The sequence below is a fragment of the Curvibacter sp. PAE-UM genome, assembly GCF_001432305.1.
In the GTDB taxonomy this organism is placed as follows: Bacteria; Pseudomonadota; Gammaproteobacteria; order Burkholderiales; family Burkholderiaceae_C; genus Hylemonella.
The window spans coordinates 3,478,694-3,536,364 of record NZ_KQ483358.1; the positions used below are offsets into that span (position 1 = coordinate 3,478,694).

Consider the following 57,671-nt stretch of genomic DNA (forward strand, 5'->3'; position numbering starts at 1 on the left):
CCGGTAACGAGACAAGCACGCACACATTGTCTTGTCTCGCTCGCGGCAGGTCGCGCAGCGACCGCCGCTTTGGGCGCAAAGATCAGCAACCTTTGACTACGACTGGTGGTTTGAAATGCAGGCGCTCCACAAACGGTGGCGGCGCTCCGCTCCGTAGAAGCGGAACCAAGAAACCAGAAACCAAATCCAGGCTCCCCTTCCTACCCCGGCGGGGGTAGGAAGGGGCGGGGGGATAGTGGGGGAAAGAAGGTGCTTCGCAGAAGGAAACACCAGCCAACCAGAAATCACAACAACCCAGCCTGCACCACAGCCTCCCGCCAAGCAAGCAACTTGCGCTCGAAGCTCCAGGAAGCATTAGCCGGGCTCGTGGAAGGCAGCTTCACCAGCGGAAAAAGCTCCACCCCCAGGCTGGCACGCACCAGCTTCGCGTGACGGAAACTCTCGCCGCCGTTGTGCACGATCAACTTGAGCTGCGGGCACTTGGCCTTGAGGCCAGCGAAGTCGTTCACCTCGGCATTGCGGATCGCACTGTCCAGGCTGCCCTCACGCTCGCAGCTCGCGTAGACATCCCAGATGCCCAAGCCACGCGCCAGCACCCAGGCGCAACGCTGCGGATATTGCTCCCGCCCGGGCAGGGCATGCTGCGGCCACAGCGCCTGCAGGATCTTCCAGAAGTGGTTTTGCGGATGGGCGTAGTACTGCTGCAGTTGCAGTGACATCACGCTGGGGAAGCTGCCCAGGATGAGCACGCGGGTGCCGGGGCCAACGATGGGCAGCAGGCCCTGCAGGCGTCCGGCTGGCGGCTTGGACTGGCGGCTCATTTCTGCTCTGGGCTGAGAAGCGGCTGAAGACGCGGCAGCGCGGCACAGGCATTGCGCTGGCTGGCCGCGGCAAGCGCATCACCGCCCAGTTGCCGCAGCCCCGCCAACACCTGCGCAATGCGCGGCAATTCGCCCGGCTCGTTGCGCCCCTGCGACTCACCGTTCGAACGCTGCTCCGCCGTGCGGTACAGCCAGTGCGGTGGCATGTCGGGCGCATCCGTCTCCAGCACGATGGCCTCCAGCGGCAGTTCGGCCGCTAGGCGGCGCAGGTTCTGCGCGCGTTCGTAGGTCAGCGCGCCACCGAAACCCAGCTTCAGCCCCAGGGCTATGAAACCCTGCGCCTGCTGCAGGCTGCCGTTGAAGGCATGGGCAATGCCCAGCCATGGCTTCCCGTTGCCCACGGCACGCAGGCCCTTGAGCAGCATGTCCGCGGAGCGGCGCACGTGCAGGATCACCGGCAGCTGGTGCTTGCGCGCCAGCCTGAGCTGCTCCACGTAGAAAAACTCTTGTCGCTCGCGCAGCGGGCTCTCACAAAGCTCAGGCACGAAATAGTCCAGCCCGATCTCGCCCACGGCCACCAGGTGCGGGTCGTCGCGGTGCTCGGCCAGGGCGGCGTCCAGCCGGGCCAGGTCGCCGTCCAACGCGTCTTTCACGTACAGCGGGTGGATGCCCAGGGCATAGCTGTCACCGAACTGGTGCGCCAGGGCGCGCGTGGCCTCGAAATGCGCCGCCTGCACCGCCGGCAGCACGCAATGAACCACGCCGCGCTGGCGCGCACGCTCGCGCACCTCGGCCACGTCAGGAGCGAACTCCGGCGCGTCCAGGTGGCAATGGGTGTCGATCCATCCAGTCATAAGCGGATGATGCCGTAAACAGGGTGAGCCCCCGGGCCGGTACGCATGCAAAAAACGGCCAGCCGTGCTACCGTCTGATCAACGCCGTTCGTCCGGCCCAACACCCCAGGTGTACGCATGCGCCAGCCTGCCCTGTACAGCCGTTCGCCGCGTGGCCCCGCCGCCGCGCCGGAACCGGCCTTGCCTGCTGCGGACCACACCCCTCCCGCTTCCAGTCGCCCCTGGCGCGAGCGCCTGCCGCGCTGGCAGGAGCAGCACTGGCGCTGGCTGGCCCTGGCCGCCCTGCTGGCGCTGTTGGCACAAGCCTTCTTTCCGGCCACACAGCAACGCCGCCTGACCCAGAAGGACATCGACGCGGCCGTGCTCAAGACCCTGGAGACGGCCAACCTGCCCTCGCCGGCCGCACGCGCGGCGGCGGCGGTGGCGCCTTCGGTGGTGCGGGTGGCCGGCTTCGTGACGGACAAGGATGGCGAAGAGAAGGAACACGGCCTGGGCAGCGGTGTGGTCATCGTGGACAGCGGCGTCATCCTGACCAATCTGCACGTGGTGGCCGGCGCCAACCGCATCGAACTCACCTTCCACGACGGCACGCGCTCGGGAGCCCACATGACGGGCGCGCAGATCCACAACGACCTGGCCGTGCTGCAGGCCCAGAAACTGCCCGACGACCTGCACGCGGCCACCCTACGCTCCACGGCAGATCTACAACCCGGCGACGGCGTGGTGGCGGTGGGTTTTCCCTTCGGCATCGGACCCTCGGTCTCCAGCGGCGTGGTCTCGGGGCTCAATCGCAGCTTCCGCTCGCACGAGGGCAAGCAGCAGATCGGCAACCTGATCCAGTTCGACGCGGCGGCCAACCCCGGCAATTCGGGCGGGCCGCTGGTCACGATGGACGGCGAGGTGGTGGGCATCGTCACCGCCATCCTCAACCCTTCCGAGCAGCGCACCTTCATCGGCATCGGCTTTGCCGTGCCCATCGAGAACGCGGCCTCGGCCGTCGGCATGCATCCCTTCTGAACAGACGCTGGAAAGGCCCCTCATGGACAAGAGTTCCCACACCGCTGCCGAGACCTCCCGACTCATGGAGCAGATCCTCTACGAGGTCAAGCGCGTGGTGGTCGGGCAGGACCGTTTCCTGGAGCGCGTCATGGTGGCGCTGCTGGCCCAGGGCCATCTGCTGGTCGAAGGCGTGCCCGGCCTGGCCAAGACGCTCACCATCAAGACCCTGGCCCAGGTGGTACAGGGGCAGTTCCGCCGTATCCAGTTCACCCCCGACCTGGTGCCCGCCGACCTGGTGGGCACCCGCATCTACAACCAGAAGAGCGGCGAGTTCAGCACGGCACTGGGCCCGGTCTTCGCCAACCTGCTGCTGGCCGACGAGATCAACCGCGCGCCGGCCAAGGTACAGAGCGCGCTGCTGGAGGTGATGCAGGAGCGCCAGGTGACCATCGCCGGCACCAGCTACCCGGTGCCCGCGCCCTTTGTGGTCATGGCCACGCAGAACCCCATCGAGACCGAGGGCACCTACCCCCTGCCCGAGGCGCAGGTGGACCGCTTCATGTTCAAGGTGAAGGTAGACTACCCCAGCGAGGAAGAAGAATTCGTCATCGTGCAGCGTGTCACCGGCGCCGCGGTGGCCGTGAGCGCCGTCAGCACCACGGACCAGCTGGCTGCCCTGCAGCGCCATTGCCGCGAGGTGTATGTGGACCCGGCCCTGGTGCAGTACGCGGTGAAACTGGTATCCGCCACCCGTGAACCCGTGCGCGCCGGCCTCAAGGACCTCACGCGCTACCTGAGCTACGGCGCCAGCCCGCGCGCCACCATCAGCCTCATCGAAGGCGCGCGCGCCCTGGCCCTGCTGCGCGGGCGCAGCTACGCCCTGCCCGAAGACGTGGGTGATCTCGTGCCCGACGTGCTGCGCCACCGCCTGGTGCTGTCCTACGAAGCCCTGTCTGAAGGGCTGGACGCCGACGCCTTGATCAGCAAGTTCATGTCCCACGTGCCGCTGCCGGCCAAGGTGCTGGAACACGAACCCCTCGCAGCCTGACCATGCCCCCCGCTGCCCACCCCGTCCGCGAATCCGCCGAGCAGGCGCTGCGCCGGCTCGAGTGGACGGTGCTGCGCCGCCTGGACGGCCTGCTGCAGGGTGACTACCGCAGCCTGCTGCGCGGCGCCGGCCTGGACCTGGCCGACCTGCGCGAATACCAGCCCGGTGACGACGTGCGCCACATCGACTGGAACGTCACCGCCCGCCTGCAGGTGCCGCATGTGCGGGTCTACACCGAAGACCGCGAGATGAGCGCCTGGTTCCTGCTGGACCTCAGCCCCTCGGTGGATTTCGGCTCGGGCGAGCGCGCCAAGCGCGAGGTGCTGGCCGACTTCGTGGCCGTGCTGGCACGCCTGCTCACGCGCCACGGCAACCGCGTGGGCGCCGTGCTCTACAACGGCGGCATCCAGGCCGTGCTGCCGCCGGGCAGCGGACGGCGCCACGTCCTGCAGCTGATCCAGGCCCTGCAAGCCCCGGCCGCGCAGGACAACAACTACCCCGGCGTCACCCGCCTGCAGGACCTGCTGCAACACAGCGCCGCGCTGATGCGCCGGCGCAGCACGGTCTTCGTGCTCTCGGACTTCATCAGCGAAGGCGGCTGGGAACAGCCGCTGGCGCGCCTGGCCCTGCGCCACGAGGTGCTGGCCGTGCACCTGTACGACCCGCTGGAGCAGGCGCTGCCCGATCTGGGCCTGCTGCCCATGTGTGACGCCGAGACCGGCGAGCAACTGCTGGTGGACACGCACGACCCGGGCTTTCGCGCGCGCTTCGCCCAACTGGCCGCGCAGCGCGAGGAGGCCCTGCGCCAGACGCTGGCGCGTGCCGGCGTGGATACGCTGGAGCTGGCCACCGACGACGATCTGGTGTCCACCCTGTTGCGCTTTGCCGAGCTGCGCCGCCAGCGCAGCCGCGCGCGCTCGGCCCCGCCACCGGCCCACCTGAGGCTGGTGCGCAGCACCCCTGCGGAGGTGTCGCCATGAACTTTCTCTGGCCCAACATGCTGCTCCTGCTGCTGCTCGTGCCGCTGCTGGTGCTGCTCTACCTGTGGCTGCTGCGGCGCAAGCACAAGCTGGCGCTGCGCTATGCCAGCCTGGGCCTGGTCAGGCAGGCGCTGGGCAGCCAGAGCACCTGGCGGCGCCATCTGCCGCCGGCCCTGCTGCTGCTGGCCATCACCGCCCTGCTGCTGGCCGCGGCACGGCCGCTGGCGGTGATCGTGCTGCCCACGCAGCAGGAAACCATCATGCTGGCCATGGACGTCTCGGGCAGCATGCGCGCCGCCGACGTGTTGCCCAACCGGCTGGTCGCCTCGCAGAATGCGGCCAAGGCCTTCCTGACCGAACTGCCGCGCAACGTGAAGGTGGGCGTCGTGGCCTTTGCCGGCTCGGCCCAGGTGGCACAGATCCCCACGCACAACCGCGAAGACCTGGCCTCGGCCATCGACCGCTTCCAGCTGCAGCGCGGCACGGCCATCGGCAACGGCATCGTGCTCTCGCTGGCTACGCTGTTCCCGGATGCCGGCATCGACATCGGCAACCTGACCTACGGGCGCGAGCGCTGGCGCGGTGTGTCCATCGACCAGCCGGCACCGGCGGCCAAGGAGTTCACCCCGGTGGCACCCGGCTCCTACGGCTCGGCCGCCATCATCCTGCTGACCGACGGCCAGCGCACCACCGGCATCGACTCCATGGAAGCCGCCAAGATGGCCGCCGACCGCGGCGTGCGCATCTACACCGTGGGCGTGGGCACGGTCAACGGCGAGACCATCGGCTTCGAAGGCTGGTCCATGCACGTGCGCCTGGACGAGGAAACCCTCAAGGCCATCGCCCACCGCACCCAGGGCGAGTACTTCCACGCTGCCACCGCCGATGACCTGAAGAAGGTCTACGAGACGCTGAGCTCGCGCCTGAGCGTGGAGAAGAAGGAAACCGAGGTCTCGGCCCTGCTGGCCCTGCTGGCCGCGGTGCTGATGCTGGCGGGCGCCGGCCTCTCGATGCTCTGGTACCACCGCATCGCCTGAGACCTCCCGGCGGTACGGATCGTTGACATCCGTCAATAACAACCCAGTCCGGCATCGAATTCATTGGTATTCCGCGCAAGTACTTCCTATGCTGGTTTTGTGGCGGTCCCGCGCACAGGCGGTGCATGCGCTGCATTCCACTCTCCAAGGAGCGATACATGAAGTACAGGCATTTTCTGATGACGCTGACCGCACTGGCTGCGCTCGGTGCCGCGGTCCCACTGGTGCAGGCCCAGCCTGCGCGCAGCGAATCCCCGCGGGAAAGCTACGGCCCCGGCATGATGGGCGGCTACGGCGGCCCCGGTCAGGGACCGTATGGCCCGGGCATGATGCGCGGCCAGGGCCAGGGCCAGGGCTACGGGCCCGGGATGATGGGTGGCGGCATGATGGGTGGCGGCATGATGGGCGGCATGGGCCTCGGCCCCCTGCAGGCGCTGGACCTCAACGAACAGCAGCAGACCCGCATCAACCAGATCCGGGACGAAACGCGGCGCAAGAGTTGGGAGACCATGGGCAAGCTGATGGACGAACAGGCCCGGCTGCGCGACCTCCTGGCCGCCGAGAAGCGCGACCCGGCGGCCATCGGCAAGCAGTCCATGAAATTGGCCGACCTGCGCCGTCAGCTGCTGGAAGCCTCGATCGAATCCCACAACCGCATCGAAGCCCTGCTCAGCAAGGAGCAGCGGGATCAGTTGCGCAGCTACCGCCGCGGCTGGATGATGGGCAGCGATGACTGAGCCCAGACGATGAAAACCATTGGAGCACCCTCATGATGTCCGGCAACTGGGGTTATGGCGGTCCGGGTTTTTCCGGCATGGGTTTCGGCATGCTGCTGTTCTGGGCCCTGCTGGTCGTGGGTGTGGTCGTGCTGCTGCGCTGGTTCGCCACGGGGGCGGACCGACGCGCACCGCCCTCCGAAGGCGCGTCGGCACTGGACATTCTGGCGCAGCGTTACGCCCGAGGCGAGATCGACCGCGCAGAGTTCGAACAGAAGCGCCGCGACCTGGGCGCTCTCTGACGGCCCCTAGACCAGGCGCCCCAGCTCCAGCCGCAACGTTCGCTGGCAGCGCGCGGCCAGCGTCTCGTCATGCGTCACGACGATGAAGGCCGTACCCTGCTCGCGCGCGAGCTTGAGCATGAGTTCGAACACGCCCTCGGCGGTGCCGCGGTCCAGGTTGCCGGTGGGCTCGTCGGCCAGCACGCAGGCCGGCTGCGTCACCAGCGCCCGGGCGATGGCCACACGCTGGCGCTCGCCGCCCGAGAGTTCAGCCGGGCGGTGCAGCACACGCTCTTTCAAGCCCACGGCCTCCAGCATGCGAGTCGCCGTTTGCGCGGCCTGGGCGCGGTCCATGCGGCGTATCCACAGCGGCATGGCCACGTTGTCCAGCGCGCTGAACTCGGGCAGCAGGTGGTGGAACTGGTAGACAAAACCCAGGTGCTTGTTGCGCAACTGGCCCTGCACTGCCTGCGAGAGTGTGGAGAAATCCTGCCCCATGAGTTGCACACGGCCGCTCGTGGGCGCGTCGAGCCCGCCCAGCAGGTGCAGCAGCGTGCTCTTGCCCGAACCCGAGGCGCCAACCACGGCGAGGATCTCGCCGGCGTGCACCTGCAGGTCCACGCCGCGCAACACGTGCACGTCCAGGCGGCCTTCGCTGTAACGCTTGTCCAGGCCCTGGGCTTTCAGCACGATCTTGTTGTGATTCATGGCCTCACTCATAACGCAGCGCCTCCGCCGGGTTCACGCGGCTGGCGCGCCAGCTCGGATACAAGGTGGCGATGAAAGCCAGCACCAGCGAGATCACCCCGATGGGCACGATGTCGCTGCTCTGCGGGTCGCTGGGCATGCGGCTGATCAGGTAGATGTCCTTGGGCAGGAAGCTGGCCTGCAGCAGGCTCTCCAGCGCAGGCACGATGACGTCGATGTTGAAAGCCACACCCAGGCCCAGCAGCAGGCCGGACAGCGTGCCAATCACGCCCACGGCCGCGCCCTGCACCACGAAGATACCCATGATGCTGCCCGGGCTGGCGCCCAGGGTGCGCAGGATGGCGATGTCGGCGCGCTTGTCGGTCACCGTCATCACCAGCGTGCTCACCAGGTTGAAGGCGGCCACCGCGACGATGAGCGTGAGGATGATGAACATCATGCGTTTTTCGAGCTGCACGGCGGCGAACCAGTTGCGGTTCTGGCGCGTCCAGTCGCGGATCAGCAGATCGCCGCTCAGGGTGCCGGCCAACTGCGCACCGACTTCACGCGCCTGGTGCAGGTCCTTGAGCTTGAGGCGGATGCCGGTGGGCCCTTCCAGGCGGAAGATGCGCGCGGCATCGTCCACGTGCAGCATCACCAGGCCCGCGTCGTATTCGTAGTGGCCGGAATCGAAGGTGCCCACCACCGTCATCTGTTTCAAACGCGGCACCACACCGGCCGGCGTCACCTGCCCGCTGGGTGCGACCAGGGTGACCTTGTCGCCCTGCTGCACCCCCAGCTGGCGCGCCAGGTCGCGCCCCAGCACCACGCCGAACTCGCCCGGCACCAGCCGCGCCAGTGCGCCGTTCTTCAGGCCGGCGGCCAGGTCGGTCACCTCGCCTTCGAGGGCCGGGTCGATGCCGCGCACGATGGCGCCTTTCATGTCCTCGCCACGCGCCAGCAGGGCCTGCGTGCCGATGAAGGGCGCCGCGCCGATGACCTGCGGGTTGGCCCTGACCTCGGCCAGGGTCTTCGCCACGTCGGGCAGGGCTGTACCGTAGGGCGAGAAGATCTCGATGTGCGAGACCACGCCCAGCATGCGGTCGCGCACTTCCTTCTGGAAGCCGTTCATCACGCTGAGCACGATGATGAGCGCCGCCACGCCCAGCGCGATGCCCAGCATGGACACGCCCGAGATGAAGGAGATGAAGCCATTGCGCCGGGTGGCGCGGCCGGCGCGGGTGTAGCGCCAGCCGAGGAGGAGTTCGTAGGGGATTTGCATGTTGGTTGGTCTGATTATCTTTTGCTTTCCGGCTTTGCTTCTTTTCTCCTGGGTTTCGGCTTGTTTCTACCTTTTTCTTCCCCCCCTATCCCCCCAGCCCCCTTCCCACCCCCGCCGGGGCGGGAAGGGGGAGCCTCATTTTGGAATTGCGCTCCGGCTGCGCTTCTACGGCGCGTAAGGTCACGGACTGGGCTTGGACATCAGCATTTCTTGGAAGCGGTCGCAGTAATTGGCGCTGAAGTGGCGCACCATCAGCGGTGGTCGTCCCGACCTACCGCTTTCGAGTCCAACGCTCCACTTCTGTCTCGTCGCTGGCGCGCAGCCGCCAGCCAGAGCCGCGCAGGCGCAGCACCATTTACTACGACCAGTTCCCGGAAATGCAGGCACCCAAACACGGACCGTGACCTCACCCCCGTAGAAGCGTGGCCGGCGCGACGAAACCAAATCCAGGCCCCCCTTTCCACCCCGGCGGGGGTGGAAAGGGGCGGGGGGATAGGGGGGGATTACAAAAGCCCGCGCAGCGAAAAGATCTGAGAAAAGCAAATAGGTGACAAGAGCGGAAAATACAAGCAATGCACGTCCTCATCCCCTACGCCCTCAGCGACGACCCCGCCGCCACAGCCGTCCTGCGCCCACTGCAGCTGCCCCAGCTGCAAACCCTGCTCCACAGACTCAGCCCTGAGCCCGCCCTCACCCTGCCCGACGACAGCCCCGTCAGCGCCCACGAACGCCTGCAGGCGCAGGCCCAGGGCCTGGACCCGCAGGCACCCGCCTGGGCCGCCCTGCGCGCACACGAACTGCAGTTGCCTGGCGCCGGCACCGGGGCCTGGAGCTATATGACCCCCGTGCATTGGGAAGTGGGCCAGGCCCGCGTGAGCCTGCGCGACCCGCAGGAGTTGGACCTGCGCGACGACGAAGCGCGTGCCCTGCTGGCGGCCATGTCGCCCTTTTTCGCCGAGGACGGCCTCACCCTGCATTACGACCAACCCTTGCGCTGGCTGGTCAGCGGCGAGCCGCTGCACGGTCTGGCCGGCGCCGCGGTCGAAAGGGTGATCGGCCGCAACGTGGCGCCCTGGCTGCCGGCATCCAAGCTGCTGCGCCGCCTGCAGAACGAGATGCAGATGCTGCTCTACACCCATGCAGTCACCGACGCCCGTGCCGAACGCGGTGCATTGGCGGTCAATTCGTTCTGGCTCAGCGGCAGTGGCAGTCTGCCTGCTGTGCCGACGGCAGGTGTAACCCTGCGCGTGCTGGACGATCTGGCGCAGCACGCCGTGCGCAGCGACTGGGCGGCCTGGGCGCAGGCCTGGCAGGCGCTGGATGCGCAGCTGGCCGGTCTGCACGCTGCGCTGGACGCCGGACAGACCGCCACGCTCACGCTGTGCAGCGAACTGGGCACACGCCGCTACACCCCCGCCCCGCGCAGTGTCTGGTCACGCCTGATGCGCCGCCTGAAACCCCTGTCTGTGTCTGACATACTCGGCCCGACATGAAAATCGTCACCCGCGACATTCCCCCGCGCGCCGCCTGGGCGCTGGAACAGGCCGGCGTGCACCCGCTGCTGGCGCGCCTGTACGCCGCACGCGGCGTGTCTTCCAAGGACGAGCTCGACGACGCGCTCACGCGCCTGCTGCCACCAGCCACACTCATGGGCGCCTCTGAAGCGGCCGTGCTGCTGGCCGACGCAATCCGCGACAACAAGAAACTCTGCATCGTGGCCGACTACGACTGCGATGGTGCCACCGCCTGCGCCGTGGGCGTGCGCGGCCTGCGCATGCTGGGCGCGCAGCACGTCAGTTACCTGGTGCCCGACCGCGTGGTCGATGGTTATGGCCTGACCCCGCCCATCTCCCGGCGGGTGAAGGACAGCGGCGCCGACGTGCTGATCACCGTGGACAACGGCATCGCCAGCGTGGAGGGCGTGGCCCTGGCGCGCGAGCTGGGCCTGCAGGTGCTGGTAACGGACCACCACCTGCCCGGCCCCGCGCTTCCTGATGCCGAGGTCATCGTCAATCCCAACCAGCCGGGTTGCCCCTTCGAGAGCAAATCCATCGCCGGTGTGGGCGTGATGTTCTATGTGCTGCTGGCGCTGCGCGCCGAGTTGCGCCAGCGCGGCGTCTTCACGGCCGACAGCCAGCCCAAGCTGGACACGCTGCTGCCGCTGGTGGCCCTGGGCACCGTGGCCGACGTGGTCAGGCTCGACCCCAACAACCGCCGCCTCGTGGCGCAAGGCCTCAAGCGCGTGCGCGCCGGCAGCCTGCCGCCGGGCCTGGCCGCGCTGTTCGAGGTGGCCGGGCGCAAGGCGACCGTGGCCACCACCTTCGACTTCGGCTTCGCCCTGGGCCCGCGCATCAACGCCGCCGGCCGCCTGGCCGACATGACGCTGGGCATCGAGTGCCTGCTGACCGACGACCCCGCACGCGGGACCGAGCTGGCGCAGGCGCTGGACGGCATCAACCGCGAACGCCGCGAGATCGAGGGCGAGATGCGCGAGCAGGCCATGGACATCGTCGAGTCGCTCTACGACCCCGAGGAAGAGCCGCCGCCGGCCATCTGCGTGTTCGATCCCGACTTTCACGAGGGCGTGGTGGGTATCGTGGCATCGCGCCTCAAGGACAAGCTGCACCGTCCCAGCTTCGTCTTCGCCGCCAGCCAGGCCCCGGGCAAGGAGCATGAGCTCAAGGGCTCGGGCCGCTCCATCCCCGGCTTTCATCTGCGCGACGCACTGGACCTGGTGGCCAAGCGTTACCCCGGCGTGCTGCTGCGCTTCGGCGGCCACGCCATGGCGGCCGGCTGCACCATCGCCGAAGAACATCTGGACCGCTTTGAGCAGGGCCTGACCGAGGTGGCGCAGGAGTGGCTGGACGCCGCCACGCTGACGCGCCGCCTGGAAACCGACGGCGCGCTGCCCGTGGAGTACCGCCGCGCCGACATGGTGGACACACTGCAGCGCGAGGTCTGGGGCCAGGGGTTTGCACCGCCGACCTTCAGCGAAGAGGTCGAAGTGCTGTCGCAGCGCCTGGTGGGTGAGAAGCACCTGGCCTTGAAGCTCAAGCACCAGGGCCAGCCGGTGGACGGCATCTGGTTCGGCCACACCGACCCGCTGCCCTCGCGCGTGCTGCTGGCCTTCCGGCTCGACGCCGATGAATGGCAGGGGCTGCGGCGCGTGCGGTTCCTCGTCGAAGGCGCCCAACTCTGAGCCGGGGGCCTCAGGCCAGGGCGATGCGGTTGCGCCCTTCGTCCTTGGCCTTGTAGAGCGCCTTGTCGGCGCGCGCCAGCAGGGTATCGATCTGGTCCTCGTCGGGTCGGTTGGTGGCGACGCCGATGCTCACCGTGATGGGCGGCAGGCCATCGCGACGGTCGGCCACATGGGCCAGGATGCGCTCGGCCACGGTGACGGCCTCGTCCTGGCTGGTCTCCGGCAGCAGCAGCACGAATTCCTCGCCGCCGAAACGCGCCAGCTGGTCGGGCCGACGCAGCAGGGAGGCGATGCGCTCCACGAGATCGACCAGCACACGGTCACCCATCTGGTGGCCATGGGTGTCGTTGATGGCCTTGAAGTGATCGATGTCCAGCAGCAGCAGGGCCATGCTGCGCCCATGACGGCGGCACCGCGCCAGCTCCTGCTCGCAGGCATCGAGGAAGACGCGCCGCGTCAGCACATTGGTCAGCGCGTCGTGCGAGGCCATGTGCTCGAACTCCGCGCGCAGGCGATCGCCCGCCATGAGGATGAGGCCCATGCCCAGGGCCAGGAGCATGACGGCATTGGACCCGACATAAAGGCTCTGCACCCGCGTGGGCGTGAGCAGGCCCTCTTCGGCCAACGGCATCCAGGCCGAGAAGAAGCGCAGCAGCAGCACCGTCGCATGGATCAGCAGGACCACGGCCGTGAACCGCGTGGAGAAATTCTCGGGGCCCTGGCGCCAGATCGTCCAGGCCATGGACAGGAAGATGCAGGCCCACACCAGACAGACCAGGATCAGGCGGGCGTTGTAGTTCGGCTCGACCAGGGCATACCAGTACAGGGGAGGTGCGATCAGCACCAGCAGGACGATCCAGCGCGCCCAGGCGGGGCGCCGGCCGAAGAACTGCTCCACACCGGCGTGGTAGGAAATCACCGCGGTCAGCATGACCAGGTTGGCCACCACGATGGACACGAAATCCGGCAGGAAACCCCGCCCGGCAAACAGGACGGCGGACAGGAAGACCCAGGCGTGTGCGGCCGCCCACAGGCTGAGCCCGCGGATGCTGCGTGGGTAGCTCAGGCGCAGGAAGAACATCACGCCGCCCAGCAGCAGGCCCATGATGCCGCTCATGATGATCAGGGAGCGTAGATCGAGCGAGGCCATGGAAGATCAGCTGGAAAGGCAAACGGAACCCAGGATGCCGGTTGAGACAACGCATCGAGGTCCGGTGGAAAACCGCATGCGGCCATTGTGCCAGCACCGCTGCGACCAGCAGGGAAACGGCCCAGCACCTAAAATGCCCAGGTGAGCTCCATCCTCAACGCCGACCTGCATTGCCATTCCGTCGTCTCCGACGGCACCCTCACGCCCGAGGAACTGGCGGCACGCGCGCACGCCAACGGGGTGGAGCTGTGGGCGCTGACCGACCACGACGAGATCGGCGGCCAGCAGCGCGCCCTGGCGGCCGCACGCGCCCATGGCCTGCCCTACCTGACGGGCGCCGAGATCTCCATCACCTTTGCCGGGCACACGGTGCACATCGTCGGCCTGGGTTTCGATGCCGAAGACCCGCGCATGCAGGCCGGTCTGCGCCAGACACGCGGCGGGCGCGGCGGGCGCGCCCGCGAAATGTCGGACAGCCTGGCGGCGGTGGGTATCCACGGCGCCTATGAGGGCGCGCTGAAATACGCCGGCAATCCGGAGCTGATCTCGCGCACGCATTTCGCGCGCTATCTGGTCGAAGCCGGCGTCTGCCGTGAGACCAACGAAGTCTTCCGCAAGTACCTGACCGAAGGCAAGCCCGGTTTCGTGCCTCACCGCTGGGCCACGCTGCGCGATGCCGTCAGCTGGATCGGGGACGCCGGCGGCATGGCCGTGATCGCCCACCCGGCGCGCTACGGCTTCACCCCCACCGAGGAATACGCCCTGTTCTCCGAATTCAAGACACACGGCGGGCGCGCGGTCGAAGTGGTCACCGGCAGCCATAGCGCAGCCGAGTACGTCAAATACGCCGACATGGCGCGCGAATTCGGCCTGGCCGCCTCGCGCGGCAGCGACTTCCACAGCCCCGACGAATCACACACCGACCTCGGCGCCCTGCCCTTCCTGCCCGGCCAGCTCACACCGGTGTGGGAACTTCTGGCAGATCGCATCCAGCAATGAAACATCCCCACACCCTGAGCGGCATGCTGTTCGCGCTTGCCGCCCTGGCCTGCTTTGCCACGCTGGACACCTCGGCCAAGGTCGTCTCCCTCACCCTGCCCGTGCTGCTGGGCCTGTGGTTCCGCTACATCTTCCAGGCCGTGCTGACCACGGCCGTCATGCTGCCGCAGCGCGGGCGTGCCATCTTCCATACGCGGCACCTTGGCCTGCATGTCCTGCGTGGTGCCCTGCTCGCGGCCACCAGCCTGCTGACCTTCCTGAGCGTGGCCTACATGCCCGTGGGCGAATTCACGGCCATCGCCATGATCGCGCCGCTGGTGGTCACGCTGCTGGCGGCCACCCTGCTGGGCGAACACGTCTCGCGCTTGCGCTGGGTACTCGTGGCTGGCGGCTTCGCGGGCACACTCGTCATCATCCGGCCCGGTGGCGACCTCTTCGGCTGGCACGTCCTGCTGCCGCTGGCCCAGGTGGCCACCCACTCGACCTTCCAGATCCTGACCGGCAGGATGGTCAAGACCGAAGACGGCGTGACCATGCATTTCTACACCGGCTGGGTCGGCGCCATCCTGGCCTCGCTGGCCCTGCCCTTCATCTGGGTCACGCCGCAGACCCTCCCCGAATGGACCGCGCTCTTCCTCATGGGCCTCATGGGCACCATCGGTCACTTCGTGCTGATCATGGCCTACCGGCGCGCACCGGCCGCCACGCTGATGCCGCTGATGTACGTGCAGATCGCCTTTGCGATGTTCGCAGGCTGGGTCGTCTTCGGCCACATCGCCGACGGCTGGTCCCTGCTGGGCATGATCCTGATCGCCAGCTGTGGCGCCGCCAGCGCCTGGCTGGCCCTGCGGGAAAGCCGCATCAAGCTCGAACCGATGGAAGTGTGAACCGGCAGACCAGCACATGGCCCAGTACTTCGAAGTCCACCCCGAGAACCCGCAGATCCGCCTGCTCAGGCAGGCCGCCGCCCTGCTGGAAAAAGGCGGCGTGGTGGCCGTGCCCACCGATTCCAGCTACGCACTGGTCTGCCACCTGGACGACAAGGCTGCGGCCGACAAGATGCGCAGCATCCGCCAGGTGGACGACAAGCACCACCTGACCCTGCTGTGCCGCGACCTGGCCGAGCTTTCCAGCTACGCCCGCGTGGACAACCGCCAGTACCGCCTGCTCAAGGCCGCCACGCCCGGGCCCTGGACTTTCATCCTGGAGGCCACCAAGGAAGTGCCGCGTCGGGTGAGCCATCCCTCGCGCAAGACCATCGGCCTGCGCGTGCCGGAGCACCGGGTGCTGCACGAACTGCTGGCCCTGCACACGGGCGGCCCGCTGCTGGCGACCACCCTGATCCCGGCCGGCGAGACCGACCCGCTCAACGACGCGCAAGAGATCCGCGAGCGCTACGAACACCAGCTGGCCGCCGTCATCGACGCCGGGGCCTGCCCGCACGAGCCCACCACGGTGATCGACCTCAGCGGCGACGAGCCCGAGGTGCTGCGCCGCGGCCGCGGCGACCCGGCCGAGCTGGGCCTCTAGGCTGCCCTTCCCCGCGCCGGCCTCGCCGGCCCCCTGCACTCTGAGACAATTGCCCCGTGGAATCCGCCAACCTGATTCAAACCGTCCTCATCTACGCCCTGCCGGTGCTGTTTGCCATCACCGTGCACGAAGCCGCCCACGGTTATGCCGCGCGCCATTTCGGCGACAACACCGCCGCCATGCTGGGCCGCATCACGCTCAACCCCATCAAGCACATCGACCCGGTGGGCACCATCCTGATGCCGCTGCTCCTGTACTTCGCCACCAGCGGCGCTTTCCTGTTCGGCTACGCCAAGCCGGTGCCGGTGCGCTTCGACCTGTTGCGCCACCCCAAGCGCGACATGGTCTGGGTGGCCCTGGCCGGCCCGGGCGCCAACCTGCTGCAGGCCCTGCTCTGGGGCATCTTCATGTACCTGCTGGTAGCCGCCGGCGTGCAGGAACGTTTTTTCCTGGAAATGGGCCGCGCCGGCGTGCTGGTCAACGTGGTGATGTTCGCCTTCAACCTCTTCCCGCTGCCGCCGCTGGACGGCGGGCGCGTTCTCGTTGGGGTGCTTCCCCGAAAGCAGGCAGCCATGTTGGCGCGCGTCGAGCCCTGGGGATTCTTCATTATCTTGGGCCTTGTCATTGCGAACGAACTCAGCAAGGCCTTCCCGTTCTTTCCCAACATACTAGGCTTCGTCGTTCAGTACTGGATGCAGCCCGTCATGGGCCTGACCTACGGCCTGCTGGATATCCTGCTCACGCCCCTGTCCCTTCTTCTTCACTGACACCACGCCATGAGCACCGTCCGCGTCCTGACCGGCATCACCACCTCGGGCACCCCGCACCTGGGCAACTACGTCGGCGCCATCCGCCCGGCCATCACCGCCAGCCGCGCCGCCGGGGTGGAGAGCTTCTATTTCCTGGCCGACTACCACGCGCTCATCAAGGTCGACGATCCCGCACGCATCCAGCGCTCCACGCTGGAGATCGCCGCCAGCTGGGTCGCCTGCGGCCTGGACCCGCAGCGCGTGACCTTCTATCGCCAGTCCGACGTGCCCGAGATCCCCGAGCTCACCTGGTTCCTCACCTGCGTCTGCGGCAAGGGCCTGCTCAACCGCGCGCACGCCTACAAGGCCTCGGTGGACAAGAACAACGCCGCCGGCGTGGACCCGGACGCCGACGTCACCGCCGGCCTCTTCATGTACCCGGTGCTGATGGCCGCCGACATCCTGATGTTCAACGCCCACCGCGTGCCCGTGGGGCGTGACCAGATCCAGCACATCGAGATGGCGCGCGACATCGCCGCCAGCTTCAACCATCTCTACGGTGAGCACTTCGTTCCCCCTGAGGCACAGATCGAGGAAAGCGTGGCCACGCTGCCCGGCTTGGACGGCCGCAAGATGAGCAAGAGCTACGACAACACCATCCCGCTCTTTGCCCCGCGCGAACAGTTGAAGAAGCTCATTGCCGGCATCAAGACCGATTCACGCGCCCCCGGCGAGCCCAAGGACACCGAAGGCTCGGCCCTGTTCCAGATCTACCAGGCCTTCGCCACCCCGGCCGAGACCGCCCAGTTGCGGCAGGCCTATGCCGACGGCATCGCCTGGGCCGAGGCCAAGACCATCCTGTTCGAGCGCATCGACCACGAGATCGCGCCCAAACGCGAAGCCTACGAATCGCTGATGCGCCACCCCGAGCGTCTCGAAGAGTTGCTGAAGGCCGGCGCGACCAAGGCCCGCGCCATCGCCACGCCCTTCACCGCCAAGCTGCGCCACGCCGTGGGCCTGCGCGATCTGCGCAGCCAGGCCGGCGAGAAGAAGGACAAGGCGGCCAAGGCCGCGCTGCCCAGCTTCAAGCAATACCGCGAGGCGGACGGCCAGTTCTATTTCAAGTTCGTGGATGCCCAGGGCCAGCTGCTGCTGCAAAGTGACGGTTTTGCCAGCCCCAAGGAGGCCGGGCAGACGGTCAAACGGCTGCAAGAGCTGACAGAACCCCTGGCCTCCGTGCTCCAAGAGATACCAGTGAAACAATTGGTTACCACCCAGGAGCTTGAGTCTGCGCTACAACAGCTGCTGGCCGCCCGGGACTGACCCCTGCCCCGCGACCGCTACCCCTGAGCTGTGCGGGTACGGTTCTTGAAAACTGCGGCTACCCCAGCTCAGAGGAGTGCCGTATCCATGTCTTTCGCCCGTACCACTGTCACGCGCAAGCAAACCGCCCTGTCGGACCACCGCCAGACCTTCGAGGAACTGTGCGCCTGGATCGAAGCCCATCTGGATGAGCCCATCGGCTGGCAGGAACTCATGGCCAGGAGCGGCCTGGACCACCAGACGCTCAACGCGCTCTTCTTCAAGTTCCTGAGCACCACGCCCATGGCGTGGATCCGCAAGCGCCGCGGGCTCGGTCAAGCGGCAGCCCTGCCCCGCCAGGTTCCCTCGCACCGCCTGCTGCGTACCGCCGCCGCCCGGGCCTGAGCGGCTTGGGCGCCCCCAAGGCCACAAACAGCCTCTGGCACGCTGCTACAATACGCGCTCCACAAAGCCGGAGAGGTGGCAGAGTGGTCGAATGTACCTGACTCGAAATCAGGCGTAGTGGCAACACTACCGTGGGTTCGAATCCCACCCTCTCCGCCAAAAGACAAGCCCCGCATCAGCGGGGCTTTGTTTTTGGTACAGCCCAGGGGAACTGGCGGCGAACGAATCTCGGGGCATCTCACCTTTCGCGCCTCTCGGATTTGACGCCTTCATGCCCAAACCTACTCAGACCCTTGATTCACATGGTCACAAAGCGAAGTTTTGCCTGTTCATGCACGGCGATACCTCCAACCGACCAGCGATCAAGGTCTGGGCCGGCATCCCCAGCCAAGTCAAAGGAAAGTGTCCAGTGGCCTTTCTCCAAACTTGAAGACGTCGAAGGAGGCACCAAAAACGCACGTGTCCCATCAAGATTTGGGATTGCCACCAGCTCCCTACTTAGTCCGCCCGGCAAGGCCGCATATTCCTGGACAACCTTACCGGACGGATCAAGGAGTTGGTAGATCGACCCGGTGCTGGCTGGTTTGGTTGCGGGGGCACTTGAATGAACAATGACATCATTTGTCTCGGTGGAGGTGGTTTGCCCCTGCACCAGACGCAAATGCTGCCCGCCTTTCAAGGTCAGTTGGGGAAGCAAACGGTAAAGCCGGCTCTCGCCTGGTGTCTGCGCGTCAACCCAACGCAAAGTGTAGCCATCCAGGGCCACCGTTTCCAAGGCCAGCATCAGCACCTCGTCATCGTTCGACTGAGCCGAAGCGGGTAGTCGAACGTCCGTGATGCGCAGTTGGCCCAAAGGCATGGACGGCACCATGATTTTGGTGACGCTGCACGAGACGATGCTGACGCCTGCACCAGTAACCTGCAGGCTGCTCAAAGTAGCCCCGGCAGGAGCCGTAAGTTGCATCCTGACGGGCGTCGAGGATGCGGACTGGGTGATTGCGCCGGCAGACTGGGCTGGAATGGTCGTCAGAGTAGCCGTACCACCGTCCTCAACACAGATTTCAATATCGACACTCACCGCCCGATCCAATACCAATGTCACATTCATCGGTTCGGCAGCCCTGGCACGCAGCTGCCCCTCACTCACCCATAGTTCCACGCCGGCACGCCAGAGTATTCCTCCATATTCGACGTCGTATCCGGCGTCAGGACGACCAAAGTCAGCGGCAAATGTCGTATTGGTTTTTTGCAGTGGAAGATCGGTGGTTGCTACCGCAGTGATCCCGGTCCTTCCCCATGCAATGGGCTCTGGACTTTCAAGCAGAAATACATCTGTACCCTGCGATGCTGTCACAGCGCGAACCACAGACACGCGCAACTCGGCAGGCAGGCCAGGCGGAACGCCGGCGCCCAAACAAGCCGCCCAGATTTCATCGAATGCCGCCACCGAGCTATTGCCGAGTTCAGCACGCAGCTGTGCAAGTACCTCCCTGGTCCTGATAGCGTCGTCCAGGTATCCCTGGCTCGCTGCGCCTTGCGTAGCCAATGTTTTTGCAGCGCGTGCGGCATCTACCGCCCCTGTGATAGCAACCATGCGACGGCGCAACTCACTCGCCCTTTCGCTTGGTGCCATCGATGCCATCAAACCGGCGGCATCGGCAGGAAGTCGTCGGCAAATCCCATCAAAAGCAGACAGGTGATGTCTGAAAGAGAAATATCTTGACGTCACGAATTCAAATCTGTGCAGCGTCCGATCAGGCGCAGTTGCGCTTCTGATTTCGCTCGCGTGCAGGCTGCTCGGCTCAAGTGGCTCACCACCTCCAGCAGTGACGGATTCCGGTCGAACGACCTGGCCAACGCTCACTGTTGCACAGGGGTCCGTGCCGTCACCATTGAGTGTTCGGATGTACTCCGTGGTGTATGCATCCAGTTCCGCTTCAGACTCACCCCATACATGCCTGACAGCCGAGCGAATCACAACACCGCTCGCGTTGACCACAAAAACACGCAATTCATGGCCTGCATCCAGGTACATGCGCGTGACATAGGACTCATTGAATCTGACAGCAGTGTCATAGCACCTGTACCAGAGTGGCGCCCCCGCAAGCGGCATGGACCCCTGCACATACGTGGAAAACTGCGTGAGCGGCCCACCCTGAGGGTATTTGGCGCCTTGCATGTCCAGAACGTCCGCGCCACCCACCGCAATACCGGCCGGCGCTCCCACGGTAAATCTGGCCTGTTCTGTCTTTTGATCTACATATGGTTGCTCGCCCGTTACCACTGCAGCCGTGTGAACCCGCAGTTCGTAATTCCCGGGCGAAAGCACCGGATCGGACCGGTACAGGGATTCGACACTGCGTTGCACACCTTGGCTCCATTTCCATTGCTCAAAGCGTGCCCACCCCAGGTTGCCGGCATCAGTGCAAACCTCGCTCACACGCACCCTGGACGGTGCCATCACCACTACGCGATCCATCCAGCCCATATGCGATGTCTGCGCAGGATCCGCGTACAGGCTCACCACCGAGCCGGCATTCGCCAAACCACGAGTGACTTCTATATTGCCGGCAAAAGCGATCACGTCGGCATTGCTTCCCAATGCGACGCGCACTCGGGCAACAGGTCTTGGAAAGACGATCGTGAGCGTTTCTATCTTGGCTGGTTGGCCATTCACCCATATCTGCGCCTTGTCAATTTTTTCCAATCGCCAGGGCCGAACATCGTCTATGGGTAAAAACTCAATCGGCACCGAGCCAGGTCTGACGACTGGCACCACTCCAGCCGAACCAGATCCGGGCACGGTGCCTGGAATGAATCTCACCTTGCCCACCGTTGGCAGCATCACATTCACAGCCTGGACCAAGCCAGGAACAGGCAGAGTCTTGAGAGAAACCTCTTGATAGTTTTCTTGTAATTCAGATTCAGCTCTGATCGGCTGACGGCCCATTGTCGACATGAGCCGCAAGCCTTTTACAGCAAAGTTCCTGGCTATTTCCAGCCACATCAAAGGCAAGGCAATCATCGGCGAAGTCACTTCAAGCATGCCTGCGTCAACGGTCATCACGCCGTCACTGACCAGCTTCACCCCTGCGTAGCTCACCTCACCCGTGCGGCCTTGCGGAAAGGTCTGCGCCTCGAAATGCACGCAAGACCAGCCTGGCAAAAAGCACAGCTTGGTCAAGGATGCGTGCATGCCATTGACCTCAATCTGATCAATGCCTCCGGTGAATTGGTGGGTGCTCGTCTTGCGCAGCAGCGTGGCACGCGCGATAGTGGCCCCATCCAGCTTGGCAGTGATGGAGCCTGCCTCCATGGCCTCGCCCGTGACCCAGACCGACTCCACTGGCGGGTTGAATCTCAGTGTGATCGTGCCCACCCCGCCACCAGCTCCGGTTTGTCCCAGGCGGATGGAGCGCGTGGCATTGGTCCCTGCGGCAACTGCAACCAATCCATCGGCAAGGCCAGGTATGCCGGCTACGGAAAAATCACCCACCAACGGCCCGGGCGTGAGTTCATGAAACTGAGTACATGTAGCTTCTTCAGTGGCTTGAGGACCACAGGCATACCCGGGGCTGAAGCTGTCGGAACCCTTCACTGAGCTCAAGTCATTGTGGCGGTAGAAAGCAAAGGGCGTACGTGCCCACACCATCAACCGCGTGGACGAATCAGGACCGCTGACAGGCTCACCACTTGGCGCCCATTGCCCGTCCAGAAGGGCAGGCTCGGGCCCCAACAGCGTGGCAACACCGCTGACTGGCATCGTCCCCGCGGCCCTGATGCGCACAGTCGCCGCCGCTGCGTCAAGAATCAGCCAGCTGGAAGTTCCTGATTTCAGTTCACCGCCGCGCAGTGGCGTCGTCTGATTCAGACTGCTTGACAATGTCACCAGCGCCTCACCGGTGTGCGTATCACTCACCGCGACGATCTGGGCAGCTGCGCTCCATCGCGGCGCGCTCAATCGATAAGAATAATCGCCTGGGGGAGGGCTGTCTGAAAGCGTTGCGCTGTCGCCATTGCTGGCGCTGATGGTCAAAACGGGAAGAGCAGGGACGCTTGCATTGAACAGGGTGATCTTGGATCCGGTCAAATCTGGCACATCGTCCACACTATGGGCTAAGCCGGTAAAAGTCGCCCTGTTGCCGCTAACCGTCAGTTCACCGGCGGCGCCAACCAGACGGGGGGCGCCCGTATCGCGCGCAAGCAATACCACGTGACGCAACTGATAGGACACCTGCCGAATTCCCAGATCTTCGGCGGGAACATTGTCTTTCCCAGGGGAGCCAAACCGTGCACGGTCCTGCACCGGCCGCCTGAAAACGACGAGGGGCCTCACATCGGGCGGGACCAGGGGAGAGAGGGATCCTTCAGGTGACGGCAGCAAAATCGCCTCATCCACCTTGGCATGGTCTGAATGCAATGTCACCAGCCCATCAACTGGCAGGGGTAACGGAAGCCTTGCATCGCCGAATTCCAGAGGCAATTTCACCTGAAATTCGAGTTTCGTCACCAGGAGATCGATCTTGATCCCCATCTCGATATCGACAGCAAAGTACCAGGGATTTGGCGCTTTGACACGGGCATCTGCCAGTAAATCAGCTACGACGGACAAGCCCAATACCGATATGCCGGCCGACCCTCTGAGGGTCAGTTGACCGAAGAACTGTTGCGGGTCTGTGCTGATGGCGGCCTGCCCCAGCAAAGATGCGTTGAGCCATGCTTTGACAACCACAAAATCAAAGCTCAGGTTGACTCCAATCGCACTGCCCATTTCAAACTCACCCAGTCTCTTGGCATCGTCGGCCAACAGCTGGTTCATTTGCGCCATCGTCCCGGGCCGATTCACCATCAGCCACGAATCTCCCTGGAACAACTTGAAAAGGGTTGCGTGAATACGCCGGTCGTCCGGCTTCTTTTCTCCCAGGTAGATGTGCCACAGGTCGGGCGGAGGACTCTCTGCCCATGAAAACGCCACATTGACGCCCCCGGCAATCTCCACCAGTGCCGGTATCTTGAACGCCGCAGCCAGGTTGGCTTGAAACAGTTTGGCTGGCACATCCAGCACCAGCAATGCCTCAAAATCTCCTTCGCTGGATGTCGTCTTGTTGTCGGGCTTCTTCTTGATGAAATTACCCTTGCCCTGCAGCAACAATTGCGGCCCCGGGAGCGCCACCACGAGCAACACTTTGGCGGAAAACGCGAAGCCAGTATCGGGCAGGCTGCCCACCGTAGCGCCCAGCCCGATGGCAAAACTGTCGCGCTGCACGCCCCATTTCTCCGGATCGGTAACGCCGACAGGCGGGCGCCTGTAGTAACCGTAGTACCAGTCCTCGCCATCGATCCGATTGGGTTTGAGATTGGTTGCAAGCAAGCCGGCAAAGCCATAGATGGCCGCACCACTGGAAAACAGCGGGATGCCGGCTGGCAATTCAACCTCCAGGAACAAGAAGAAGAAAGTTGTTCCGTCCCGGGTTTGCCCGACCATCATCCCGGCATCGATCGACAACTTCATCGTCTCAAGCTTGAGCTTGACCGTACCGCGAAATCCGCTGGCCTCAGGCGTGTCAAAAAACGCAACCTTCCCACTGAAGCTGAAAGTCCCGGGAACCTTGAGTTCGAGACCAATTCCACCCAGCGCAAAAGCAATATCACCATTGGCCGGATTCCACGTGACGCGCAGTCCTTCCACGGACACGCCGATCGGCAGTCCTTCTGCCAGCTTGATTCCGCCATTAAGACCCACCCAGCGTCGACCATCAGCCTCGGCGCCAAAGCCAATCTTGCTGATCTGAAACGGAAACCCTTTTAACGAGGAGCTCTTGGCTTTCTCGACGTCCAGCCACCCCCCTTCGACAGCCACATTGCCCTCGGTGTCGATACGCAAGCCTTTCATGGCCACCGCTGGGATGTCGTAAGTTGACGATTTGAGCTTGACGCGGCCTGAGAGGGAGAGAGCAGCAGGGCCACCACCGCCGGCATGGAACTCAACACGACTGATTTCGAGTTTGAAAGCGCTTGTATCGGCTGTGAGGATGTAGCCAGAACCGGCGGGCGCCGCAATGGCCTTGTGTTCTTCATTGACAAAAGTACAGGTCGGCGCTTGTGCAACAGCAGTGATGGCCCCACTGCCATCAAAGCCCAACGAGAGCCCCATGACCTTGTCAAGATAAGGGACGAAAATGTTGCCTTCGATGGTGCAGGCAGTCAGCGCGTTTTGATGAATCGAGATCTCGACCTTGGTCAACGCTCCTTTAAATTCAAAGATCTTGCCCGCAGCAACGCCGCTGAAACTACCCGAATTACCTGCCCCGACCCATGCGGCAGACCTGTCCAGCCAATCCACGGTTCCGCTGAACCCCCCGGTGCCGATGTAAACATCGCGCATCTCGATTGATCCGAGAGGCAAGTCGTTAACTTCTACGGTTGCCCCTGAAAAATACAATCCATTGAACCCGCTCGGCGCTGTCGCAGGAAGATCTGTCGCATCGGGCGTCAACCAACGAAGGTCAGACACACTGAGAATGACGCCTGTAGAGCCGATCATGCACCTTGGAAAGGTGATGCCCGTTGGCATGTCAATGGTGAAGTTGCCATCGGTATCGAAGCCAATGCGTACGCTGCCAAGCGCAACATCGAGCGTCTTTTTCTCCAGATCAGGTTCTTTCGTGCCGGCCTTGAGGGGCCTGAGGATCGATGCATCAACCCGCAAGGTGAGGGGCAACTCAATACCGATGCGCGGCACGGGCAAGAACCTGGCACGAATGTCTGCATTAACGCCACCTGGCATAGACCCGAGCGCCAATTCGAGAGCGGGGATCCCTGGCACTTTGAAACTGAGGGCCTGATCAATAAATACACCGATCACGCCCTCACGCGTGGTTTCATCAAAACCCGGACTGGTGATCCAGATGTGATCCAGCACCTCATCGAGCAGATCGCCCAGAGGAAGCTGCCCTCCCTTCGTGAGGTCGTCAAGCGGAAAATAGATCTTGGACGATGTCACGACACGATCTCCCTCAACACACTGCCTGGAGAGGAAAAGCTAAGCGAGGAAGTCGCCCAGGCGGTCCTGAAGATACCGAGACTTTTATCAAGATTTCTGAGCTCGGCTTCCACGCTAACTGCAACGGCTGGCGTCAAGCGAAGATGTTCACTCCAAAGCTTCACACGAAGACTGGCCACCTGGGAATTGCTTCCTGCAGTGCACACGTATGCCGCGTTGAGCTCGCTTTCCGTCCCCTGCATTGATCGGTCCCAAAAATTGGCTGCGCCGATAGATGCGAACTCATCGTCAACGATGAAAAGTTTGGAATGGAGCCTGTTTCCCGCGAGCCAGTAAAGTGCGAAGTTCTGCCGCTGAACAGCTGTAAGCGGGTCCAGTATTTTTTCGACAATTTGTGAAGAAACCGATGGGCCCACCGAGCCGGTCATGCCGTCCCAGCATACAAAGATGACCTTGACGCCCCTGGCGCAGGCTGCTGATATGGCGGGGGAGAGGTCATCGTGTTTGTTGTACCCCGCACTGACCTCAAGCGGCGCCGGATTGAGTGTCTGGTCTTCGACATAGATGTACCGCGAGGCGCTGTTTATCGCTTGTTTTAGGACATCCAGGATTTCGGTAATTTTTGCTGCTGGCAATGTCCGCCAATTCTCAAACTTTCCTGTAAGCAACAAGGCAGCCTTGGTCGCTTCATAGCTGCGCAGCACACACACACTGGCCTCCCCATCTGGGCGGCTCAAAGGGGCAGGGTGCACTGGATTACCGGGTTTTGTCGGCAATGAAGTTATCGTCAAATGGTTGTATAGCTCAGTGGTGTCATCGAGCTTGTAGAGAGTTGCCGGCAGTGTGTCCGCCTCCACCCAGCGGGTAATAAAGTTCTCCACAACTCCTTCGGCCGCGCTGCCATACAGCTCAACACCTATGTCATGCCATGAATCTCCAGCGGTCACCCCCGCCACACTGTCATGCAATGGGCTGGAAATTCTGCCTTCTGTGTAATCAATTCCTCCGACAAATGCCCGAAGCTCTTTTGTCGAATCGATATAAACAATGGTCGTTTTCTCATGTCGAGAGTCGCCGGTACTCCCTCCCCAGTCCAACAGCACGCGACCTTCAAGTGGTTTGACGCCCCCCCGGGTAGCCGAGCGCAACTTTCTTGCTTCCCTGATATTGTTCTGGGTGACCCACTCAACGCCGATGTTGTCCAGCCTGGCTTTTATCCACCATTCATATTCAGCAGGCGTTACCCCTTCTCTGCCAGCGCTGAAATAGGGCGCGCCCAGAATGATGCGGACATCCACTTGAAGATGGGCTTTGTCAACGAGCAACGTCCCCAGGGTTGCGCCACCGCTCGCAGGTTTGCTTGGGTCTTCTAAGCTTCGAAGATTGAACGTGGGGGAAAACACCCACGATGCGATGTAAATTTTGTCGTCCGGACCTGTGCATCTATCTATTGCGTCTGCAATCGCATTGAAATAGGCCTCACCATCTATATGTGGAATCACTTCCACATTGCCTGAGTAGCGCGGGCCGCCGTACGCCGGAATAAAGTATTTTTCTTCAAGCTCCGAAAGAGTAGGCAATGGCATTTAGGATGCCTCCAGGTTTATCGTTGGCAGCGTGAGCGACACCTGTCCAAGCTGATCCCGTACGCGTAAGCGATACGTCCACCCCTTGGACAGATCAACTGGCACATCATCAAAGTGATAAGTTCCTCGTGGCAGCCAAGCAGATGCTGCTGACCAGTAGCCGCCAGAGATAGGCCGCCTTTCAACAAGACACGCAAGCCGCTGATCACTCGGATGGCTCCACGTCAAAGTGATGTGCGTAGGCGCTCCAGGAGGTGTCCTGACCGCGGACACCCAAACTGGGGGCTCAGGGACAGGGCGTAACGATTTTCCGCGCAACATCGCCGATGCCGGACTCCTGTTTTCTGAGGTGTCGATGGCAACAATCCAGAAGCACCAATCACCGGGGGAACGTGTCACACGAAAGTTGATCACTTCCCCACTGCGATGGGGTGTCGGCACATGTACCGCCACAGGGGCCATGCTGGCCAACTCAGTGCCAGCCTCGGGATGCTTTTCGGCATAAATCTCATAACGCTGCGTGTCGGCATCCGGACTGGCGAGCCAACGTAAGTTGACACCATTGCCCTGTACATCGGCCAGCGCCATGTGTGCGATGGGAGCAGAGGGCGCCACCACGTCCGGGCAGCAAATGGGGGGCGTCGGCTCAGAAGGGGGGCTCTCGGCACCGGCACGTGTTCGACTGGTAATGCGGTAGAACCAGTGCCCGTGTGAGCGCCCGTCCAGCACGTCCTCAAATACGTTTGTGTCAGTAGGCTCTTTGGTCAATGCAACGTACGCCGGCCAGGCATAGTCCTGCCGGGCCAGCAACATCTGCGTATCGATCGTCATCGCGTCATAGGCCGCCGCTACAGCCGTTGCCCGTGCCTGTACGTCTACCACGGAGCGAGCCGCATCCAGCGCCGTCAGTTCGCTAAGCACCCGGGCTTTTCGGTTGGCGTCGCCGTATACACCGGGCGGCCATGCATCAGGTGCAGAAAAATCGTGCGAACGCCCTGTGCCACGGTCATGCTCGACACTGTCGAGCCGGTTGATCTCATCACCGAGCGCACGGTACACAAGAAATTGCCGATTGACCTGCGCCGCCCAGCCCATCTGGAAGCGAGACTTTCCATACCAGTCAGCCCTGCTGGCCATCAAGACGCACTTCGCCGACGGGTCGAAGGAAATGCCATTCATTCCTGGTGGTTGCGGCACTGTCAAATCAACGGCGGTGATGGTCAGTGGCGCACTTGGCGCTGAGGCGATTGCGCTTGATTGGATAAACCGAACTGCACGCACGGAGACCTGCGCATGCGCCACAGGCGTGATCTCTGAGGTACTGGGCCCGAATCCCGTGTCGTTGAGTGCAGCCGACCAGACCGGAAACCAGCTGACGCGGTCTCCGCCAGCGACCTCTCCCATTCCAAATTCGTTCCCGGGCGCCACAGGCACATCGTGATAACGGCAAAGAAAAATTCCCGCCTGAGCCCGCAGGACCTGCAACTTCTTTTCACCTTGCGCGTGCCGGGTCGACAATACCCCCGACGTGGCCCGTAGATTTGCGCCCGAATTAGAGGGTGGCAAGTCGGTACTTAACTCCGCGAGAGTTCCTGGTACGGCACTCAGCTGCGCCGTACCGGGTATCGGTGAATCTCCCGCGGTGTGCTCCACGACGAGTGTGAGATTCGCGCCATCGCCGTTGGCGACAACCGGATAGGACGTTGTTCCGACCAGGAGCGTGCCACCGACAAAAACACCACTTGCTCCATCCAGTTCCATATTGCTTATGCAAACCGAACGGACCGGGTCTGAGGGGCTGGCACTGGCCGAGGGTGCCAATTGATGCACCCCAGTGATTGAAATCACCAGCGCCGGGTTCAGGACTGGATTGGCAACGACGGCGCCCTCAAAACGGATCGACATGGGGCCGAATGAAGCAAGTGCATTCCCCCATGTATCCGGGTATTGGGTTGTGGTGTCATCCGGGGCCCCTATTGGTAAGGGATTGGGCTTGCGAAACAGGAGATGAAAGCCGTTGACATCCTGCTGAAGCTTGGTCTGCTCCGGGCCGAACACCCAGGAAGCCACAAGCGCATTTTCTGTGCCGCTGTTCAACGGGTTATTCAACCAGCGTTGCGCGGCTACGGAACGGCCGATGACATTGACCGTTGCAGGTGGCAGGCTGCGCTGGACCCATTCGGCTTGTATCAGGATGGGCGCGGCCGGTGGCGCCGAATCTGTCACCGCGGCCAAGGCCCAGGGACTGGGCTCGCTGACGCGCCCGAAAAGATCGACACCCCGCACCCACCAAGCCCAATGCCCAGGAGCCAGGCCGGCACCATCGTTACGATCCACATGAAGTACGCGCCCGGGGCTTGGTTCCTGCGTGGCTTCAGAGCGAATGAAAACAGGTGCTCCCTTGTAAAGCAGATCCGTTTGTTTCGGCGGATCTGGCACCGGCAAGGGTATGGTCGGATCGCTCCCCACATGCCGATGCCCTATCTGATAACTGATGGGCTCGCCCTCTGGTACGGCATCACCCGATGCGGTTCGGATCGGCCAATCAAGCTTCGCCAAGGAAATAGCAGAAGACGATTCGGCAGGCACCACCGAAGCCCATAACGCGCCCGGACCAGGTGGTGCTCCGCGCTCAACCGCCTGTATTCCAGGCAGCATGCCAACCCGCTCAGTCAGCGCCGTCCACCGCATCATCTCCAAGATTGGAGACCGTCCGCTGGTGGACCAACTCAGGCTGAGCTCATTCAAGCTGACCAGATTTAACCTGGATCGTTTGGATGAAATTTGTCCGCTTTGAATGCCCCCCTGGCTGTTTGTCACTGTCCACTCAACCGTGGTGGATGTCAAAACTTCAAGCGAGAAATCATGCACCTCAGCTGGGAAATGCAGGGTCATGCGGGCGCCAGCCCGGGTCATCTTTAGCGTCTGTTTAACGCCGTATTCTTTCTCAAGTCTTTCGTAGGTCCGCTTGTCACCCGCAGAGAGGTCCATTTCCACAGAATCCTGAACCCAGCGACCGACAACCTTGTAAACGTACTCAGCCCCATCGAGACGTCCGCCCAGCAAGTCGTCATACGCCAAACCCAGAATACGCGCGCCATGCGGATCCAACGCAGCCAGATTAATCAGTTCACGCTCATCGCTACTGATGCGCATGTCTCGTGCCGCATCCTCGGGGATCTGTCCAGGCATGGCACCGCAAGCTAGTCGACGCAGCGCGGGAAGGAGTTTCCTGAATGCATCAGAGAAGCGATACGCCCAATCTGATTGAGCGCTGATAGGTAGGCGACTTCTCGCGTCATCTTCCTCGGACACGCTGCTCTGGGGATTGCACCGATACATCGGATCGACGACCGGCAGACATCGGTGGGCAATGTGCTTCCAGGCGCCCTGCTGATTAAGCAAGTGATAGCCCAGGAACGATATCGAACCCTCTCCACGGATATCCAGACTGTCCAGGCCACGGGTGCGCCAAGTCAAAGTCTGACCAGGCCCGATCAACTCCTCTTGCACCACGACCACCCCGTTTGCTCGGCCAGATATGTGCAAACCCGCAGCATCTGCATTGGCGTGAATTGTGACGAGCCAAGCAGGGCTGGTAAAACGAACCTCTACAGGGGAAGTTGGGACAACCATCAATTGCCACCAACCTATTTGCCCCGAAGGTTCAAATTTGAGCCCTTCTGGTGTCCTGAGCGTCAGGACATCTGCATACGTCCAACTTGTCTTTCCTTGAACCAGCGGCACATTGAGATCATTGAAAGGCAGTGGTGGCGTGTCGGGAACCTGGGCTCGGTAAATATCAAAGCCCAGCTCAGGAAACCCAAGCTCCTTCCTGACAAACCAACGCAACATAATTCCGGTGGGTGTCGGATGGCCATCCCATTGCTCGACGGAGCCATCCGAGGCAAGTCCAAAAACGAGAATGTCGCTCGCCGATGACATCACAGGCTCCCTGTCCTAAATAATGTTGGCATCCAGTTTGTGCAACCGAGATAGTTTTCAAACTTGCCGGTGATCTTGCGCATGAAATGCATGTGGGAGCGTAAGGCTTCCACGCGCGTTGTCTATCCCCCAAACGTGTGAAGCCGTTCCATTCCTTCCCTGCATCACACTGGGCACGGATCGCTCCAATCCGAATTAGCAAGCACACACTATCTGAAATTGATGGATGCCATTGGTGAACTCATCAAGTCATAGACATTGCAACCTGATTTGTTTCGGGAATCGAAAGGCTGCTGCACCGAGCTTGTAACAAATCCATCTTGCGCGTGCGACACGCATGCTCAATGTCACCATCTGAGTGTCTCGCCCGACATCTGAGGTGACAAGCTCCTGCAGAAGATAAACCGGGAAACCGAGCGCTGGGCCCGCATCGTCAAGGCCTCGGGTTTCGTCACACACGGGTTCGACCACCCGCGCGGCATGGTTACGCGGCCTGGCCCAGAATAGGCGCATGTCTTCCATGCGCCCATTTCTTTTGCTGACCTTGGCCTGCATGGCCGCGGCCCTCCTGCCCACGAACACCTCCGCCCAGGCCCTCAAACCTGCACCGGCTTGCCCCACTCTCCTGCAACACCAGTTCCCCCGCCTGCAGGACGACGCCCCGCAAAACCTCTGCCAGTACGCGGGCAAGGTCGTGCTGGTGGTGAACACCGCGAGCTACTGCGGCTTCACCAAACAGTACGAAGGGCTGGAGGCGCTCTACGCGAAGTACGAGAAACGCGGCCTGGTCATCCTGGGTTTCCCCTCCAACGACTTCGGCCAGCAGGAGCCGGGTGATGCGAAGCAGATCGCCGACCTCTGCTTCAACACCTATGGCGTGAAGTTCCCCATGCTCGACAAGACCGTGGTCACAGGCGCCAAGCGCAACGCGCTCTACGCCCAGCTCTACCAGGCCACCAAAGCCGCGCCGCAGTGGAACTTCCACAAGTACCTGGTCGCGCGCGATGGCAAGACTGTAAGCAGCTTTGCCAGCTCGGTCGAGCCAGGCAGCAAGGCGCTGGTCACGGCCATCGAAGCCGCGCTGCAGCAGCGCCCCTGAGCACCGGAGAAAGCGGCATGGACCCCGAGCGTTTCACCCTGCAGCTGCGCGAGCAAGGGTTCGAGCAGGTCACCACCGTCACGCGCGAGCCCAACGGTTTCCTCGACACCCACACCCACCCCTTCGAGGCCAAGGCCTTGATCCTCAGCGGCGAGATCACCCTGGTCTGCGAGGGACGGGAGCAGTTGTACCGCCCGGGCGAGATCTTTCACCTCGCCATGGCCGAACCGCACACCGAACGCTACGGCCCGCAGGGCGTGAGCTATCTGGTCGGGCGCAAATAAGAGCGCCGGAGCTCAGGCCGCACGGGCCAACTCGGTGGCTTCGCGCGCCAGGCGCGTGACGGCGGCCCAGTTGCCGGCTTCCACCAACTCCAGCGGCGTGAGCCAGGAGCCGCCGACCATGGGCACGTTGCCCAGCCGCAGAAAATCCTGCAGATTGGCCAGCGAGACACCGCCCGTGGGGCAGAACTGCATGTCCGCCAGCGGGCCGCCCAGGGCCTTGAGCATGCCCAGCCCTCCGGCCTGCGCGGCGGGAAAAAGTTTGACGAGTTTGAAACCGTGGTCACGCGCGCGCATGATCTCGCCGGGGGTCATGGTGCCCGGCACAAAAGGCAGTTGACAGGCCATGGCCTCGGCCACCAGCACTTCTGTCATGCCCGGCGAGAGCGCAAAACGCGCACCGGCATTCTTCACACGCGCCATTTCACCGGCCACGGTCACTGTGCCTGCCCCCACCTGCATGGTCGGCACAGCCTTGGCCACGGCCTCGATGGCCGCCAGGCCGGCGGCATGGCGCAGGGTGATTTCCATCACGTCGATGCCGCCTTCAAGCAGCGCCTCGGCCAGCGGAACGGCCTGGGCCGTGTTCGTGATCACGATCACGGGCACCACGCGGGAAGCAAACTGCGGGCGCTGGGTATGGGAAAGGACTTGTGTCGTCATGTTGGTCAGCGAGCATATCCCGACAGCAGAGGCGAGGCGCCTTCCTCAGCCAGCAGCGGCCGGTCGCGGAAAAGACCGAACAGTTCGCGCCCGATGCCCTGGCCGTTGGCGGCCAGATCCGGCAACTGCGCATCGCGCGCCGCCAGCTCTGCATCGCTCACCTGCACCTGCAGGCTCTGTGCCTCGCAGTCCAGCGTCAGCAGATCGCCATCACGCACCTTGCCGATGGCGCCGCCGGCCACCGCCTCGGGCGTCACATGGATGGCCGCCGGCACCTTGCCGGAGGCACCTGACATGCGGCCGTCGGTCACCAGGGCCACCTTGTAGCCCTTGTCTTGCAAGACACCGAGCAGGGGCGTGAGCTTGTGCAGCTCGGGCATGCCGTTGGCCTGCGGGCCCTGGCAACGCACCACCGCGATGAAGTCGCGCTCCAATTTACCCTGCTTGAAGAGTTGTTCCAGTTCTTTCTGGTCGTTGACCACCACGGCCGGTGCGCTCACCTTGCGATGCTGCGGTTTGACGGCCGAGACCTTGATGACGGCACGGCCCAGGTTGCCCTGCAGCAGGCGCAAGCCGCCGTCCGGGCTGAAGGGGCGCGTCACGGGACGCAGCACGTCCTCGTCACCCGAAGTCGCAGGCACCTCGCGCCAGTCCAGCACGCCCTGCTTGAGCCAGGGCTCCACCGTGTAGCGCTGCAGGCCGCGGCCCATGATGGTCTGCACATCGTCGTGCAGCAGGCCCACCGAAAGCAGTTCGCGGATGATGAAGCCCATGCCACCGGCGGCATGGAAATGGTTCACGTCGGCCGAACCGTTGGGGTAGACGCGGGCCAGCAGTGGCACGCAGGCCGAGAGGTCGGAGAAATCTTCCCAGTTGATGACCCAACCCGCTGAACGCCCCATGGCGATCAGGTGCAGGGTGTGGTTGGTGGAGCCGCCGGTGGCCAGCAGGCCCACCATGCCGTTGACCAACACCTCGGCGGTGATCTGGTGGCCGACGCCGGAACCAGGCTCGTGCGTGAGCGCCACGGCGCGCTCGACGGCCGCATCGGTCAGCGCCTCGCGCAGCGGCGTGCCGGGGTTCACGAAAGACGATCCGGGCAGGTGCAGGCCCATGATCTCCATCAGCATCTGGTTGGAGTTGGCCGTGCCGTAGAAGGTGCAGGTGCCAGCGCTGTGGTACGCGGCCTGTTCGGCGCTGAGCAGCGTGGCGCGGTCCACCAGGCCCTGGGCGTACTGCTGGCGGATCTTCGATTTATCGTCGTTCGAGAGGCCCGAAGTCATGGGCCCTGCCGGCACAAACACGGCAGGCAGGTGGCCGAAATGCAGCGCGCCCATGAACATGCCGGGCACGATCTTGTCGCACACGCCGAGGAACATGGCCGCGTCGAAGACGTTGTGTGACAACCCCACCGCCGTCGCCAGCGCGATCACGTCGCGCGAGAAGAGCGAGAGCTCCATGCCGGCCTCGCCCTGGGTCACACCATCGCACATGGCGGGCACGCCGCCGGCCACCTGCGCGCTGGCGCCCAGGCTGCGCGCCTTCTGGCGTATGCGTTCGGGGTAAAACTCGTAGGGCTTGTGGGCCGAGAGCATGTCGTTGTAGGCCGTGATCAGGCCCAGGTTGGGCTGGCGCTCCTGCCTGAGCAGAAGCTTGTCCTCGCCGGGCATGGCCGCATAGGCGTGGGCGGCGTTGGCGCAGCCCATGTCGCTGCGGTAGGGGCCGGGGCGCGCGGTGCGGCTCACCACCTCCAGATAGGCGATGCGGGTGCGCTCGCTGCGCTGCTCGATGCGGCGGGTCACCTCGGCCAGCGTCGGGTGGATCGGCTCAGACATGGTGGCTTTCAGGGAACATGAAGAAATTCAGTGCAAACGGTGAGACGGTGCAGCTGGCTCCTGCGAGCCATGATGCACCGTCCGCGTTTCAGCCTCCGACAGGAATCACTTGCCCTTCTTGCCCGAGCGGATTTTCTCCAGCTCTGCCTGGGTCTCGTTCCACAGGTCCATGCCCACGCTGGTGCCGATGGAAGCGTAGACCTGCGTCAGGCTGTTGCGCATGCGGGCGGTCTCGGTGGGCGACAGTTCATTGACCTGCATGCCCTTGTCCTTCAGCGCGGCCACGGCGCTGGCGGCTTCGGTGCGGGTGTCCTTGCGTTCGAAATCGCGGCTGGCCTTGGCGGCGTCCAGCAGGATCTTCTGCTCGGCCTTGGAGAGCTGGTCCCACCACTTCTTGCTCACCAGCACGATCCAGGGGCTGTAGACGTGGTTGGTGATGGTCAGGTACTTCTGGACTTCGTAGAACTTGCTCGAAAGAATCGTGTTGAAGGGGTTTTCCTGGCCTTCCACCGTGCCGGTTTCCAGCGCGGTGAACAGCTCCGAGAAGGCCAGCGGCACGGCGTTGGTGCCCAGGGACTTGAAGCTTTCGAGGAAGACGTTGTTCTGCATCACGCGCAGCTTGATGCCGTTGAGGTCTTCGAGCTTGTTGATCGGGCGCTTGCTGTTGGTCAGGTTGCGGAAACCGTTTTCCCAGTAGACCAGGCCCACCAGGCCCTTCTCCTGCAGCTTGGCCATCACCTTGTCGCCGATCGGGCCGTCGAGCACCACATCCGCCTCGCTGGCGTTGTTGAACAGGAAGGGCGTGTCCCACAGGGCCATTTCCTTGGTGATGCCCACCAGGGTGGCGGTGGAACCCACCATCATTTCCTGGGCGCCTCCGCTCAAGGCCTGCTGCATCTGCAGATCCGAGCCCAGGGCGGCCGCGCCGATGGCGCGGGTCTTCATCTTGCCGGCCGAGGCTTTTTCCACCGCTTCGGCAAAGACCTTGACGGCGCGGCCCTGGTTGCTCTGCTCGTTCAGGCCGTAGCCGAAGCGAATGAGACGGGGTTTGATGTCCTGGGCCATGGCGGCCAACGGGGCCAGCATGGCCAGGGCCGCGGTGGCGGCCACGAATGTTCTGCGGAAGGGGGTCATGGTTTGCTCCTTGCTAGTAGTGATGAGGGACGGGAACAGGGGAGATCAGCGCATCCAGGCCACAGGGGCCGTGACGAGCTGCGGGAAAACAATGAAGAGAATGAGGATCAGCAGGTAGGTGAACAGGAAGGGATTGACCCCCTTGATCACCTGGTGCATGGGCAGGCGGCCCACGCCGGCCACCACGTTGAGCACGGTGCCCACGGGCGGCGTGATGAGGCCGATCGCGCCGTTGAGCACGAACATCAGGCCGAAGTACACCGGGTCGATGCCGGCCTTGACCGCAATGGGCAACATCACGGGCGCGAAGATCAGGATGGTGGGCGTGAGGTCCAGCGCCGTGCCGATCAGCACCAGGGCCAGCATCATGGCTGCCATGAGCAGGCGAGGGTTGTTGACCATGGTCCCCAGCCAGCCGGTCAGCACATTGGGCAGGTCGGCCAGCGTGATCATGTAACTCGCCACCTGGGCACCCGCGCACAGGAACATCACCACGGCCGTGGTCTTGGCCGCGCGTACCAGCACAGGCCCGACATCAACGATCGTGAGCTCACGGTGGATGAACAGTGCGACGACCAGCGCGTACATGGCGGCCACGACGGCAGCTTCGGTCGGCGTGAACACGCCACTTTTCATGCCGCCAATGATGATCAAAGGCATGAGCAGAGCCCAGAAGGCCTTGCGCACGGCGCGCAGACGCGTAGCCAAAGGCGGACGCTCACCGCCCGGCGGCAGCTCGATGCTGCGCAACTGGAGCTTCCAGGCCACGATCAGGCCCACCCCCATGAGGATGCCGGGCACGATGCCGGAGATGAAGAGCGCCGAGATCGAGGTGTTGGTCGTCACGCCGTAGATCACGAAGGGCATGGACGGCGGAATGATGGGCGCGATGATGCCGCCCGAGGCGATCAACCCTGCCGAGGTGTGCATGGGGTAACCCTGCTGCCGCATCATGGGCAGCAGGATGGTGGCCAGGGCCGCCGTATCGGCCAGGGCCGAGCCGCTCATGCTGGCCATGAGCACGGCCGCGCCGATGGCAACGAAACCCAGGCCGCCGCGGATATGGCCCACCCAGGCCTGCGCCATCTCGATGATGCGGCGGCTGATGCCGCCGCTGTTCATCAACTCACCGGCCAGGATGAAAAAGGGCACAGCCAGCAGGGGAAAGCTGTCGATGCCGGCCACCATGTTCTGGGCCAGCAGCTGCGTGTCCCAGAAATCCAGGGCCCAGGCCATGGCTGCGCCCGTGAGCACCAGCGCGAAGGCCATGTTCAGGCCGATGCCCATGAGCAGCACCAGGCCGGCCACGAACATGAGGAATGCCAAAGCTTCTGAACTCATGACCTCACTCCGCTTCCATGCCGTGGCCCAGGTCCAGCGGATCCTGACGCACGAGCTCCACCAGGGCCATGACGGCGATGGCGACCGAACTCAGGAATGCCGGCAAAGGCAGCAAGGCAGCCGGATACCTCAGCACCACCGAATGGCTGTTCATGCCGACGACCACCTGCTGCCAGGCACCGATGGCCACCAGCACGCAGGCGACAATCACCAGGATGCGGATCAGGACCGTCATCAGCTTCATGGCCCGGGGCCGGCCGCGCAAGCGGGCGACCAGGCCGGTGAAGGCCATGTGCTCCCCCAGGGGATAGGCCAGCGTGGCCCCGATGAACACCATCCACACAAACAGCAGGCGCGACAGTTCCTCGCTGGCCGCAATGCCGCTGCCAAAACCGTAACGCAGCACCACGTTGACGAAGACAGCCAGCGCCATGATGCCCAGGCAGGCCCCCATGAGTGCATGCACGAAACGCGAGAGCAGACTGCCCGCCCGCAAGGCCTGTGTCTTCATGCGCACACTCCTTGCCGCAGCCAGGCGCTGATCTGGCGCTGCAGCTGCTCGACGCTTAAGGTCGCATCCAGCGCCAGGGTGTTGGGTTCGTTCACGGGGGACTCCAGGGTGGCGAACTGGTTGTCCACCAGGGCCGTGGGAAAGAAATGCGTGGAAGCCCGGGCCGCCACGCGCGCCAGGGACTCCTCGCGGGTGATCTGCAGAAAGACAAAACGCAAGCCCGGCGATGCGGCCCGCAATTGTTCCCGGTACTGGCGCTTGAGCGCCGAGCAGGTCAGCACGACCGGCGCGGGGCTTTGCGCCAGCAGATGGCCGAGCTGGGCCAGCCAGCCCTCGCGATCCGCATCGGTCAGCGCAATGCCTTGGCTCATTTTTTGGTGGCTGGTTTCGCTGTGGAAGTCATCCCCTTCGATCAGGCGCCAACCCTCCGCCGCGGCCAGGGCCGAGCCGATATGCGACTTGCCGCAGCCTGCCACCCCCATGATGACGATCGATGCATTCATTATTGGTTAGCGCTATCTCAATAACTTAAAAAATCAACCCGGATGGGTGCCATTTAAAAATTCTCAAAGGAGAAAGTTTTGAATAACGATGGCGCGTCCGGGCTGGATAGCGCTATCATAATCACCAACAACCCGTCCCTGATCAGTAATAACCCTGAGCCTGATGCCCCACCCGCCCGCCCGCAAAAAGACCCGCGCCACCGGCCGTGTCACCATGTCCGACGTGGCCCAGCTCGCTGGCGTCAGCCTGATGACCGTCTCGCGCGCGCTGCGCGGTGAACGCGCGGTCGACGCCCAGCTGGTGAGCAAGGTGCAGGCCGCGGCCGACAAGCTGGGTTACATGCCGGATCCGGCCGCCCGGGCCCTGGCCTCCAGCCGCAGCAGACATGTGGCCGTGCTGATCCCCATGCTCTCCAACGCGCTCTTCGTGGACCTGCTCGAAGCCGTGCAGCGCACCCTGCACCCGGCCGGGTACCAGACCCTGATCGGCATCACCCACTATGACCCCATCGAGGAAGAACAGCTGCTGCGCGAGCAGCTGCTGCACCGGCCCGCCGGCATCCTGGTCACGGGCATGGAACGCAGCGAAACCACGCGCAAGCTGTTGCACCAAAGCGGCGTGCCCTGCGTGCACCTGATGGAAGTCGCGCAGCAGCCAGGTATCTACAGCGTTGGCCTGTCGCAGCAGGAGGCCGGCGCGGCCCTCACCCGGCATCTGCAGGCGCGCGGCTACCGGCGCATCGCCTTTGCCGCCGCCCAGCTGGACCCGCGCACCCTGCAGCGGCTGACGGGCTGGCGCCAGGCCATGGCCGAGGCCGGCCTGCACGAAACCGCGCTGGAGTGGCTGAACCCGGCCCCCTCCTCACTCGCGCTCGGCGGCCAGCTCTTCGAGCAGATCATGCGTCAGCAACCCGCGGTGGACGCCATCTTCTTCTGCAATGACGACCTGGCGCAGGGCGCCCTGCTGGCCGCCCTGCGCCTGGGGATCCGCGTACCGCAGCAGGTGGCCATCGCCGGCTTCAACGACCTGACCGGCAGCGACCAGATGCTGCCGCCGCTGACGACCATACGCACACCCCGCGCCGAGATCGGCGCAGCCGCCGCGCAGATGCTGCTGCAGCTCATGAACGGTCAGCCGGTGCCCTCGCACTCGATCGACCTGGGTTACCAGCTGATCGAGCGCGGCAGCACCTAGAGGTGCCTGTTCACGGTTTCGCAGGCCCTCAGACCCGCTGCGGCAGCACCGAAGCCGCCACACGTACACCGGGCGCCGTGCCCACATAGGCCTGCTGCACCACGCCGGCCACCATGTCGGCGGTCACGGCCGAGAGCGTCCAGCCCAGGTGGCCGTGGCCGGTGTTGTAGAACACATTGGCCGCATGGCCGCGGCCCACGCGCGGCATCATGTCCGGCATCATGGGGCGCAGGCCGGCCCAGGGCACCACGCTGCGCGTGCTCACGCCGGGGAAGCATTGCTGCACCCAGTCGATCAGCGGACGGATGCGGTCGGCCCGGATGTCCTTGTTGTAGCCGTTGAATTCGGCCGTACCGGCGACGCGGAAGCGGTCCAGGCCCAGACGGCTGGTGACCAGCTTGGTCTCGTCGTCCAGCAGGCTGACAGTGGGCGCGCTGTCCTGACTTTGCGCGTCGGGCAGGTTGACGGTGATGGAGTAGCCCTTGACCGGGTAGACGTTGACGCGATCGCCCAACTGCGCGGCAAAGCTGCGGCTGAGCACACCAGCACAGACCACCACACCATCGAAGCGGTGCGTCTGCGGCAGGCCGTCCACACAGGCGGTGACGCTGGCGCTGCGCCCGTCGCTGCTGAGTTGCTGCACGTCCTGACCATAGAGTGTGCGCACACCCAGGCGCTCGGCCGCGGCGGCCAGGCCCACCGTGAACTTGTGGATGTCTCCGGTGGCGTCGCTCTCGGTGAAATAACCGCCGTAATAGCTGCCGGCCAGGGTAGGCTCAATCGCGCGCATCTCCTCGGGCGTCACGGCGCGCCGGGGCAGGCCGCCGGCGGCCAGCAGCTTGGAGACCTCGCCCGCGTGCTCGAAGCCCTTCCTGTCGCGGTAGATGTGCAGGATGCCGCGCTGCTTGAGGTCGAAATCCACCCCCTCGGCCTCGGCCCAGGCAAACAGGTGCTCGCGTGCGGCCACGGCCAGCTGGGCGGTGGCGATGGTGTTGCGCCGGTAGTTCGGGATGCCGGCGATGAACTCGGCAAACCAGCTCAGCTTGTGCCAGCTGGGCCGCGGGTTGACCAACAGCGGTGCATCACTCCTGAGCATCCACTTGAGGCCCTTGAGGATGGTGGACGGGTGGTTCCAGACCTCGGCATTGGAGGCCGACAGCTGCCCGCCGTTGGCGAACGATGTTTCCATCGCCGCGTAGCGGTGCTTCTCGAACAGGGTGACGGCAAAGCCGCGTTTGGCCAGGGCGTAGGCGGTGGTGACGCCGGTAATACCGGCGCCAATGATGGCGATCGACTTCATGAGATCAGGCTCCAAACGTCATGGGGGTGGGGTGCACAGCACACCATGTGCCATGCACGCCCCCTCTGTTTGGTACCTGAGAGATTCACGCCACCGTGTCGGCTGCGCTTGCTCCTGCGGTGTGCCGGACGACGAATCCCGGCAACTCTTCAGAGTTCAAATCACCTGATCGGTCCTTTTGCCTGAGAGTTTCCGGGGCGGTTGCTCCTTCGGCGCTGCCAGTTGCGACAGTCTCTCCCGATCGGGTCTGGCCACGTAGGGCCTGCCTGCATTCTAGCGCGATCGGTATCGCGCCGGAAAGACTCCCAACCTCTCAGGCCATCCAGTCCTGCGAGACGATGCTGTCGCGCCCCATGCGCTTGGCCTGCTCCAGCGCAGCCACGCACAGGTCCACCAGCGCCTCGGGACCGGTTTCGCCCACCGGCGTGAACGCGGCCACGCCGATGCTGACCGTGACGATGCCGCCCTCGCCACCGCTGTGCGGCATGGCCAGGGTATTGATCAGCATGCGCACGCGCGCCGCCACCACACGCGCACCCACCTCGTGCACCGCCGGCAGCAGGATGGCAAATTCGTCGTCGCCGTAGCGCGCCACGACGTCGGCCGGGCGGAATACCGCGCGGCCCAGGGCGGCGGCGATCTTCTTCAGGCGGTCCGGCCCCATGGTCGCCACATGCGTGTCGACATAGGCGCGGAAGTGGTCGATGTCGATGAGCAACAGAGACAGCGGCGTCTGCTCGCGCCGGGCGCGGCCCCATTCCTGTGCCAGCCGCTCGTCGAAGCCGGCCCGGCTCAGCACACCGGTCAGCTCATCCGGGTGTTCGGCGGCAGACAAGGCTTGCGCACGGTCCCGCTGGTTCTGATCGTCGGACTTGGCGGACATGGTCTGACCGGGAGGCCGGCCTCAACGGGGCTGCTGCAGTTGCTTGAGATCGGCCACGATCTCGGCGGAATGTTTGGCCGTGTCCACCGAGCGGTAGGCCTTGGCCAAACGCCCCTGGGGATCGATCACGAAGGTGTAGCGCCGGGCGTACTTGAAGACCACCCAGTCCGACAGGGTGCCGTAACGCGCCGCCACCTCGCCCTTCTCGTCGGCCAGCAGGGGGAAGGGCAATTTGTATTTCTGCGCGAAGGCGGCATGCGAGGCGCTGCTGTCAACGCTGATGCCCACCACCTCGGCACCCAGGGCCTGCAGTTGCAGCCAGTCGTCGCGGAAGGTGCAGGCCTCTTCGGTGCAGCCCGGGGTGTCGTTCTTGGGATAGAAATAAAGCACCAGCCACTTGCCGCGCCAGTCGGCCAGGCGACGCGTCTTGCCCTGCTGGTCGGGCAACGCAAAGTCCGGGGCGGGTTGGCCCGCTTCCGGTACCGCGGCCTGCGCCAGACCGGCCGGCAGCACCACGCTCGCAGGCAGCAGGCACAGGGCGCGGCGGCGCAAGTTCACGGACGCAGTTCCTTGAGGCCGCCCATATAGGGCTGCAGGGCGGCGGGAATCTCCACGCTGCCGTCGGCGCGCTGGTAATTTTGGTTTCGGCCCGCTACGCTTAACTTTCGCTTCGCGAAAGTGAGCCTGCACTCAAACAAGCAGCTCATTTCGGCGCAAGCTCCGAAACTCCGCCCATGTATGGGCGGAGGACGTCCGGAACCTCGACGGTTCCGTCCGCACGCTGGTAGTTTTCCAGCACCGCCACCAGGGTGCGGCCCACGGCCAGGCCCGAGCCGTTGAGCGTGTGCAGCAGCTCATTTTTGCCCTGGGCGTTCTTGAAGCGCGCCTGCAGGCGACGGGCCTGGAAGGCCTCGCAGTTGGAGACCGAGCTGATCTCGCGGTAGGTGTTCTGCGCCGGCAGCCACACTTCGAGGTCATAGGTCTTGGCGGCGCCGAAACCCATGTCGCCGGTGCACAGCGACATCACGCGATAGGGCAGGCCCAGCTTCTGCAGGATGGCCTCGGCGTGGCCTGTCATCTCTTCCAGCGCCTCGTAGCTTTTCTCGGGGTGCACGATCTGCACCATCTCGACCTTGTCGAACTGGTGCTGGCGGATCATGCCGCGCGTGTCGCGGCCATAGCTGCCGGCTTCCGAGCGGAAGCAGGGCGTGTGAGCGGTGAGCTTGAGGGGCAGGTCAGCCTCGGCCACGATCTCGTCGCGCACGAAGTTGGTCAGCGTGACTTCGCTGGTAGGAATCAGGTAGAGCGCCACGTCCTCGGCCGCGCCTTCCTGGCCACCCTTCTTGGCAGCGAACAGGTCTTCCTCGAACTTCGGGAGCTGGCCGGTGCCGCGCAGTGTGTCAGCGTTGACGATGTAAGGCGTGTAGCACTCGGTATAGCCGTGCTCCTGGGTCTGCACGTCCAGCATGAACTGGGCCAGCGCGCGGTGCAGGTGGGCGAGGCCGCCCTTCATCACCGTGAAGCGTGAACCGGTGAGTTTGGTGCCGGTGTCGAAATCCAGCCCCAGCGGCTCGCCCACGTCCACGTGGTCCTTGACCGCGAAATCGAATTTCTTTGGGGTACCCCAGGTCCGGGCCACCACGTTCCCGTGTTCGTCGCTGCCCACCGGCACGCTCTCGTGCGGCAGGTTGGGCACGGCCAGCAACAGGGCCGACATCTCGCCCTGGAGCTGCTCCAGGCGCGCAGCCGAGCTTTCCAGCTCACCCTTGAGGGCATTGACCTCGGCCTTGGCCGCTTCGGCCTCGTCCTTCTTGCCCTGGCCCATGAGCGCGCCGATCTGCTTGCTCAGGGTGTTGCGTTTGTTCTGCAGCTCCTCGGTACGGGTCTGCAGGGTCTTGCGTTCGGCTTCCAGGGTGCGGAAGGCGTCGGCGTCCAGGAAGGGCTGCGGGTTCTTGCGCGTCTGCAGACGGGCGAGCACGCCGTCCAGGTCTTTGCGGAGCAGGGTGAGGTCTAGCATTTGGGTATTGTAGTTTTCGTTTTCTTGCCTTTGTTTTTTGTCTTTCTACTGCTTTTTCGCTGCGCGGGGCTTTTGTAGTCCCCCCCCATCCCCCCAGCCCCCCTCCCCCCCCCCGCCGGGGCGGGAAGGGGGAGCCCGATTTGACCTTTGGACTCCGGCTAGGCTTCTACGGAACGAGCCGTCGCCACCGCCACCTCAGGCGGAGACTTCAGGGGGACGGTCGTAGTAAATGGGGCGGAACCTTCCCGCCAACGGCGGTGGTCGTTCCGACCTACCGCTTTCGAGTCCAGAACCCTGCTCGACCACCGCTTTGACTCGTCGCTGGCGCGCAGCTGCCAGCCAGAACCGCGCTGGCCCGGCGCCGTTTACTACGACCGGCTCCGGAAAATGCGGGCACCCAAGCCCAGGCTGCGACCTCCCGCGCCGTAGAAGCGCAGCCGGAGTCAAGAAACAAAATGAGGCTCCCCCTTCCCGCCCCGGCGGGGGGGGGGAGGGGGCTGGGGGGATAGGGGGGGATTACAAAAGCGCCGCCAGGCAAAACTGATGGAAAAAGGAAGGAAGAAGAGGAAGTCAAACCTCCTGCTTCAACCCCTTAGGCAACGGAAACTTGATCGTCTCTTCAATCCCATCCATCTTCCGCACCGCAACAGCACCCAAGGCCCGGATACGCTCGATCACCTGCTGCACCAGGATCTCCGGGGCCGAGGCGCCGGCCGTCAGGCCCACGCGGCTGCGGCCATCGAACCATTCGGGTTTCAACTCGTCGGCGCTGTCGACCATATAGGCCTCGGTACCCAGCTTCTTGGCCACTTCGCGCAGGCGGTTGCTGTTGGAACTGGTGGGGCTGCCCACCACGATGACGACGTCCACCTGCGGGCTCAGCAGCTTGACGGCGTCCTGCCGGTTCTGCGTGGCGTAGCAGATGTCCTGCTGCTTCGGGCTGCGCACCTGGGGAAACCGGGCTTTCACCGCCGCCATGATGCTGGCCGCGTCGTCCACGGAAAGCGTGGTCTGCGTCACCACGGCCAGCTTGGCCGTCTGCGCCGGCTGCACACGCGCCACGTCGGCCTCGTCTTCCACCAGGTGGATGCCGGAGTCGAGCTGGCCCACGGTGCCTTCCACCTCGGGGTGGCCCTTGTGGCCGATCATGATGAACTCGTAGCCTTCCTTGTGCAGCTTGGCCACTTCCACGTGTACCTTGGTCACCAGCGGGCAGGTGGCGTCGAAGATCTGGAAGCCGCGCTGTTCGGCCTCGCGCTGCACCGCCTTACTCACGCCGTGGGCCGAGAACACCAGCGTGGCGCCGGGCGGCACGTCGCTCAGTTCCTCGATGAAGATCGCGCCCTTGGCCTTGAGGTCGTTGACCACATAGGTGTTGTGCACGATCTCGTGGCGCACGTAGATCGGGCGACCGAACTTGGTCAGCGCGCGCTCGACGATCTCGATGGCACGGTCCACGCCGGCACAAAAACCGCGCGGTTCTGCCAAAAGGATCTCGGATTGACTGCTCATCGTCATAACACCCCGATCAGTTGTACTTCAAAGCTCACCGGCTGGCCGGCCAGCGGGTGGTTGAAGTCGAACAATACCGCTTCCTCGCCCAGCTGGCGCACCACGCCGCCGAATTGCCCCTTGCGGTCGGGCGTAGGGAACTGCACCACGTCGCCCACCGCGTACTGCTCGTTCGGGTCGCCCAGCTCGCGCAATTCCTTGCGCGAGAGCCACTGCTGCATGTCGGGGTTGCGCTCGCCGTAGGCGCCCGGGGGCAGCTGCAACGTGGTGTGCACGCCCTCCTCCAGGCCCAGCAGCGCCTGCTCCACGCCCGGGGCCAGTTCGCCCGTGCCCAGGGTCAGCGTGGCCGGCTTGCCGCCGAAGGTATTGATGATGTCGCCGGCCGGCCCCGCGAGGCGGTAGTGCAGCGTGAGGAAGGAGCCGGGCTGGACCCGGGCTGGGGTGGTGGTCATGGAAGTCCCGATAAACTGGGCTCCATTGTAAAAAGACCTGCGTTTGACATCTGTCATGCCCCTCAAAGACCTTCCCCCCGACGCGCGACCGCGCGAAAAGCTGCTGGCCCGCGGCCCGGGGGCGCTGTCCGACGCCGAATTGCTGGCCCTGCTGCTGCGCACCGGCCTGGCCGGCAAGGGCGTGCTGCAGTTGGCGCAGGAGCTGCTGGACGGCTTTGGTGGTTTGGCCGGCCTGCTGCACGCCACGGCCGACGACCTGAAACGCATCAAGGGCCTGGGGCCGGCCAAACGCGCCGAACTGGTGGCCGTGCTGGAACTGGCCCGCCGCGCCCTGGCCGAACAGCTGCGCGAACGCGCCGCGCTGGACACACCGCAAGCCGTCAAGGACTACCTGCAGCTGCACCTGGCCCACAAGAAACACGAAAGTTTTGCCGTGCTCTTCCTGGACAACCAGCACAAGCTGCTGGCGCTGGAAGAGCTGTTTCGCGGCACCCTGGCACAGACCAGCGTCTACCCGCGCGAAGTGGTGCTGCGCGCCCTGCACCACCACGCCGCCGCCGTGGTGCTGGCCCACAATCACCCCAGCGGCACGGTCCAGCCCTCGCGCGCCGACGAGGCGCTCACGCAAGCCCTCAAGGCCGCACTGGCCCTGGTGGACGTGCGTGTGCTGGACCACATGATCGTGGCGCCGGGCCTGGCCCTCTCCATGGCCGAGAAAGGCCTGATCTGATGGTCACCGTGAAGTCCCTGGCCGACCTGAAACAGGTCAAGAAAGCCATCGAAATGCAGGCCAAACTGGAAGCCGAGCGCAAGGCCGAAGCGGCCAAGCGGGCCCGGCAAACCACGGCGGACAAGGACCTGTTCCAGCAGGCCGCCGGCAAGGTGCAGCCTTTGCAACAGCCGGCCAAGGCCCAACTCAAAAGCGCCAAACCTCCACCACTCCCCCTGCAGCACCAGCTGGATGAACAGGCCGCGCTGCAGGAAACCCTGAGCGACGAATTCGACATCAGTACCCTGCTGGAAACCGACGAACACCTGAGTTACCGCCGCCCCGGCATCGGCACCGACGTCACGCGCAAGCTGCGCCGCGGCGACTGGGCCATCCAGCGCCAGCTCGACCTGCACGGCCTGCGCACCGAAGACGCCCGCGAAGCCCTGGGCCAGTTCATCCGCGAGGCGCACCAGCAGGGCATCCGCTGTGTGCGCGTGGTGCATGGCAAGGGCCTGGGCTCACCGGGCAAGACGCCCGTGCTCAAGGGCCGGGTGCAGAGCTGGCTGGCGCAGAAGAAGGAAGTGCTGGCCTTTGTGCAGGCGCGGCCGGCGGAAGGTGGCGCAGGGGCCGTCGTGGTTCTTCTTCAGCCCTCGCCTTGATGGGGAGGGTTTGGGAGGGGTGAGCGTCAATACAGCGCAAAACGCAGCACTCCCGGCTAGCCGGGGGTGTTGCGCATCCAGTCCGCCGTCCCGAAGAAGGACTCACGCAGTTTGCCGCGCAGTTCTTCATTCACCCCCACCTCCCCCATGGCCTGATCCATGCAGGCCAGCCACTGGTCGCGTTCGACCAGGCCGATCTTGAAAGGCATGTGGCGTGCGCGCAGGCGCGGGTGGCCGAAGCGTTCGGTGTAGTGCTGCGGGCCGCCGAGCCAGCCGGTGAGAAACCAGGTCAGTTTCTGCCGCGCATCGGTCAACTCGCTGCCGTGGGCGGCGCGCAGTTCCTTGTAGCCCGGCTCCAGGTCCATGAGGTCGTAAAAGCGCTCGACCAGGGCGTGGACCTTGGCTTCGCCGCCGATCCATTCAAAGGCGGTGGCGGGCTTGGTTTGCTCTTCAGATGTCATGCCCGGATTATCCCAGCCGCGCCGGAGTGCGAAGACGCTACCATTTCAATAGCAATCAAGTCGCCGCCTGCCTCAGCGTCTGCACCACCGGGCGGCGCAGCACGGAACGCAAACCCCACCAGCCAGCCAGCCAGGCCAGCAGCGCGCCGCTGACCGCGCCGACGGGCAGCAGCCACCAGGTGACGGTCCATTCGAAATTGAAGGCATAACGCGCCAGCGCCCAGCCCACCACGGCCGAGACCACGGCGGCCAAGGCCCCGGCCAGCGCGCCCACACCCGCGAGTTCGGCGCGTTGCACCTGGCGCAGCAGGCCGCTGCCCGCGCCCACGGCACGCATGATGGCGTATTCGCGCGCGCGCTCCTCGCGCGTGGCGGTGACGGCGGCGAACAGCACCACCAGGCCGGCGGCCAGCGTGAAGCCGAAGAGGAACTCCACCGCGCGGCTCACCTGCTCCAGCACACGCTGCACCTGGGCCAGGGTGGCGCTGAGGTCCACCACGGTGATGTTAGGGAAGTGGCGCACCAGCGCGCTGTCGAAACCCGGCTTGTCCGGCGCGCGCAGCGCGGCCAGGTAGGTAACCGGCAGCTCCGGCATCCGGCTCACCGGGTACAACGCAAAGAAGTTGGCACGCATGGAACCCCAGTCCACCTTGCGCAGCGAGGTGATGGTGCTCTCCTGCTGCAGGCCGGCAATGTCGAAACGCAACTTGTCGCCCAGCTTGAGGTTCAGCGTCTTGGCGATGCCCTCTTCCATGCTGATGCCGTTGGCATCTTCGGCCGTCCAGCGGCCGGCCACGATGGGGTTGTGGCCCGGTGGCTGCGCGCTGTGCGAGAGGTTGAACTCGCGCTCGACCAGGCGCTGGGCCCGGTCGTCTTCGTAGTCCTGCGCCTGGACGGGGCGGTCGTTGATGGCCACCAGGCGGCCGCGGATCATGGGGAACCAGTCGTAGCCGCTGACCCCCGCCTCACGCAGCTGGCGCTGGAAGGCCTCGGCCTGGTCGGGCTGGATGTTGATGACAAAACGGTTGGGCGCGTCGGCCGGCGTGGCCTGACGCCAGCTGCGGATCAGGTCGGTGCGCAGCAGCACCAGCAGCAGCAGGGCCAGCAGGCCCACGGCCAGGCTGCTGACCTGCAGCACGGCGTAGATGGGCCGCGCCGAGAGCTGGCGTGTGGCCAGCACCAGCCAGCGCGGCGCGGTGTTCTCGCGCACCACCCGGCGCAGCAGCAGCACCGCGCCCCAGCTGGCCAGCGCAAAGATGGCCACGGCGCCAGCAAAGCCTCCCACGGTGATCAGCCCCAGCTTCAGGTCGCTGCTGGCCGCCAGCAGCAGCACAGCAAAACCCAGCACCCCCAGGCCCAGCACGCCGATGGACATGGGCCGCAGCGTGCCCAGGTCGCGCCGGATCACACGCAACGCGGGTACCTGGGCCAGCTGCAGCACCGGCGGCAGGCCGAAGGCCAGCATGAGCGTGAGGCCCATGCCCAGGCCGAAGAATACGGGCCACAGGCCTGGCGCGGGCAAAGCGGTGTCCACCAGGCCGGCCAGCAGCAACACAAAGACATGGTGCACGGCCCAGCCCAGAGCCACACCCAGCGCACCGCCGGCCAGGCCCACCAGCAGGAACTCCAGCGCATGGCTGCGCGCGATGGTGGACTGGGACAGGCCCAGCACACGCAACATGGCGCAGTCATCCAGATGCTGGTTGGCAAAAGAACGCGCGGCCAGGCCCACGGCCACCGCGCTCAGCAGCGCGGCCAGCAGGGCCACGAGGTTGAGGAATTTTTCGGCACGCTCCAGCGTCTGCGCCATCTCGGGCCGCCCGCCCTGCAGGGCCTCGATGCGCACGCCACGCAGCTGCTCGCGCTCTACCGCCTCGTTGGCGCGCTTGACGAAGGCGTTGACCACGCGGTCCTCGCCGGCCACGGCCAGGCGGTAGCTCACGCGGCTGGCCGGCTGTATCAGCTGGGTGGCGGCCAGATCGTTTTGGTTGATGAGCGCACGCGGCGCGAAGTTGATGAAACCGGCGCCACGGTCAGGCTCTACACCGATCAGACGCGTGATGCGCAGGGCCGCCTCGCCCAGCAGCAGCTTGTCGCCCAGTTGCAGGCCCAGGGCATCAAGCAGGGCCGGATCGGCCCAGACCTCACCCGGCGCCGGAATGTCGCGCGTGGCTGCGGCTGGCGTACCCGCTTCCGTGCTGACGGTCAGCTTGCCGCGCAGCGGATAACCCGCCTCCACCGCCTTGAGCGAGACCAGGCGCGTGGCACCGCCGTGCTTGTCGTCGGCGCGGGCCATGGTCGGGAAACTCAGGGAGCCGGAGACCTGCAGGCCACTTTGTTGGGCCAGCGCCAGCAGAGAAGCCGGGGTAGCGTTGTCGCTGACGATCACCGCATCACCACCCAGCAACTGGCGCGCATCGCGCTGCATGCCGCCCTTGAGCCGGTCGGCGAAAAAGCCCACGGCTGTCAGCGCCGCCACCGCCAGTGTGACGGCCAGGATCAGCAGGCGCAGCTGGCCGGCACGCAAGTCACGCCAGAGGGTTTTCCAGGCGAGTTGCCAGAAGGTGATGTTCATGGGGGTAGCTTAGGGGATTTCTGATCCTGTCGGTGTGACGGGGTTTTCAGCTTGGCTGCGGCCTTGGCACGCCTGCTGGCCGGGTCTCGCCCCGGCGGGCGACTCACTTTCTCTTGCTTCGCCAAGAGAAAGTAAGGGCGGATTCAAAGCTGAAGTGCAACACACTTCCAGAAGGAGCCCGTTGCATGAAAGCCACCTACACCCACCTGAGCGCCGAGGAACGTGGCGCGATCATGGCCATGAAGTTTCAGGATTGCAGCGTCCGCGGCATTGCTCGGGCGCTTGGCCGTTGTCCGAGCACCATCAGTCGCGAACTGCGGCGAAATGGCTACAAGCAGGAATCTGAGTTAGGGCCTATGGGCCGTCCCCGAGTTGCGGGCGGCTACAACGCAGTACGTGCTGGCGTGCGTGCCCGTCGCCTCCGTCGTGCTTGTCGACCAACCCGAAAACTTCATCCGGACGGTGCCTTGTGGCAAAGGGTTCATGGCCTGCTGTGCCAGAGCTGGTCGCCTGAACAGATTGCGGGCACACTCAAACGCGAGCATCCCGGGCAACCTCAATTGCAAGCTTCCCACGAGACGATCTACACCGCCATTTACGCGGCCCCGCGAGGGGAGCTGCGTCGACAGCTGGTCAGCCTGCTGCGCCAAGGGCGTGGGGCACGCCGTCCCCAGGCACGAGGCACTGGGCGGCGCGGCGCCCTACAGGACATCGTCAGCATTCATCTGCGCCCCCCCGAAGCCAGCGATCGATTACTACCGGGTCACTGGGAAGGCGATCTGATCAAGGGTTCCAGGAACCAATCGGCTGTGGGCACCCTGGTGTGCCGCAAGACCTTGTTCGTCATGCTGGTGAAGATGGATGGTGCCACGGCAGAAGAAGCCCTGCGCGGCTACGAACAGGCCTTCAGCCCTCTGGACGATGCATTACGCCAGACCTTGACGTACGACCAGGGCAAGGAGATGGCGTTGCACAAAAAGCTGGCCGAGAGCACAGGATTGAAGATCTACTTTGCGGACCCGCACAGCCCCTGGCAGCGCGGAATCAACGAGAACACCAATGGGCTGATCAGGCAATACCTGCCCAAGGGGACGGATCTGAGCGTCTATAGCCAGCGCCAGCTCGATCACATTGCCTGGAGTCTCAATACCCGCCCTCGCAAGACCCTTGGGTTCAGGACTCCAGCCGAGGTGCTCTTCGAAGATTGCTTCAAGCAGAATGTCGATATCCAGCCCATCGTTGCACTTGGTATTTGAATCCGCCAAGCAAAGAGAAGGCGAGCCGGGTGCGTCGTCCCTCCGCTGCGCTCCGGGCACACTGCGTTGCTCTGACCGTGCGGGGTGCGCGCAAACTCGCTGCGCTCAAACATGCGCGCCCCTCTTTCCGCCCGCTCCTGCGCTACTCGCCTCCGCACACGGCGGTGGGGCCGGATACCGATTACCACTAAACGGCCCTTCTTTCAGCTCTGCGCTTTGATTGGCTGCAGCGATGATTTCAGATATAAATCAAGCAATTACAGACGGCAAGAAAGAAGCGTATTTCTACATCGTTCAGGAGAAGAATCAATGCAATGGTTGTCCTCTCGCATCGTCTTTTCTTGCGCAGTCGTGTTTACGGCTGGTTGCGCCACATCTATGACGCCCAACCAGTTCAATGAAAGTCTCCCGAAGACTACAAGCTCAAAGTTCTATGATCGAATTCCCGCAGCAGAAGCCATATCAAAAGGGCAATGCCGATTGCTAGTCAGCAATCGAAAATATACAGCTCCAATTGGGTTCACCGTTACTGGAGATTTAGAAAACGGTGCCCAAGGTATTGATGAATGGGTCAAATCGGATGGCGGAAATGCATACTCGGTTGCCAATTTTGAGTGGATTTCCGTTGGAGACAAGGGCACAACACAGCTGATATTGCTGTTCGACACGCTGCAATGCAGGTGAGCTGTCAAGAACATCGCGTGGATACATAACCGTTCGTAAGCGTAGCAATCCCAACATCATCGATACAACAAGGGCACGCGATAGCGTGCCCTTGTTGTCTTTGCATTCTGTTTTCGGTATCCCCCACCCTTGTGTCTGTGCCGAGAAGCGCAGCGGCAGGCGGGTGAAGAGCCGCGCATGTTTGAGCGCAGCGAGTTTGCGCGGATCCCGCCTGGCGCGAGCATCGCAGGTTGCCCCGGCGCAGCCGGGGTCACAGACACCAGGGTCGCCTTTCTTTCGGTTACCTTGCTTTGGCGAAGCAAAGAAAGGTGACTCGCCCGCCGGGGCGAGACCCGGCTAGCCACGCAAAAGAAAACGCAGGAAGAAAGAAGCTACGCCGCCGCCCGCAACTTCGGCCCCGCCAACTCCGGCTGCAACACCAAGCGCTCCGAAGCCGTATAGCAATAGAAATGCCGCCCCGTAGCCCGCCCAATCGCACACAGCCCCACCCGCTCCGCCACCGCATGCCCCATCTGCGTAATCCCGCTACGGGAAACGACGATAGGCACCCCCATCTGCGCCGACTTGATCACCATCTCGCTGGTCAGCCGACCCGTGGTGTAGAACACCTTGTCCGCCCCCGCCATGGCAGCGGGCTCCTGCAGCCACATCCAGCCCGCAATGGTGTCGATCGCGTTGTGGCGGCCCACGTCTTCCACGAAGAGCAGCATCTCCTCGCCGCGGAACAGCGCACAGCCATGCACCGAGCCGGCCGACTTGTAGGTGCTTTCCTGCAGGCGGATGGCGTTGACTATGCCGTAGAGCTGGGCCTGGGTGAGCGTGGCTTCAGGTAATTGGATCTGGTCCACCTCGTCCATCATGTCGCCGAACACGCTGCCCTGGCCGCAGCCGGTGGTGACGACGCGCTTGGACGTGCGTTCCTCGATGTCGGTGATGCCTTCGCGGGTCTTGACGGCGGCAGCACCCACGTCCCAGTCCACGGTGATGGATTCGATCTCGTCCACCGAGCGCACCAGGCGCTGGTTGCGCAGGAAACCGAGCACCAGCAGTTCGGGATGGCCCCCCAGGGTCATGAGCGTGACCAGCTCGCGCTTGTCAACGTAGACGGTGAGCGCGCGCTCCGCCGGAATGGACAAGGTGGTGGCCTCACCGTGCTCGTTGACGGCCGTGACCTCACGCGTCAGGGGCGCCTGGGCTCGGGTGAGATGTGGCAAGGACATGAATGGCAGCGTACAACAAAACGGGCCGGGCTTTGCAGCCCGGCCCGTGAGACCTCAATCCGTGCGGGAATCAGGACTTCTTGGCGGGCGCGGCAGCAGGAGCGGCCGGAGCAGCGGCGGTTGCCGGCTTGTAGACGAAGGGGCCCGGATCGGCGCAGGGCGCGGTGGCGACCGGCTTGGCATCCTTGCCAGCCTTGCCCGACTTGCGATATTGGGCAGCCACCTTGTCCTGCGACTTGCACAGCTTGTAGCCATCGACCTTGCCGGCGTGGGCGGTCTTGGCGGCAGCTTCGGCCGCCTTGGCCTTGGCTTCGTCGTTCGGAGCGGGCAGCTTGGCCAGGGCGGAGACGCTCAGGGCGCAAGCGGCGATGAATACGGCGATGGATTTCATGTGGGCCTCTTTTCTTGGTGATCAGGCTTTGACGGGAGCACCGGGCGCGGCCGGCTGGGTGCGCTGGGCCGGGATCTTGCCGGCCTTGATGTCGTCGTACCAGAGCTCGTGGTGTTCCTTGGCCCAGGTCTCGTCGACATAACCGGTCTTCATGGCGGTGTAGGCGCCGGCCATGCCGAGCGTGCCCATGTAGATGTGGCCGATGAACATGGCCATCATCAGCACCGTGGCCACGCCGTGGACCATGTGGGCGATCTGCATGTCGCCACGCAGGTAGTCCAGGCCCGGCACCAGCTTGTCCAGCACCAGGCCGGAAGCCACGACGATCAGGCCCAGCACGAACACGCCACCCCAGAACAGCACCTTCTCGCCGGCATTGAAGCGGTGCGAGGCGATCTCGTGCCCGGACAGCAGGCCGCCGCCCTTGACCAGCCAGGTGATGTCTTCCTTGCGCGGCAGGTTGTCCTTGACGAAGGTGCCGATGACCACCAGCAGCGAGACGGCAAACACCGGGCCGGCGAAGTTATGCAGGTTCTTCAGCACATAGGTCAGCCAGCCGAACAGCGTGCCGCCGATGACCGGGTGCAGGAAGTACTTGCCGAAGGCCATGACGAGGCCGGAGATCGCCAGGATGGAGAAGGCGATGGCGTTGGCCCAGTGGGCCGAGCGCTCGAACGCGGTGAAACGCTCGATCTTGCGGCCGGTCTCGGCGCCGTGCAGCTGCAGGGTGCCCTTGCGCCAGTAGAAGATACCCACTGCGCCCAGCGCGATCAGGATGAGCGCGCCGCCGTAGGGAATGATCCACTGGTTGCGCACCTGGCGCCAGGCTTCGCCGGCGTTGGTGAGCATGGAGCCCGGGTACTGCACAAAGGGCTGGATCAGGTTGCCGGCTTCCGGCGCTTCGGTCCTGGGCAGGCTGCTGTAACCCGTCACCCCGCCGCCGACCGCACGCCACATGGGCGCGTTGTTGCCGGGCTGCACCTGGGCCCGCTCGGCATTGGTCTGCGTCGCGTAACCCGGCTCCTCGCTGGCGTCGGGCTTGACGTCGAAGATGTTCTGTCCCTTGATGCCGCCGGCGGGAGCCGGTGCCGCCTTGGCAGGCGGAGCATCAAGCTTGAGTTTGTCCTGCTGGGCGTGGACCGGTGCGGCCCAGCCCAGGGCCATGAACATGGCCAGGGCAAGCACTTTTTTCATGAGGCGTCCGATCTTCAGTTGACCCGGTTGTACTCGTTCTGGCCATACTGGCCGCGTGCCTTGAGCTTGGACTCCCAGCTGGCCTTGTCACCGGACTTCCAGCCCGGTTCGACATAGGCCTTGCCGGTGCCCGTGTGCGGCGCCGCATCCTGCTTGGCACCACCGATGCCCTGGGGCGACTCGCCGCAGGCGGTCAGCAGGAACGCAGCGGAAACGATGATCAGTGCTTTTTTCATGACTTGGCTCCTGCAGGTGCCGGCTGGCCGGCCTGGCGCGAGCCGTAGGCGGTGCCCCAGCCCCAGACTTCGGCGCCCTTGCCACGTTGCAGCACGCGGGTGCGGAAGATGTCGGCCACCATGTCGCCGTCACCGGCGAGCAGGGCCTTGGTCGAGCACATTTCGGCACAGGCCGGCAGCTTGCCTTCGGCCAGGCGGTTGCGCCCGTATTTCTCGAACTCGGCCTGGCTGCCGTTGGCCTCGGGGCCGCCGGCGCAGAAGGTGCACTTGTCCATCTTGCCGCGCACACCGAAGGTGCCCTGCGAGGGGAACTGGGGCGCGCCGAAGGGGCAGGCGTAGGAGCAGTAGCCGCAGCCGATGCAGATGTCCTTGTCGTGCAGCACCACACCCTCGTCGGTGCGGTAGAAGCAGTTGACCGGGCAGACCGCCATGCAGGGTGCGTCGCTGCAGTGCATGCAGGCCACCGAGATGGATTTCTCGCCGGGCACGCCGTCATTGAGGGTGACCACGCGGCGGCGGTTCACACCCCAGGGGACTTCGTGTTCGTTCTTGCAGGCGGTGACGCAGCCGTTGCACTCGATGCAGCGCTCGGCGTCACAAACAAATTTCATTCGTGCCATGACGTTACTCCTCAGGCTTTCTCGATGTTGCAGATCGTGGTCTTGGTTTCCTGCATCATGGTCACGCTGTCATAACCATATGTAGTTGCCGTGTTGACCGCTTCGCCGCGCACGATGGGCGCCGCACCCTTGGGGTAGTAGGCCAGCATGTCGGCACCTTGCCAACGACCGGAGAAGTGGAAGGGCATCCACACGGTGTCGGACGCGACGCGCTCGGTCACCAAGGCCTGCACGTTGAGCTTGGCGCCGGTCGGGCTGTGCAGCCAGACGCGCTCGCCGTTGCGGATGCCGCGTTCGGTCGCCGTCTTCGGGTTGATTTCCACGAAGGCTTCCTGCTGCAGTTCGGCCAGCCAGGGGTTGGAGCGGGTTTCCTCGCCGCCGCCCTCGTACTCGACCAGCCGGCCCGAGGACAGGATGAGCGGGAACTTCTCGTGCAGCTTGTCAGCGATGTTCTTGGTCTGCAGCGTCTTGTACAACGTGGGCAGGCGCCAGAAGGCCTTCTTGTCGTCGTGGGTCGGGTACTTGGCCATGAGTTCGGGCTTGGTACCGTAGAGCGGCTCGCGGTGCTGCGGCACCGGATCGGGGAAGTTCCAGACCACGGCGCGTGCCTTGGCGTTGCCGAAGGGGTGGCAACCGTGGTTCTGCATGAACACGCGGATCATGCCGCCCGAGGAGTCGGTCTTCCAGTTCTTGCCTTCGGCGGCCTTGGCTTCGGCCTCGGTGAGCTCACCCCACCAGCCCAGCTTCTTGAGCAGCACGTGGTCGAGTTCCGGATAACCGGTAGTGATGTCGGCGCCCTTGGAGTAGGAACCGTCCTCGGCCAGCAGGTTCTTGCCGTCCTTCTCCACGCCGAAGTTGGCGCGGAAGTTGCCGCCGCCGTCCATGACGTGCTTGGAGGTGTCGTACAGATTGGGCGAACCCGGGTGCTTGAGCGCGGGCGTGCCGTAGCAGGGCCAGGGCAGGCCGAAGTAGTCACCCGACATGTCGTAGCCGGTTTCCTTGTCCACGACCTTGCCCTTGCACTTGAGCGTCTTCACGTCGAAGGCGTTCATGTTGCGCATGTGGGCCTTGAGGCGCTCCGGGCTCTGGCCGGTGTAACCGATGGTCCAGACACCGCGGTTGATTTCGCGCAGGATGTCCTCGGGCATGGGCTCGTCCATGCCCTTGACCTTCTGCATCTTGTAGTTCTTGGACAGCTCCTTGGCGAAGCCGAGTTTCTCGGCCAGCTGGTGCATGATCATGTGGTCGGTGCGGCTCTCCCACAGCGGCTCGATCACCTTCTCGCGCCACTGGATGGAGCGGTTGGAGGCGGTGGCAGAACCGCTGGTCTCGAACTGGGTGGCGGCCGGCAGCAGGTAGACCGCGCGGTTGGGGTTGAGGTCTTCAGCCTTGCCGGGCATGGCGGCCATGGCCGCCGTGGCCGACGGATACGGGTCCACCACCACCAGCAGGTCCAGCTTGTCCATGGCGCGCTTCATCTCCAGACCGCGGGTCTGCGAGTTGGGCGCATGGCCCCAGTAGAAGACGCCGCGCAGGTTGGAGTCCTGGTCGATCAGCTCGTTCTTCTCAAGCACGCCGTCGATCCAGCGCGACACGGTGATGCCGGGCTTGGTCATCATGGCGGGCGTTGCGAACTGCTTCTTGATCCACTCGAAGTCCACGCCCCAGACATTGGCGAAGTGTTTCCAGGAACCTTCGACGATGCCGTAGTAGCCCGGCAGCGAATCCGGGTTGGGGCCGACGTCGGTCGCGCCCTGCACGTTGTCGTGGCCGCGGAAGATGTTGGTGCCGCCGCCGGACTTGCCGACGTTGCCCAGGGCCAGCTGCAGGATGCAGGAGGCGCGCACCATGGCGTTGCCGATGGTGTGCTGGGTCTGGCCCATGCACCAGACGATGGTGCCGGGGCGGCTCTCGTGCAGCATCCTGGCGACCTTGGCCATCTGGGCCTCGCCCACACCGCAGGCCTCTTCGACCGCAGCCGGGGTCCACTTGGCCAGCACGTCCTTCTTGACGTCTTCCATGCCGTAGACACGGTCGTTGATGTACTTCTTGTCTTCCCAGCCGTTCTTGAAGATGTGGTACAGCAGGCCGAACAGGAAGGGGATGTCGGTGCCGGAGCGGATGCGCACGAACTCGTCGGCCTTGGCAGCCGTGCGGGTGAAGCGCGGGTCGACCACGATCATCTTGCAGCCGGTTTCCTTGGCGTGCAGCATGTGCAGCAGGCTGACCGGGTGGGCTTCGGCGGCATTCGACCCGATGTACAGGGCGACCTTGCTGTTCTGCATGTCGTTGTACGAGTTGGTCATGGCGCCGTAGCCCCAGGTGTTCGCCACGCCAGCCACCGTGGTGGAGTGGCAGATGCGC

49 protein-coding genes, 1 tRNA gene and 1 riboswitch (1 of these 51 cut by a window edge) are annotated in these 57,671 nt (G+C 64.2%); of the genes, 22 read left to right on the forward strand and 28 right to left on the reverse strand.

What is annotated here, in order from left to right; genetic code table 11:
• Window positions 1-284: 284 nt before the first annotated feature.
• The gene (locus AO057_RS16650; protein ID WP_057676997.1) at window positions 285-821 is read right to left on the reverse strand and encodes a DNA-deoxyinosine glycosylase; all 537 of its coding nucleotides are present in this window, start codon (window positions 819-821) and stop codon (window positions 285-287) included.
• Window positions 818-1,675 carry a TatD family hydrolase gene (locus AO057_RS16655; protein ID WP_057676998.1) on the reverse strand — a complete coding sequence of 286 codons (858 nt, stop codon included), beginning with the start codon at window positions 1,673-1,675 and terminating at the stop codon, window positions 818-820. Before AO057_RS16655 ends, AO057_RS16650 begins: the two co-directional genes overlap by 4 nt.
• Before the next feature lie 117 nt (window positions 1,676-1,792).
• Here AO057_RS16655 and AO057_RS16660 point away from each other — a divergent pair, with 117 nt between their 5' ends.
• From AO057_RS16660 to AO057_RS16685, 6 genes are all read left to right on the forward strand, one after another.
• On the forward strand, window positions 1,793-2,692 hold the full coding sequence (locus AO057_RS16660) for a S1C family serine protease (RefSeq protein ID WP_057676999.1): 900 nt from the start codon (window positions 1,793-1,795) through the stop codon (window positions 2,690-2,692).
• 22 nt (window positions 2,693-2,714) lie between these two features.
• On the forward strand, window positions 2,715-3,722 hold the full coding sequence (locus AO057_RS16665) for an AAA family ATPase (protein WP_057677000.1): 1,008 nt from the start codon (window positions 2,715-2,717) through the stop codon (window positions 3,720-3,722).
• Window positions 3,723-3,724: 2 nt separating this feature from the next.
• Window positions 3,725-4,702, forward strand: coding sequence for a DUF58 domain-containing protein (locus AO057_RS16670; RefSeq protein WP_057677001.1), 978 nt, complete (start codon window positions 3,725-3,727; stop codon window positions 4,700-4,702).
• A complete protein-coding gene (locus tag AO057_RS16675; RefSeq protein ID WP_057677002.1) occupies window positions 4,699-5,739 on the forward strand; it encodes a VWA domain-containing protein in 1,041 nt (346 codons plus the stop codon). Before AO057_RS16670 ends, AO057_RS16675 begins: the two co-directional genes overlap by 4 nt.
• Before the next feature lie 158 nt (window positions 5,740-5,897).
• Complete coding sequence (locus AO057_RS16680; RefSeq protein WP_057677003.1) at window positions 5,898-6,476, forward strand: Spy/CpxP family protein refolding chaperone; 579 nt, start codon at window positions 5,898-5,900, stop codon at window positions 6,474-6,476.
• 32 nt (window positions 6,477-6,508) lie between these two features.
• Window positions 6,509-6,757: an SHOCT domain-containing protein gene (locus AO057_RS16685; RefSeq protein WP_205630048.1), complete on the forward strand. Its 249-nt coding sequence runs from the start codon at window positions 6,509-6,511 to the stop codon at window positions 6,755-6,757.
• 6 nt (window positions 6,758-6,763) lie between these two features.
• Here AO057_RS16685 and lolD read toward each other — a convergent pair whose 3' ends face one another.
• Window positions 6,764-7,444 (reverse strand): lipoprotein-releasing ABC transporter ATP-binding protein LolD, encoded by a 681-nt coding sequence (lolD, locus tag AO057_RS16690; RefSeq protein ID WP_057677004.1) that lies wholly within the window; start codon window positions 7,442-7,444, stop codon window positions 6,764-6,766.
• A gap of 4 nt (window positions 7,445-7,448) precedes the next feature.
• Window positions 7,449-8,705 carry a lipoprotein-releasing ABC transporter permease subunit gene (locus AO057_RS16695; protein WP_057677005.1) on the reverse strand — a complete coding sequence of 419 codons (1,257 nt, stop codon included), beginning with the start codon at window positions 8,703-8,705 and terminating at the stop codon, window positions 7,449-7,451.
• A 572-nt stretch (window positions 8,706-9,277) separates the two neighbouring features.
• Between AO057_RS16695 and AO057_RS16700 the strand changes: the two genes are divergently transcribed.
• Window positions 9,278-10,198 carry a hypothetical protein gene (locus tag AO057_RS16700; protein WP_057677006.1) on the forward strand — a complete coding sequence of 307 codons (921 nt, stop codon included), beginning with the start codon at window positions 9,278-9,280 and terminating at the stop codon, window positions 10,196-10,198.
• Window positions 10,195-11,904, forward strand: a complete 1,710-nt coding sequence (gene recJ, locus AO057_RS16705; protein WP_057677007.1) for a single-stranded-DNA-specific exonuclease RecJ — start codon at window positions 10,195-10,197, stop codon at window positions 11,902-11,904. The genes AO057_RS16700 and recJ overlap by 4 nt, the downstream gene beginning before the upstream one ends.
• Before the next feature lie 10 nt (window positions 11,905-11,914).
• Here the strand turns inward: recJ and AO057_RS16710 are convergent, their stop codons facing one another.
• Complete coding sequence (locus AO057_RS16710) at window positions 11,915-13,054, reverse strand: GGDEF domain-containing protein (RefSeq protein WP_057677008.1); 1,140 nt, start codon at window positions 13,052-13,054, stop codon at window positions 11,915-11,917.
• A 141-nt stretch (window positions 13,055-13,195) separates the two neighbouring features.
• Between AO057_RS16710 and AO057_RS16715 the strand changes: the two genes are divergently transcribed.
• From AO057_RS16715 to AO057_RS16745, 7 genes are all read left to right on the forward strand, one after another.
• A complete protein-coding gene (locus AO057_RS16715) occupies window positions 13,196-14,053 on the forward strand; it encodes a 3',5'-nucleoside bisphosphate phosphatase (protein ID WP_057677009.1) in 858 nt (285 codons plus the stop codon).
• Window positions 14,050-14,940 (forward strand): DMT family transporter, encoded by an 891-nt coding sequence (locus AO057_RS16720; protein ID WP_057677010.1) that lies wholly within the window; start codon window positions 14,050-14,052, stop codon window positions 14,938-14,940. Before AO057_RS16715 ends, AO057_RS16720 begins: the two co-directional genes overlap by 4 nt.
• 16 nt (window positions 14,941-14,956) lie before the next feature.
• The gene (locus AO057_RS16725; protein WP_057677011.1) at window positions 14,957-15,583 is read left to right on the forward strand and encodes an L-threonylcarbamoyladenylate synthase; all 627 of its coding nucleotides are present in this window, start codon (window positions 14,957-14,959) and stop codon (window positions 15,581-15,583) included.
• A gap of 56 nt (window positions 15,584-15,639) precedes the next feature.
• Entirely contained in the window at window positions 15,640-16,350 is a 711-nt protein-coding gene (locus tag AO057_RS16730; protein WP_057677012.1) for a site-2 protease family protein, read from the forward strand.
• Window positions 16,351-16,359: 9 nt separating this feature from the next.
• Window positions 16,360-17,655, forward strand: coding sequence for a tryptophan--tRNA ligase (locus AO057_RS16735; RefSeq protein ID WP_057677013.1), 1,296 nt, complete (start codon window positions 16,360-16,362; stop codon window positions 17,653-17,655).
• Window positions 17,656-17,742: 87 nt separating this feature from the next.
• On the forward strand, window positions 17,743-18,039 hold the full coding sequence (locus AO057_RS16740; RefSeq protein WP_057677014.1) for a hypothetical protein: 297 nt from the start codon (window positions 17,743-17,745) through the stop codon (window positions 18,037-18,039).
• Between the two features lie 69 nt (window positions 18,040-18,108).
• Window positions 18,109-18,198: transfer RNA gene (locus AO057_RS16745), tRNA-Ser, on the forward strand.
• Between the two features lie 139 nt (window positions 18,199-18,337).
• Here AO057_RS16745 and AO057_RS16750 read toward each other — a convergent pair.
• From AO057_RS16750 to AO057_RS17940, 3 genes are read right to left on the reverse strand one after another with little or no spacing between them, the layout of a single operon-like run.
• Entirely contained in the window at window positions 18,338-25,042 is a 6,705-nt protein-coding gene (locus AO057_RS16750) for a hypothetical protein (protein ID WP_057677015.1), read from the reverse strand.
• Window positions 25,039-26,628 (reverse strand): phospholipase D-like domain-containing protein, encoded by a 1,590-nt coding sequence (locus tag AO057_RS17615; RefSeq protein WP_082605605.1) that lies wholly within the window; start codon window positions 26,626-26,628, stop codon window positions 25,039-25,041. The genes AO057_RS16750 and AO057_RS17615 overlap by 4 nt, the downstream gene beginning before the upstream one ends.
• A complete protein-coding gene (locus tag AO057_RS17940) occupies window positions 26,629-30,573 on the reverse strand; it encodes a fibronectin type III domain-containing protein (RefSeq protein ID WP_156404595.1) in 3,945 nt (1,314 codons plus the stop codon).
• 520 nt (window positions 30,574-31,093) lie between these two features.
• Here AO057_RS17940 and AO057_RS16760 point away from each other — a divergent pair.
• On the forward strand, window positions 31,094-31,672 hold the full coding sequence (locus AO057_RS16760) for a glutathione peroxidase (RefSeq protein WP_057677354.1): 579 nt from the start codon (window positions 31,094-31,096) through the stop codon (window positions 31,670-31,672).
• Window positions 31,673-31,689: 17 nt separating this feature from the next.
• Window positions 31,690-31,956, forward strand: a complete 267-nt coding sequence (locus AO057_RS16765; protein ID WP_057677017.1) for a cupin domain-containing protein — start codon at window positions 31,690-31,692, stop codon at window positions 31,954-31,956.
• Between the two features lie 12 nt (window positions 31,957-31,968).
• On the opposite strand, the gene eda is transcribed toward AO057_RS16765, so the two are convergent.
• The 6 genes from eda to AO057_RS16795 all read right to left on the reverse strand — a co-directional run bounded on the left by eda (window position 31,969) and on the right by AO057_RS16795 (window position 37,940).
• Window positions 31,969-32,616, reverse strand: a complete 648-nt coding sequence (eda, locus tag AO057_RS16770; protein ID WP_057677018.1) for a bifunctional 4-hydroxy-2-oxoglutarate aldolase/2-dehydro-3-deoxy-phosphogluconate aldolase — start codon at window positions 32,614-32,616, stop codon at window positions 31,969-31,971.
• A 5-nt stretch (window positions 32,617-32,621) separates the two neighbouring features.
• On the reverse strand, window positions 32,622-34,451 hold the full coding sequence (gene edd / locus AO057_RS16775) for a phosphogluconate dehydratase (RefSeq protein ID WP_057677019.1): 1,830 nt from the start codon (window positions 34,449-34,451) through the stop codon (window positions 32,622-32,624).
• A gap of 105 nt (window positions 34,452-34,556) precedes the next feature.
• A complete protein-coding gene (locus tag AO057_RS16780; RefSeq protein ID WP_057677020.1) occupies window positions 34,557-35,585 on the reverse strand; it encodes a TRAP transporter substrate-binding protein in 1,029 nt (342 codons plus the stop codon).
• 45 nt (window positions 35,586-35,630) lie between these two features.
• Complete coding sequence (locus AO057_RS16785; protein ID WP_057677021.1) at window positions 35,631-36,926, reverse strand: TRAP transporter large permease; 1,296 nt, start codon at window positions 36,924-36,926, stop codon at window positions 35,631-35,633.
• Window positions 36,927-36,930: 4 nt separating this feature from the next.
• Entirely contained in the window at window positions 36,931-37,437 is a 507-nt protein-coding gene (locus AO057_RS16790) for a TRAP transporter small permease (protein WP_057677022.1), read from the reverse strand.
• On the reverse strand, window positions 37,434-37,940 hold the full coding sequence (locus tag AO057_RS16795; RefSeq protein WP_057677023.1) for a gluconokinase: 507 nt from the start codon (window positions 37,938-37,940) through the stop codon (window positions 37,434-37,436). Before AO057_RS16795 ends, AO057_RS16790 begins: the two co-directional genes overlap by 4 nt.
• A gap of 163 nt (window positions 37,941-38,103) precedes the next feature.
• Here AO057_RS16795 and AO057_RS16800 point away from each other — a divergent pair, with 163 nt between their 5' ends.
• Window positions 38,104-39,135 carry an HTH-type transcriptional regulator GntR gene (locus AO057_RS16800; RefSeq protein ID WP_057677024.1) on the forward strand — a complete coding sequence of 344 codons (1,032 nt, stop codon included), beginning with the start codon at window positions 38,104-38,106 and terminating at the stop codon, window positions 39,133-39,135.
• Between the two features lie 28 nt (window positions 39,136-39,163).
• Here AO057_RS16800 and AO057_RS16805 read toward each other — a convergent pair whose 3' ends face one another.
• From AO057_RS16805 to AO057_RS16830, 6 genes are all read right to left on the reverse strand, one after another.
• Entirely contained in the window at window positions 39,164-40,435 is a 1,272-nt protein-coding gene (locus AO057_RS16805; RefSeq protein ID WP_057677025.1) for a D-amino acid dehydrogenase, read from the reverse strand.
• Between the two features lie 160 nt (window positions 40,436-40,595).
• A riboswitch (glycine riboswitch) is annotated at window positions 40,596-40,685 on the reverse strand.
• A 63-nt stretch (window positions 40,686-40,748) separates the two neighbouring features.
• Entirely contained in the window at window positions 40,749-41,318 is a 570-nt protein-coding gene (locus AO057_RS16810) for a GGDEF domain-containing protein (protein WP_057677026.1), read from the reverse strand.
• A gap of 21 nt (window positions 41,319-41,339) precedes the next feature.
• On the reverse strand, window positions 41,340-41,876 hold the full coding sequence (locus tag AO057_RS16815; protein ID WP_057677027.1) for a peroxiredoxin: 537 nt from the start codon (window positions 41,874-41,876) through the stop codon (window positions 41,340-41,342).
• Between the two features lie 145 nt (window positions 41,877-42,021).
• Entirely contained in the window at window positions 42,022-43,335 is a 1,314-nt protein-coding gene (gene serS, locus AO057_RS16820) for a serine--tRNA ligase (protein ID WP_057677028.1), read from the reverse strand.
• A 570-nt stretch (window positions 43,336-43,905) separates the two neighbouring features.
• Window positions 43,906-44,847, reverse strand: a complete 942-nt coding sequence (gene ispH, locus AO057_RS16825; RefSeq protein WP_156404598.1) for a 4-hydroxy-3-methylbut-2-enyl diphosphate reductase — start codon at window positions 44,845-44,847, stop codon at window positions 43,906-43,908.
• Window positions 44,848-44,849: 2 nt separating this feature from the next.
• Entirely contained in the window at window positions 44,850-45,299 is a 450-nt protein-coding gene (locus AO057_RS16830) for an FKBP-type peptidyl-prolyl cis-trans isomerase (RefSeq protein ID WP_057677030.1), read from the reverse strand.
• 55 nt (window positions 45,300-45,354) lie between these two features.
• Between AO057_RS16830 and radC the strand changes: the two genes are divergently transcribed.
• Together radC and AO057_RS16840 are read left to right on the forward strand one after the other, a co-directional pair.
• Complete coding sequence (gene radC / locus AO057_RS16835) at window positions 45,355-46,029, forward strand: RadC family protein (RefSeq protein WP_057677031.1); 675 nt, start codon at window positions 45,355-45,357, stop codon at window positions 46,027-46,029.
• Complete coding sequence (locus AO057_RS16840; RefSeq protein ID WP_057677032.1) at window positions 46,029-46,670, forward strand: Smr/MutS family protein; 642 nt, start codon at window positions 46,029-46,031, stop codon at window positions 46,668-46,670. The genes radC and AO057_RS16840 overlap by 1 nt, the downstream gene beginning before the upstream one ends.
• 56 nt (window positions 46,671-46,726) lie before the next feature.
• Here AO057_RS16840 and AO057_RS16845 read toward each other — a convergent pair whose 3' ends face one another.
• Together AO057_RS16845 and AO057_RS16850 are read right to left on the reverse strand one after the other, a co-directional pair.
• Window positions 46,727-47,131, reverse strand: coding sequence for a group II truncated hemoglobin (locus AO057_RS16845; RefSeq protein ID WP_057677033.1), 405 nt, complete (start codon window positions 47,129-47,131; stop codon window positions 46,727-46,729).
• 55 nt (window positions 47,132-47,186) lie between these two features.
• Complete coding sequence (locus AO057_RS16850; RefSeq protein ID WP_057677034.1) at window positions 47,187-49,706, reverse strand: ABC transporter permease; 2,520 nt, start codon at window positions 49,704-49,706, stop codon at window positions 47,187-47,189.
• 185 nt (window positions 49,707-49,891) lie between these two features.
• Here AO057_RS16850 and AO057_RS17620 point away from each other — a divergent pair, with 185 nt between their 5' ends.
• Window positions 49,892-50,962: an IS30 family transposase gene (locus tag AO057_RS17620; protein WP_082605367.1), complete on the forward strand. Its 1,071-nt coding sequence runs from the start codon at window positions 49,892-49,894 to the stop codon at window positions 50,960-50,962.
• Window positions 50,963-51,271: 309 nt separating this feature from the next.
• Window positions 51,272-51,646, forward strand: a complete 375-nt coding sequence (locus tag AO057_RS17945) for a hypothetical protein (protein WP_156404599.1) — start codon at window positions 51,272-51,274, stop codon at window positions 51,644-51,646.
• Window positions 51,647-52,017: 371 nt separating this feature from the next.
• Here AO057_RS17945 and AO057_RS16860 read toward each other — a convergent pair whose 3' ends face one another.
• The 6 genes from AO057_RS16860 to AO057_RS16885 form a co-directional block, all read right to left on the reverse strand.
• Window positions 52,018-52,866 (reverse strand): formate dehydrogenase accessory sulfurtransferase FdhD, encoded by an 849-nt coding sequence (locus tag AO057_RS16860; protein WP_057677035.1) that lies wholly within the window; start codon window positions 52,864-52,866, stop codon window positions 52,018-52,020.
• A gap of 70 nt (window positions 52,867-52,936) precedes the next feature.
• On the reverse strand, window positions 52,937-53,257 hold the full coding sequence (locus tag AO057_RS16865) for a hypothetical protein (protein ID WP_057677036.1): 321 nt from the start codon (window positions 53,255-53,257) through the stop codon (window positions 52,937-52,939).
• Between the two features lie 21 nt (window positions 53,258-53,278).
• Complete coding sequence (locus tag AO057_RS16870; RefSeq protein ID WP_057677037.1) at window positions 53,279-54,451, reverse strand: formate dehydrogenase subunit gamma; 1,173 nt, start codon at window positions 54,449-54,451, stop codon at window positions 53,279-53,281.
• 14 nt (window positions 54,452-54,465) lie between these two features.
• On the reverse strand, window positions 54,466-54,687 hold the full coding sequence (locus AO057_RS16875) for a hypothetical protein (protein ID WP_057677038.1): 222 nt from the start codon (window positions 54,685-54,687) through the stop codon (window positions 54,466-54,468).
• The gene (gene fdh3B / locus AO057_RS16880) at window positions 54,684-55,307 is read right to left on the reverse strand and encodes a formate dehydrogenase FDH3 subunit beta (RefSeq protein WP_057677039.1); all 624 of its coding nucleotides are present in this window, start codon (window positions 55,305-55,307) and stop codon (window positions 54,684-54,686) included. The genes AO057_RS16875 and fdh3B overlap by 4 nt, the downstream gene beginning before the upstream one ends.
• An 11-nt stretch (window positions 55,308-55,318) precedes the next feature.
• A protein-coding gene (locus AO057_RS16885) for a formate dehydrogenase subunit alpha (protein ID WP_057677040.1) crosses the window boundary here: on the reverse strand, window positions 55,319-57,671 show its 3' portion. It continues 608 nt past the right edge of the window; 2,353 of the gene's 2,961 nt are visible here — the last part of the coding sequence; its start codon lies beyond the right edge, outside the window; the stop codon is at window positions 55,319-55,321.

Coding starts and splice junctions, on each gene's coding strand:
- AO057_RS16650 (WP_057676997.1), bottom strand. CDS start 821: ATGAGCCGCCAGTCCAAGCCGCCAGCCGGACGCCTGCAGGGCCTGCTG.
- AO057_RS16655 (WP_057676998.1), bottom strand. CDS start 1,675: ATGACTGGATGGATCGACACCCATTGCCACCTGGACGCGCCGGAGTTC.
- AO057_RS16660 (WP_057676999.1), top strand. CDS start 1,793: ATGCGCCAGCCTGCCCTGTACAGCCGTTCGCCGCGTGGCCCCGCCGCC.
- AO057_RS16665 (WP_057677000.1), top strand. CDS start 2,715: ATGGACAAGAGTTCCCACACCGCTGCCGAGACCTCCCGACTCATGGAG.
- AO057_RS16670 (WP_057677001.1), top strand. CDS start 3,725: ATGCCCCCCGCTGCCCACCCCGTCCGCGAATCCGCCGAGCAGGCGCTG.
- AO057_RS16675 (WP_057677002.1), top strand. CDS start 4,699: ATGAACTTTCTCTGGCCCAACATGCTGCTCCTGCTGCTGCTCGTGCCG.
- AO057_RS16680 (WP_057677003.1), top strand. CDS start 5,898: ATGAAGTACAGGCATTTTCTGATGACGCTGACCGCACTGGCTGCGCTC.
- AO057_RS16685 (WP_205630048.1), top strand. CDS start 6,509: ATGATGTCCGGCAACTGGGGTTATGGCGGTCCGGGTTTTTCCGGCATG.
- lolD (WP_057677004.1), bottom strand. CDS start 7,444: ATGAATCACAACAAGATCGTGCTGAAAGCCCAGGGCCTGGACAAGCGT.
- AO057_RS16695 (WP_057677005.1), bottom strand. CDS start 8,705: ATGCAAATCCCCTACGAACTCCTCCTCGGCTGGCGCTACACCCGCGCC.
- AO057_RS16700 (WP_057677006.1), top strand. CDS start 9,278: ATGCACGTCCTCATCCCCTACGCCCTCAGCGACGACCCCGCCGCCACA.
- recJ (WP_057677007.1), top strand. CDS start 10,195: ATGAAAATCGTCACCCGCGACATTCCCCCGCGCGCCGCCTGGGCGCTG.
- AO057_RS16710 (WP_057677008.1), bottom strand. CDS start 13,054: ATGGCCTCGCTCGATCTACGCTCCCTGATCATCATGAGCGGCATCATG.
- AO057_RS16720 (WP_057677010.1), top strand. CDS start 14,050: ATGAAACATCCCCACACCCTGAGCGGCATGCTGTTCGCGCTTGCCGCC.
- AO057_RS16725 (WP_057677011.1), top strand. CDS start 14,957: ATGGCCCAGTACTTCGAAGTCCACCCCGAGAACCCGCAGATCCGCCTG.
- AO057_RS16735 (WP_057677013.1), top strand. CDS start 16,360: ATGAGCACCGTCCGCGTCCTGACCGGCATCACCACCTCGGGCACCCCG.
- AO057_RS16740 (WP_057677014.1), top strand. CDS start 17,743: ATGTCTTTCGCCCGTACCACTGTCACGCGCAAGCAAACCGCCCTGTCG.
- AO057_RS17615 (WP_082605605.1), bottom strand. CDS start 26,628: ATGCCATTGCCTACTCTTTCGGAGCTTGAAGAAAAATACTTTATTCCG.
- AO057_RS17940 (WP_156404595.1), bottom strand. CDS start 30,573: ATGTCATCGGCGAGCGACATTCTCGTTTTTGGACTTGCCTCGGATGGC.
- AO057_RS16760 (WP_057677354.1), top strand. CDS start 31,094: ATGCGCCCATTTCTTTTGCTGACCTTGGCCTGCATGGCCGCGGCCCTC.
- AO057_RS16765 (WP_057677017.1), top strand. CDS start 31,690: ATGGACCCCGAGCGTTTCACCCTGCAGCTGCGCGAGCAAGGGTTCGAG.
- eda (WP_057677018.1), bottom strand. CDS start 32,616: ATGACGACACAAGTCCTTTCCCATACCCAGCGCCCGCAGTTTGCTTCC.
- edd (WP_057677019.1), bottom strand. CDS start 34,451: ATGTCTGAGCCGATCCACCCGACGCTGGCCGAGGTGACCCGCCGCATC.
- AO057_RS16780 (WP_057677020.1), bottom strand. CDS start 35,585: ATGACCCCCTTCCGCAGAACATTCGTGGCCGCCACCGCGGCCCTGGCC.
- AO057_RS16785 (WP_057677021.1), bottom strand. CDS start 36,926: ATGAGTTCAGAAGCTTTGGCATTCCTCATGTTCGTGGCCGGCCTGGTG.
- AO057_RS16790 (WP_057677022.1), bottom strand. CDS start 37,437: ATGAAGACACAGGCCTTGCGGGCGGGCAGTCTGCTCTCGCGTTTCGTG.
- AO057_RS16795 (WP_057677023.1), bottom strand. CDS start 37,940: ATGAATGCATCGATCGTCATCATGGGGGTGGCAGGCTGCGGCAAGTCG.
- AO057_RS16800 (WP_057677024.1), top strand. CDS start 38,104: ATGCCCCACCCGCCCGCCCGCAAAAAGACCCGCGCCACCGGCCGTGTC.
- AO057_RS16805 (WP_057677025.1), bottom strand. CDS start 40,435: ATGAAGTCGATCGCCATCATTGGCGCCGGTATTACCGGCGTCACCACC.
- AO057_RS16810 (WP_057677026.1), bottom strand. CDS start 41,318: ATGTCCGCCAAGTCCGACGATCAGAACCAGCGGGACCGTGCGCAAGCC.
- serS (WP_057677028.1), bottom strand. CDS start 43,335: ATGCTAGACCTCACCCTGCTCCGCAAAGACCTGGACGGCGTGCTCGCC.
- ispH (WP_156404598.1), bottom strand. CDS start 44,847: ATGAGCAGTCAATCCGAGATCCTTTTGGCAGAACCGCGCGGTTTTTGT.
- AO057_RS16830 (WP_057677030.1), bottom strand. CDS start 45,299: ATGACCACCACCCCAGCCCGGGTCCAGCCCGGCTCCTTCCTCACGCTG.
- radC (WP_057677031.1), top strand. CDS start 45,355: ATGCCCCTCAAAGACCTTCCCCCCGACGCGCGACCGCGCGAAAAGCTG.
- AO057_RS16840 (WP_057677032.1), top strand. CDS start 46,029: ATGGTCACCGTGAAGTCCCTGGCCGACCTGAAACAGGTCAAGAAAGCC.
- AO057_RS16845 (WP_057677033.1), bottom strand. CDS start 47,131: ATGACATCTGAAGAGCAAACCAAGCCCGCCACCGCCTTTGAATGGATC.
- AO057_RS16850 (WP_057677034.1), bottom strand. CDS start 49,706: ATGAACATCACCTTCTGGCAACTCGCCTGGAAAACCCTCTGGCGTGAC.
- AO057_RS17620 (WP_082605367.1), top strand. CDS start 49,892: ATGAAAGCCACCTACACCCACCTGAGCGCCGAGGAACGTGGCGCGATC.
- AO057_RS17945 (WP_156404599.1), top strand. CDS start 51,272: ATGCAATGGTTGTCCTCTCGCATCGTCTTTTCTTGCGCAGTCGTGTTT.
- AO057_RS16860 (WP_057677035.1), bottom strand. CDS start 52,866: ATGTCCTTGCCACATCTCACCCGAGCCCAGGCGCCCCTGACGCGTGAG.
- AO057_RS16865 (WP_057677036.1), bottom strand. CDS start 53,257: ATGAAATCCATCGCCGTATTCATCGCCGCTTGCGCCCTGAGCGTCTCC.
- AO057_RS16870 (WP_057677037.1), bottom strand. CDS start 54,451: ATGAAAAAAGTGCTTGCCCTGGCCATGTTCATGGCCCTGGGCTGGGCC.
- AO057_RS16875 (WP_057677038.1), bottom strand. CDS start 54,687: ATGAAAAAAGCACTGATCATCGTTTCCGCTGCGTTCCTGCTGACCGCC.
- fdh3B (WP_057677039.1), bottom strand. CDS start 55,307: ATGGCACGAATGAAATTTGTTTGTGACGCCGAGCGCTGCATCGAGTGC.